Annotated in this window: 46 protein-coding genes, 2 pseudogenes and 1 riboswitch (1 of these 49 running past the window's edge); of the genes and pseudogenes, 38 read left to right on the top strand and 10 right to left on the bottom strand. The window is 71.1% G+C overall.

Features of this window, described 5'->3' with window-relative positions; translation table 11 throughout:
• The 3 genes from ACFYYH_RS28975 to ACFYYH_RS28965 all read left to right on the top strand — a co-directional run.
• Positions 1-445: the 3' portion of a response regulator gene (locus ACFYYH_RS28975; RefSeq protein WP_388557001.1), read on the top strand. Its footprint begins 224 nt before the window's first position; the window shows 445 of its 669 coding nt (coding positions 225-669); the start codon falls outside the window, past its left edge; its stop codon occupies positions 443-445.
• Positions 446-541: 96 nt separating this feature from the next.
• Positions 542-1,198 carry a DUF485 domain-containing protein gene (locus ACFYYH_RS28970; RefSeq protein ID WP_388556998.1) on the top strand — a complete coding sequence of 219 codons (657 nt, stop codon included), beginning with the start codon at positions 542-544 and terminating at the stop codon, positions 1,196-1,198.
• Positions 1,195-2,787 (top strand): cation acetate symporter, encoded by a 1,593-nt coding sequence (locus ACFYYH_RS28965; RefSeq protein ID WP_388556996.1) that lies wholly within the window; start codon positions 1,195-1,197, stop codon positions 2,785-2,787. The genes ACFYYH_RS28970 and ACFYYH_RS28965 overlap by 4 nt, the downstream gene beginning before the upstream one ends.
• Positions 2,788-2,950: 163 nt before the next feature.
• On the opposite strand, the gene ACFYYH_RS28960 is transcribed toward ACFYYH_RS28965, so the two are convergent.
• Both ACFYYH_RS28960 and ACFYYH_RS28955 read right to left on the bottom strand, forming a co-directional pair.
• Positions 2,951-3,628, bottom strand: a complete 678-nt coding sequence (locus tag ACFYYH_RS28960) for a response regulator (protein WP_388556993.1) — start codon at positions 3,626-3,628, stop codon at positions 2,951-2,953.
• Positions 3,625-5,328 carry an ATP-binding protein gene (locus ACFYYH_RS28955; RefSeq protein WP_388556991.1) on the bottom strand — a complete coding sequence of 568 codons (1,704 nt, stop codon included), beginning with the start codon at positions 5,326-5,328 and terminating at the stop codon, positions 3,625-3,627. The genes ACFYYH_RS28960 and ACFYYH_RS28955 overlap by 4 nt, the downstream gene beginning before the upstream one ends.
• 320 nt (positions 5,329-5,648) lie before the next feature.
• Between ACFYYH_RS28955 and ACFYYH_RS28950 the strand changes: the two genes are divergently transcribed.
• From ACFYYH_RS28950 to ACFYYH_RS28925, 6 genes are all read left to right on the top strand, one after another.
• A complete protein-coding gene (locus ACFYYH_RS28950; protein WP_388556988.1) occupies positions 5,649-9,938 on the top strand; it encodes a discoidin domain-containing protein in 4,290 nt (1,429 codons plus the stop codon).
• 162 nt (positions 9,939-10,100) lie between these two features.
• Positions 10,101-11,138: a LacI family DNA-binding transcriptional regulator gene (locus tag ACFYYH_RS28945; protein ID WP_388556986.1), complete on the top strand. Its 1,038-nt coding sequence runs from the start codon at positions 10,101-10,103 to the stop codon at positions 11,136-11,138.
• 263 nt (positions 11,139-11,401) lie between these two features.
• Positions 11,402-12,751, top strand: coding sequence for an ABC transporter substrate-binding protein (locus ACFYYH_RS28940; protein WP_388556983.1), 1,350 nt, complete (start codon positions 11,402-11,404; stop codon positions 12,749-12,751).
• Between the two features lie 13 nt (positions 12,752-12,764).
• Entirely contained in the window at positions 12,765-13,721 is a 957-nt protein-coding gene (locus tag ACFYYH_RS28935) for a carbohydrate ABC transporter permease (RefSeq protein ID WP_388556981.1), read from the top strand.
• A gap of 15 nt (positions 13,722-13,736) precedes the next feature.
• Positions 13,737-14,687 (top strand): carbohydrate ABC transporter permease, encoded by a 951-nt coding sequence (locus tag ACFYYH_RS28930; protein WP_388556978.1) that lies wholly within the window; start codon positions 13,737-13,739, stop codon positions 14,685-14,687.
• A 52-nt stretch (positions 14,688-14,739) separates the two neighbouring features.
• Positions 14,740-16,356 carry a glycoside hydrolase family 13 protein gene (locus tag ACFYYH_RS28925; RefSeq protein ID WP_388556975.1) on the top strand — a complete coding sequence of 539 codons (1,617 nt, stop codon included), beginning with the start codon at positions 14,740-14,742 and terminating at the stop codon, positions 16,354-16,356.
• Positions 16,357-16,806: 450 nt separating this feature from the next.
• Here the strand turns inward: ACFYYH_RS28925 and ACFYYH_RS28920 are convergent.
• Positions 16,807-17,283: pseudogene (locus ACFYYH_RS28920) on the bottom strand (citrate/2-methylcitrate synthase); the annotation flags it as partial.
• A gap of 2 nt (positions 17,284-17,285) precedes the next feature.
• On the opposite strand from ACFYYH_RS28920, the pseudogene ACFYYH_RS28915 reads away from it, so the two are divergent.
• Positions 17,286-17,795, top strand: a pseudogene (locus tag ACFYYH_RS28915) (citrate/2-methylcitrate synthase); the annotation flags it as partial.
• Between the two features lie 40 nt (positions 17,796-17,835).
• Entirely contained in the window at positions 17,836-19,005 is a 1,170-nt protein-coding gene (locus ACFYYH_RS28910) for a CobW family GTP-binding protein (RefSeq protein WP_388556972.1), read from the top strand.
• Positions 19,006-19,043: 38 nt separating this feature from the next.
• Here ACFYYH_RS28910 and ACFYYH_RS28905 read toward each other — a convergent pair whose 3' ends face one another.
• A complete protein-coding gene (locus tag ACFYYH_RS28905; protein WP_388556970.1) occupies positions 19,044-21,494 on the bottom strand; it encodes a DNA topoisomerase (ATP-hydrolyzing) subunit A in 2,451 nt (816 codons plus the stop codon).
• 261 nt (positions 21,495-21,755) lie between these two features.
• Here ACFYYH_RS28905 and ACFYYH_RS28900 point away from each other — a divergent pair, with 261 nt between their 5' ends.
• The 4 genes from ACFYYH_RS28900 to ACFYYH_RS28885 all read left to right on the top strand — a co-directional run bounded on the left by ACFYYH_RS28900 (position 21,756) and on the right by ACFYYH_RS28885 (position 26,611).
• Positions 21,756-23,129 (top strand): M16 family metallopeptidase, encoded by a 1,374-nt coding sequence (locus ACFYYH_RS28900; protein WP_388557178.1) that lies wholly within the window; start codon positions 21,756-21,758, stop codon positions 23,127-23,129.
• A 17-nt stretch (positions 23,130-23,146) separates the two neighbouring features.
• The gene (locus tag ACFYYH_RS28895; RefSeq protein ID WP_388557175.1) at positions 23,147-24,529 is read left to right on the top strand and encodes a M16 family metallopeptidase; all 1,383 of its coding nucleotides are present in this window, start codon (positions 23,147-23,149) and stop codon (positions 24,527-24,529) included.
• A 314-nt stretch (positions 24,530-24,843) separates the two neighbouring features.
• A riboswitch (cyclic di-AMP (ydaO/yuaA leader) is annotated at positions 24,844-25,014 on the top strand.
• 13 nt (positions 25,015-25,027) lie between these two features.
• Positions 25,028-25,789, top strand: a complete 762-nt coding sequence (locus ACFYYH_RS28890; RefSeq protein ID WP_388556967.1) for a M23 family metallopeptidase — start codon at positions 25,028-25,030, stop codon at positions 25,787-25,789.
• A gap of 132 nt (positions 25,790-25,921) precedes the next feature.
• Complete coding sequence (locus tag ACFYYH_RS28885; protein WP_388556964.1) at positions 25,922-26,611, top strand: GntR family transcriptional regulator; 690 nt, start codon at positions 25,922-25,924, stop codon at positions 26,609-26,611.
• 163 nt (positions 26,612-26,774) lie between these two features.
• On the opposite strand, the gene ACFYYH_RS28880 is transcribed toward ACFYYH_RS28885, so the two are convergent.
• On the bottom strand, positions 26,775-27,056 hold the full coding sequence (locus ACFYYH_RS28880) for an HPr family phosphocarrier protein (protein WP_388556961.1): 282 nt from the start codon (positions 27,054-27,056) through the stop codon (positions 26,775-26,777).
• Positions 27,057-27,172: 116 nt separating this feature from the next.
• Between ACFYYH_RS28880 and ACFYYH_RS28875 the strand changes: the two genes are divergently transcribed.
• The 4 genes from ACFYYH_RS28875 to ACFYYH_RS28860 all read left to right on the top strand — a co-directional run bounded on the left by ACFYYH_RS28875 (position 27,173) and on the right by ACFYYH_RS28860 (position 32,737).
• Positions 27,173-30,088, top strand: a complete 2,916-nt coding sequence (locus tag ACFYYH_RS28875) for a GNAT family N-acetyltransferase (RefSeq protein WP_388556958.1) — start codon at positions 27,173-27,175, stop codon at positions 30,086-30,088.
• 90 nt (positions 30,089-30,178) lie between these two features.
• Entirely contained in the window at positions 30,179-30,775 is a 597-nt protein-coding gene (locus tag ACFYYH_RS28870; RefSeq protein WP_388556955.1) for a DUF5998 family protein, read from the top strand.
• Positions 30,775-31,971 carry an alkaline phosphatase family protein gene (locus tag ACFYYH_RS28865; protein WP_388556953.1) on the top strand — a complete coding sequence of 399 codons (1,197 nt, stop codon included), beginning with the start codon at positions 30,775-30,777 and terminating at the stop codon, positions 31,969-31,971. The genes ACFYYH_RS28870 and ACFYYH_RS28865 overlap by 1 nt, the downstream gene beginning before the upstream one ends.
• Positions 31,972-32,059: 88 nt before the next feature.
• On the top strand, positions 32,060-32,737 hold the full coding sequence (locus ACFYYH_RS28860) for a thymidine kinase (protein ID WP_388556950.1): 678 nt from the start codon (positions 32,060-32,062) through the stop codon (positions 32,735-32,737).
• Between the two features lie 189 nt (positions 32,738-32,926).
• Here the strand turns inward: ACFYYH_RS28860 and ACFYYH_RS28855 are convergent, their stop codons facing one another.
• Positions 32,927-33,721 carry a VOC family protein gene (locus ACFYYH_RS28855; protein ID WP_388556947.1) on the bottom strand — a complete coding sequence of 265 codons (795 nt, stop codon included), beginning with the start codon at positions 33,719-33,721 and terminating at the stop codon, positions 32,927-32,929.
• A gap of 208 nt (positions 33,722-33,929) precedes the next feature.
• Between ACFYYH_RS28855 and ACFYYH_RS28850 the strand changes: the two genes are divergently transcribed.
• The gene (locus tag ACFYYH_RS28850) at positions 33,930-34,757 is read left to right on the top strand and encodes a sulfurtransferase (protein ID WP_388556944.1); all 828 of its coding nucleotides are present in this window, start codon (positions 33,930-33,932) and stop codon (positions 34,755-34,757) included.
• 191 nt (positions 34,758-34,948) lie between these two features.
• On the opposite strand, the gene sepH is transcribed toward ACFYYH_RS28850, so the two are convergent.
• The gene (sepH, locus tag ACFYYH_RS28845) at positions 34,949-36,010 is read right to left on the bottom strand and encodes a septation protein SepH (RefSeq protein ID WP_388556941.1); all 1,062 of its coding nucleotides are present in this window, start codon (positions 36,008-36,010) and stop codon (positions 34,949-34,951) included.
• Positions 36,011-36,446: 436 nt separating this feature from the next.
• On the opposite strand from sepH, the gene ACFYYH_RS28840 reads away from it, so the two are divergent.
• Complete coding sequence (locus ACFYYH_RS28840; RefSeq protein WP_388556938.1) at positions 36,447-37,283, top strand: hypothetical protein; 837 nt, start codon at positions 36,447-36,449, stop codon at positions 37,281-37,283.
• A gap of 174 nt (positions 37,284-37,457) precedes the next feature.
• Here ACFYYH_RS28840 and ACFYYH_RS28835 read toward each other — a convergent pair whose 3' ends face one another.
• On the bottom strand, positions 37,458-38,783 hold the full coding sequence (locus ACFYYH_RS28835) for a D-arabinono-1,4-lactone oxidase (RefSeq protein WP_388556935.1): 1,326 nt from the start codon (positions 38,781-38,783) through the stop codon (positions 37,458-37,460).
• A 289-nt stretch (positions 38,784-39,072) separates the two neighbouring features.
• On the opposite strand from ACFYYH_RS28835, the gene ACFYYH_RS28830 reads away from it, so the two are divergent.
• Positions 39,073-40,200 carry a ferrochelatase gene (locus tag ACFYYH_RS28830; RefSeq protein WP_388556932.1) on the top strand — a complete coding sequence of 376 codons (1,128 nt, stop codon included), beginning with the start codon at positions 39,073-39,075 and terminating at the stop codon, positions 40,198-40,200.
• Between the two features lie 12 nt (positions 40,201-40,212).
• Positions 40,213-41,034: an inositol monophosphatase family protein gene (locus ACFYYH_RS28825; RefSeq protein WP_388556930.1), complete on the top strand. Its 822-nt coding sequence runs from the start codon at positions 40,213-40,215 to the stop codon at positions 41,032-41,034.
• A gap of 157 nt (positions 41,035-41,191) precedes the next feature.
• Here the strand turns inward: ACFYYH_RS28825 and ACFYYH_RS28820 are convergent, their stop codons facing one another.
• Entirely contained in the window at positions 41,192-41,365 is a 174-nt protein-coding gene (locus tag ACFYYH_RS28820; protein ID WP_388556928.1) for a hypothetical protein, read from the bottom strand.
• 319 nt (positions 41,366-41,684) lie between these two features.
• Between ACFYYH_RS28820 and ACFYYH_RS28815 the strand changes: the two genes are divergently transcribed.
• The 4 genes from ACFYYH_RS28815 to ACFYYH_RS28800 all read left to right on the top strand — a co-directional run bounded on the left by ACFYYH_RS28815 (position 41,685) and on the right by ACFYYH_RS28800 (position 45,214).
• A complete protein-coding gene (locus tag ACFYYH_RS28815; protein ID WP_388556925.1) occupies positions 41,685-42,338 on the top strand; it encodes a response regulator transcription factor in 654 nt (217 codons plus the stop codon).
• Positions 42,339-42,343: 5 nt separating this feature from the next.
• Positions 42,344-43,576: a sensor histidine kinase gene (locus ACFYYH_RS28810; protein WP_388556922.1), complete on the top strand. Its 1,233-nt coding sequence runs from the start codon at positions 42,344-42,346 to the stop codon at positions 43,574-43,576.
• A gap of 404 nt (positions 43,577-43,980) precedes the next feature.
• Positions 43,981-44,277, top strand: coding sequence for a DUF4193 domain-containing protein (locus ACFYYH_RS28805; RefSeq protein ID WP_030350183.1), 297 nt, complete (start codon positions 43,981-43,983; stop codon positions 44,275-44,277).
• A gap of 13 nt (positions 44,278-44,290) precedes the next feature.
• Positions 44,291-45,214 carry a hypothetical protein gene (locus tag ACFYYH_RS28800; protein WP_388556919.1) on the top strand — a complete coding sequence of 308 codons (924 nt, stop codon included), beginning with the start codon at positions 44,291-44,293 and terminating at the stop codon, positions 45,212-45,214.
• A 38-nt stretch (positions 45,215-45,252) separates the two neighbouring features.
• Here the strand turns inward: ACFYYH_RS28800 and ACFYYH_RS28795 are convergent, their stop codons facing one another.
• The gene (locus ACFYYH_RS28795; RefSeq protein WP_388556917.1) at positions 45,253-45,711 is read right to left on the bottom strand and encodes a DUF3093 domain-containing protein; all 459 of its coding nucleotides are present in this window, start codon (positions 45,709-45,711) and stop codon (positions 45,253-45,255) included.
• 58 nt (positions 45,712-45,769) lie between these two features.
• On the opposite strand from ACFYYH_RS28795, the gene ACFYYH_RS28790 reads away from it, so the two are divergent.
• The 11 genes from ACFYYH_RS28790 to ACFYYH_RS28740 all read left to right on the top strand — a co-directional run bounded on the left by ACFYYH_RS28790 (position 45,770) and on the right by ACFYYH_RS28740 (position 57,371).
• Complete coding sequence (locus ACFYYH_RS28790; RefSeq protein WP_388556914.1) at positions 45,770-46,390, top strand: PaaI family thioesterase; 621 nt, start codon at positions 45,770-45,772, stop codon at positions 46,388-46,390.
• The gene (gene dut, locus ACFYYH_RS28785; RefSeq protein WP_388556911.1) at positions 46,387-46,911 is read left to right on the top strand and encodes a dUTP diphosphatase; all 525 of its coding nucleotides are present in this window, start codon (positions 46,387-46,389) and stop codon (positions 46,909-46,911) included. The genes ACFYYH_RS28790 and dut overlap by 4 nt, the downstream gene beginning before the upstream one ends.
• A gap of 1 nt (position 46,912) precedes the next feature.
• Complete coding sequence (locus tag ACFYYH_RS28780) at positions 46,913-47,692, top strand: DUF3710 domain-containing protein (RefSeq protein WP_388556908.1); 780 nt, start codon at positions 46,913-46,915, stop codon at positions 47,690-47,692.
• Between the two features lie 424 nt (positions 47,693-48,116).
• On the top strand, positions 48,117-48,206 hold the full coding sequence (kdpF, locus tag ACFYYH_RS28775; protein WP_066946098.1) for a K(+)-transporting ATPase subunit F: 90 nt from the start codon (positions 48,117-48,119) through the stop codon (positions 48,204-48,206).
• A 3-nt stretch (positions 48,207-48,209) separates the two neighbouring features.
• Positions 48,210-49,874 carry a potassium-transporting ATPase subunit KdpA gene (gene kdpA, locus ACFYYH_RS28770; protein ID WP_388556905.1) on the top strand — a complete coding sequence of 555 codons (1,665 nt, stop codon included), beginning with the start codon at positions 48,210-48,212 and terminating at the stop codon, positions 49,872-49,874.
• Between the two features lie 26 nt (positions 49,875-49,900).
• Positions 49,901-52,012, top strand: a complete 2,112-nt coding sequence (kdpB, locus tag ACFYYH_RS28765; RefSeq protein WP_388557172.1) for a potassium-transporting ATPase subunit KdpB — start codon at positions 49,901-49,903, stop codon at positions 52,010-52,012.
• Positions 52,013-52,017: 5 nt separating this feature from the next.
• Positions 52,018-52,683, top strand: a complete 666-nt coding sequence (locus tag ACFYYH_RS28760) for a potassium-transporting ATPase subunit C (protein ID WP_388556902.1) — start codon at positions 52,018-52,020, stop codon at positions 52,681-52,683.
• A gap of 184 nt (positions 52,684-52,867) precedes the next feature.
• Positions 52,868-55,411, top strand: a complete 2,544-nt coding sequence (locus tag ACFYYH_RS28755; protein ID WP_388556899.1) for an ATP-binding protein — start codon at positions 52,868-52,870, stop codon at positions 55,409-55,411.
• Between the two features lie 25 nt (positions 55,412-55,436).
• Entirely contained in the window at positions 55,437-56,126 is a 690-nt protein-coding gene (locus ACFYYH_RS28750) for a response regulator (protein WP_388556896.1), read from the top strand.
• A 54-nt stretch (positions 56,127-56,180) separates the two neighbouring features.
• Positions 56,181-56,567, top strand: coding sequence for an OB-fold nucleic acid binding domain-containing protein (locus tag ACFYYH_RS28745; RefSeq protein ID WP_388556893.1), 387 nt, complete (start codon positions 56,181-56,183; stop codon positions 56,565-56,567).
• Positions 56,568-56,570: 3 nt separating this feature from the next.
• Complete coding sequence (locus ACFYYH_RS28740) at positions 56,571-57,371, top strand: DUF3159 domain-containing protein (protein WP_388556891.1); 801 nt, start codon at positions 56,571-56,573, stop codon at positions 57,369-57,371.
• The last annotated feature ends 300 nt before the right edge of the window (positions 57,372-57,671 follow it).

Below are 57,671 nucleotides of genomic sequence, written 5' to 3'. Positions count from 1 at the left end.
GAGGACCCAGGTCGTGGTGCTCACGACCTACGCGGACGACGATTCGCTCTTCGCCGCGCTCCGGGCGGGCGCGCGCGGCTATCTCACCAAGGACGCGGAGGGCGAGGAGATCGTCCGGGCCGTCGAGGACGTACTGGCGGGGCAGGCGGGACTGGCGCCCGCCGTGCAGCGCAGACTGCTGGAACGGGTCACCGCGGAGCCCGCCGCGTCCGGGCCCGTGGAGCTGCCGGACGGACTGACCGCGCGGGAGGCCGAGGTGCTCTCGCTGGTCGCCGAAGGGCTCTCCAACAAGGAGATCGCGCAGCGGCTGCACATCGGGGCGGCCACGGTGAAGACCCACATCAACAATCTCTTCGCCAAGACGGGGGTGCGTGATCGCGCCCAGGCCGTGCGATACGCCTACCAACGGGGACTGATCATGCCACCTGGGACAACCATCACCTGATGGGGTGAAGTCGGGGCGAGACCGGTCCGGAATCCCGCCCCTCCGACCATCCTTGCAACGCGGCCGAAACGGTTCGCTGACAAGGAGAGTTGACCGGTGGAGAAGCAGGAAGGGCGTGACGCCGCAGCGGTGCGGCTCGACGACCCGTGGTACGAAGCGCTGGCCTCGGACTGGGGCGAGCCCGCCGGATCCGGCAGCCCCACGGCGCCCGCGCCGCCGGGCGGGGACGCCGCTCCCGGGTACGGGTACGGCACGTACGGGGACGGGGAGAGCGCGTACGGGGACGGGTACGGCGCGTACGGGGACGGGGACGGCGCGTACGGCGCGGGCGGGCTCCCGGCCGCCGAGATCTATCTGCGGGTGCGGCGCGGCGCGGCCTTCCAGGAGGTCAAGAGCCGCTACCGGAGGTTCGTGGTCCCCGCCTCGCTCGCCTTCTTCCTCTGGTACTTCGCCTATGTCGTGGCCGCGACGGCCGCGCCGGAGCTGATGGCGCGACCCGTGATGGGGGCGGTGAATGTCGCGATGGCGGCCGGCCTCGGCCAGTTCCTCTCGACCTTCCTGCTGACCTGGGCGTACGCGCGCCATGCCCGGCTGCGCCGGGACCGGGCGGCACTCGAACTGCGCTGGAGCGTCTTCGACCAGGCGCGGCCCCGGGGGCCGGGCGTGGACCCGACCGGGGGACGGACCGACGGACCGGCCGACGCACCGGCCGGGGAACCGGCGGGGGAGACGGTTCGGGGCCGGGCCCGATGACCGGCGACCACCAGACCCTGGCGCTGGTGCTGTTCAGCGCGTTCGTCGCCGTCACGCTGGGGATCACCACCTGGGTGAGCCGTGACCGCCGCGGCTCGGCGGAGGAGTTCTACGCGGGCGGCCGTCTCTTCTCGCCGATGGAGAACGGATTCGCCATCGCGGGCGACTACATGTCCGCGGCCTCCTTCCTCGGGATCTCGGGCCTGATCGCCCTGTTCGGCTACGACGGCATGCTCTACTCGGTCGGCTTTCTCGTGGCCTGGCTGGTCGTGCTGTTCCTGGTCGCCGAACTCGTACGCAACTGCGGCCGGTTCACCCTCGCCGACGTGGTCGCGGCCCGGATGAGCGAACGGCCGGTCAGGATCGCCGCGGGGACCTCCTCGGTCACCGTCTCGGTGTTCTACCTGGTGGCGCAGATGGTCGGGGCGGGCAGCCTGGTCGCGCTGCTGCTCGGCGGTACGAGCCCGTCCGCGCGCGCCTGGACCGTGATCGGCGTGGGCGCGCTCATGGTCGTCTACGTCTGCCTCGGCGGGATGCGGGCCACCACCTGGATCCAGATCGTCAAGGCCGTCCTGCTGATGGCCGGGACGGTCCTGCTGACCGTGCTCGTGCTGGTCCGCTTCCACGGTGATGTCAACGCCCTGCTGAACACCGCCGTCGCGCACAGCGGCCACGGCGAGGAGTTCCTCGCTCCGGGGCTCAAGTACGGCGGGGACTGGACCGCCCGCTTCGACTTCATCAGCCTGGGGCTGGCCCTGGTGCTGGGCACGGCCGGGCTGCCGCACATCCTGTCCCGCTTCTACACCGTGCCCACCGCGCGCGCGGCCCGTCGCTCGGTCGTCTGGGCCATCGGTCTCATCGGCGGCTTCTATCTGATGACGATCGTGCTCGGGTTCGGCGCGGCGGCGCTGGTCGGCTCGGACGCGGTCCGTGCCTCGAACGCCTCGGGGAACACGGCGGTCCCGCTGCTGGCGCTCGATCTCGGCGGCGGGGCGGGGTCGACGGGCGGAACGGTTCTCTTCGCGATCGTCGCCGCGGTCGCGTTCGCCACCATCCTGGCCGTCGTCGCGGGCATCACCCTCGCCTCCTCGGCCTCCGTCGCCCACGACCTCTACGCCTCGCTGAGGCGCCGGCACGCCGAGCGGCGCGGCGAGGTGGCGGTGGCCCGGCTGGCGGCGGCGGGTGTCGGCGCGGTGGCCATCGCGCTCAGTCTGCTGGCCCAGGATCTGAATGTCGCCTTCCTGGTCGGTCTCGCGTTCGCCGTCGCCGCCTCCGCCAATCTGCCCGTACTGCTGTACACGCTGTTCTGGCGGAACTTCACCACGCGGGGCGCGGTCTGGTCCGTGTACGGCGGGCTGGTTCCGGCCCTGGTGCTGGTGGTGCTCTCGCCGGTGGTCTCGGGGAGTCCCGAGGCGATCCTCCCCGGCCTCGACTTCCAGGCGTTCCCGCTCCAGAACCCGGGTGTGGTCTCCATTCCGCTGGGCTTTCTCGCGGGCTGGATCGGTACGGTCACCTCGTCCGAGCCGCCCGACGAGGCCAGGCACGCGGAGACCGAGGTCCGTTCACTGACGGGGGCGGGAGCGGTCTGAGGACGCGCGGTCGAGGACCCGCGGTTTGACGACCCGCGGTTTGACGACGCGCGGTCGAGGACCCGCGGTCCGAGACTCCGCGGCCCGTGGCCCGTTCGGACATCGGGCCGCCGGGCCCGGCCGCCCGGTGCGGGAGGCGGACGGTCCTGCCGCGGCCGTTCCGTCAGGTGCCCGCCGCCCAGGTGTAGCGGTGCTCCGGGCGCCCTGTCCCGCCGTACCGGAGGGTGAGCCGCACCTGTCCGGTCCGCTCCAGCAGTTTGAGATAGCGCTGCGCGGTCTGCCGGCTCATGCCCGCGTTCTCCGCGATCTCCTGGGCCGACAGCGGTCCGTCGGCGTTCATCACCGCCTGGCGCACCAGCGCGGCGGTGGCGGAGGAGTGGCCCTTGGGCAGGGACGGGGCGCTCGCGGCGGACAGGGCCCCGAACATCCGGTCCACCTCCGACTGTTCCGTCTCACCGCCGCGGTCCAGGGTGCGGCGCAGTGTCGCGTACGCCTCCAGCTTGGCCCGCAGACCGGCGAAATTGAAGGGTTTGATCAGATATTGGAGGGCGCCGTGGCGCATCGCGGCCTGGACGGTGGTGACATCGCGCGCCGCCGTCACCATGATCACATCGGTCTGATGGCCGAGCCGCCGCAACTCCCGTACCACCGACAGCCCGTTCTCGTCCGGCAGATGATGATCGAGAAGGATCAGATCGACGCTGCGTTCGGCGATCCGGCCGAGCGCCTCGGCGGCCGAGTGGGCCTGGGCCACCACCCGGAAGCCCGCCACCTTGGCCACATAGGCCGTGTTGATCTCCGCGACCCGGATGTCGTCGTCCACGACCAGCACATCGATCATCGGGTCTCCCTCGCGACGGCCGCACCCGGCGGAAGAGCCGTCGCCGTCGCCGTCTCCGTGTCCGTCTCCCTGTCCGCTTCTGTCCCCGCCTCGGTCAGGGCTTCCGGGAGCACCACGGTGAACTCGGCGCCCCCGTCGGCGGACTCGCCGACCCGTGCGCTGCCGCCCTGCCGCTCGGCGAGTCTGCGCACCAGGGCCAGCCCCAGACCGCGCTTGCCGTGGGCCGGCGGCTCCTTGGTCGACCAGCCCTCGGAGAAGACCAGTTCACGATGGGCGGCGGGGACACCGGGGCCGCTGTCGGAGATCACAAGAATGACGGTACGGCCTTCGGCGCGCAGTTCCACCTGGATCCGAGGGTCCTCGGAACCGGCCGCCGCGTCCAGCGCGTTGTCCACCAGATTGCCGACGACCGTCACCAGACCCTGCGGGTCCACCAGCCGGTCGGGCAGCAGTGTCCTGGGGGAGAGTCGCAGTGAGACGCCGCGCTCCGCGGCGACCGTGGCCTTGCCGACCAGCAGGGCGGCCGGCAGCGGATCGTGGACGCGCTCGGTGATCTGCTCGGCGGTGACCCGGTGCACCCCGACCACCTCGGTGACGAACTCCGCCGCCTCCTCGTGCATCTCCAGCTCCAGCAGCCCGAGGAGCGTGTGCATCCGGTTCGCGTGCTCATGGTCCTGGGCGCGCAGCGCGTCGATCAGTCCGCGGGTGGCGTCCAGTTCACGGCCCAGCCGCTCCAGCTCGGTGCGGTCGCGGAGGGTGACGACGGCGCCGCCGTCGTCGGTCGGCATCCGGTTGGCGACCAGGACCCGGCTGCCCCGTACCGCCAGGAGATCCTCACCCCGTACCCGTCCCGTCAGCACCTCGGTGGTGCGTCCCGCCCCGAGCACCTCGTCGAGCGGCCGCCCGATGGCATCGGGACCGAGCCCCAGCAGCCGCTGCGCCTCGTCGTTGATCAGCCGGATCCGGCCGCTCCCGTTCAGCGCCACGACCCCTTCCCGCAGGCTGTGCAGCATGGCCTCACGCTCGGTGAGCAGCGCGGAGATATCGGAGAAGGCCAGATCATGGGTCTGGCGCTGGAGCCGCCGGGAGATCAGATAGGCCGCGAGCGCCCCCGCCGCCAGCGCTCCGCCGGCATAGGCGAGCAGCCCGGGTATCGCGGCGAGCAGCCGGTCACGGACGCTGTCGTACGCGATACCGACCGACACGGCCCCGACGATCCGGCCCGTACCGTCGCGCAACGGGACCTTGCCCCGGGCGGAGCGGCCGAGCGTGCCGCTGTCGATCTCCCGCACATGCGCGCCCGCGAGGGCCTCGCTGGGGTCGGTGGAGACCACCTTGCCGATCTGGCCGGTATCCGTGTGCGACCAGCGGACCCCGCGTCTGTCCATGATCACCACATACTCGGCGCCGGTGGCTTTTCTGATGCGCTCGGCCTCGGCCTGTACGGGACCCCCGGGCGTCGGCCGTGAGGCCAGCAGATCGGCGGCGGTCTCGGCGGAGGCGGCGGTCTCCGCGATCGCCAGCGCGCGGCTCATCGCCTGGGTGTCCAGCTCGCGGCTGAAGGGCGCCAGAAAGAGCCCGGTGGCCAGCACCGTGACGCCCGCGGCGATGGCGAGCTGCATCAGCAGCACCTGTGAGAAGACCCGGCGCGGCCAGCCGAATCGCCGTCGTCTCTCCGCGGTGCTCGGTCCGGCGCTCATGTGGAGGAACGGTAGAGGGCCGGACTGCCTTTCGGAAATTTCCACAGTTACGCAAATAAGCCGCAAGGTTTGCAGATCACTTACGTTTGCCTGATGGGCGGCCAAAAACAGGCTGGTGTGGCGCGGAGGGTGTCAACTCGGGAGGCGTCCCACGGGATTTGGTTCTGTCCGAGCAGTGGACGGACTGGCAGTTCTCTGCAACTCTCTGACCGCAAAACGCAAAAGACCCTGTTCATCAGTGCACAAATGCTTGCCACACCGGCAGGCAGCCAGAGCCGCGCCCTCGCCGCCCCCGCGCCGAGGCCGAAGATCGGGGATCCATGAGATCGCTACGCCGGAGATGGCGGGTCCTCTCCGCCGCCATAGCCACCAGTCTTTTGATGATGGGCTGGCCGTCGTTCACCGCTGCCGCGGCCGACGGTCCCAACATCGCCGCGGGGCGGACCGCGGCGACGAGCGCGAGTACGGGCGACACCAAGGCCCGCAATGTGACGGACGGCGACCAGTCGACGTACTGGGAGGGCAACGGCAAGGGCGCCCAGTGGGTGCAGTCGGACCTGGGCTCCAGCAAGCGCGTCGACCAGGTGGTGCTGAAGCTTCCCGCGGGGTGGGAGAGCCGTAAGCAGACCCTGTCCCTCCAGGCGAGCGCCGACGGGACCAGCTTCTCGACGCTGAAGAGCTCGGCCACGTACACCTTCGGCAAGGGCCAGGGCAACAAGGTGACCGTGGCGTTCCCGGCCACCAAGGCGCGGTTCGTGCGGGCGAACTTCACCGCCAACACGGCAGGGAAGAAGGCCCAGCTCGCCGAGCTGGAGGTGCGCGCGGCGGCGGCCGCCTCGGTGAATCTGGCCCTCGGCAAGACGCTGAGCGCCAGCAGCTTCACCGAGGTCTACGGACCCGGCAACGCCAACGACGGCAACAAGGCCACCTACTGGGAGAGCAGGAACAACGCCTTCCCGCAGTGGATCCAGGCCGACCTCGGCTCGTCCGTCGGCGTCAACCAGGTGGTGCTGCGCCTGCCGGACGGCTGGGGTGCCAGGGACCAGACCCTGAAGATCCAGGGCAGCGCCAACAACTCCGCCTTCACGGACCTCACGGCGTCGAAGGCCTACACGTTCAGCCCCGCGGGCGCGCAGACGGTGACGATCTCCTTCGACACCACGTCCACGCGCTATGTCCGGGTGCTGATCACGGCCAACACCGGGCAGCCCGGCGGCCAGCTCTCCGAGCTGGAGGTCTACGGCCCCGAGAGCGGTGACACCCAGGCCCCCACCGCCCCCACGGAGCTGACCTACTCCGAGCCGGTCACCGGGCAGATCAGGCTGGCCTGGCGGCCGTCGACCGACAACACGGGTGTCACGGGCTACGACATCTACGCCAACAACGAGCTGCGGAGCAGCGTCGCGGGCACGGTCACGACCTTCACGGACACCCAGCCGACCGGGACGACCATCTCGTACTACGTACGGGCCAAGGACGCGGCCGGCAATGTCTCGGGCAACAGCAACACGGTCACCCGGCAGGGCGACACCGGTGACACCCAGGCGCCGACGATCCCGTCCAACCTCGCCCTCACCGAGCCGGCCGCCGGCCAGATCAGGCTGGCCTGGGGCGCGTCGACGGACAACAGGGGTGTCACGGGCTACGACATCTACGCCAACAACGTGCTGCGCGGCAGCGTGGCGGGCAATGTCACCACGTACACCGACACCCAGCCCGCGACCAGCACGGTCTCGTACTACGTGCGGGCCAAGGACGCGGCGGGCAATGTCTCGGGCAACAGCAACCTGGTGACCAGGAACGGCATGCCGGGCCCGACGGCGTCGAACCTCGCCGTCGGCAAGCCCATCAGCGCGTCCTCCTCGGTCTTCACCTTCGTCGCGGAGAACGCCAACGACAACAGCGTCACGACCTACTGGGAGGGCGCGGGCGGCAGCTACCCCAACACCCTCACCGTGAAGCTGGGCGCCAACGCCGACACCCAGAGCGTCGTGGTCAAGCTCAACCCGGACAGCAGCTGGGGTGCCCGCACCCAGAACATCCAGGTGCTGGGCCGCGAGCAGAACGCCACCGGCTTCACCAGCCTGGTGGCCGCCAGGGACTACGCCTTCTCCCCGGCGAGCGGCAACCTCGTGACCATCCCGGTCAGCGCGCGCGTCGCCGATGTCCAGCTCAGGTTCACCTCCAACACCGGCTCCGGCGCGGGCCAGGTGGCGGAGTTCCAGGTGATCGGCAACCCGGCACCCAACCCGGACCTGGAGGTCAGCGCGCTGAGCGCGGCCCCGGCCTCGCCGGTCGAGTCCGACCCGATCACCCTGTCGGCGACCGTACGCAACACCGGGGCGATCGCCTCCCCGGCCGGTACGGTCGAGTTCCGGCTCGGCGGCACCAGGGTCGGCACCGGTTCCGTGGGCGCCCTCGCGGCCGGAGCCTCGGCCACGGTCACCGCGAACATCGGTGCGCGTGACGCGGGGTCGTACCAGCTCAGCGCTGTCGCGGACCCGGCCAACGCGATCATCGAGCAGAACGAGACCAACAACACCTACACCAGCGCGAGCCCGCTGGTGGTGCGGCCGGTCGCCAGCTCGGACCTGATCGCCTCCACCGTCTCCACGTCCCCGTCCAGCCCCGCGGCCGGTGACACCGTCTCCTTCTCGGTGGCGATCAAGAACCAGGGCACGGTGGCCTCGGCGGCCGGCGCCCATGGCATCACGCTGACGGTGCTGAACTCGACGGGCGCCACCGTCAGGACCCTGACCGGCACCTACAACGGCGCCATCGCCGCGGGCGCGACCTCGGCCCCGGTGGGCCTCGGCACCTGGACGGCCGTCAACGGCTCGTACACGGTGCGGGTGGTCCTCGCCGACGACGCCAACGAGCTGCCCGTCAAGCGGGCGAACAACACCAGCACGCAGCCCCTCTTCGTCGGCCGCGGCGCCAATATGCCGTACGACATGTACGAGGCGGAGGACGGTGTCGCGGGTGGCGGCGCGCAGGTCGTCGGTCCCAACCGGACCGTCGGCGATGTCGCGGGCGAGGCGTCCGGCCGTAAGGCCGTCACCCTCAACAACACCGGCAACTACGTCGAGTTCACCACCAGGGCCAGCACGAACACGCTGGTCACCCGGTTCTCCATCCCGGACGCGCCCGGTGGCGGCGGGATCAACTCCAGCCTGAACGTCTATGTCGACGGGACCTTCCTCAAGGCCATCGACCTCACCTCGAAGTACGCCTGGCTGTACGGCAACGAGACCGCTCCGGGGAACTCTCCCGGCGCGGGCGGGCCCCGCCACATCTACGACGAGGCCAATGTCCTGCTGGGCAGGACCGTCCCCGCGGGCAGCAAGATCCGCCTCCAGAAGGACTCAGGGAACGCGCACACCTACGCGATCGACTTCATCAACCTGGAGCAGGCCTCCGCGGTCGCGAACCCGGACCCGGCCACCTACACGGTGCCGGCCGGATTCACCCATCAGGATGTGCAGAACGCGCTGGACCGGGTGCGGATGGACACCACCGGCAGGCTCGTCGGTGTCTACCTGCCGGCCGGTGACTACCAGACGGCGAGCAAGTTCCAGGTCTACGGCAAGCCGGTCAAGGTGGTCGGCGCGGGTCCCTGGTTCACCCGGTTCTTCGCCCCGTCGACCCAGGACAACACGGACGCGGGCTTCCGGGTGGAGGCGGCGGCGAAGGGCTCGTCCTTCGGCAACTTCGCCTTCTTCGGCAACTACACCTCGCGCATCGACGGACCCGGCAAGGTCTTCGACCTGTCCAACGTGTCCGACATCACGATCGACAACATCTGGAACGAGCACACCGTGTGCCTCTACTGGGGCGCCAACGCGGACCGGATCACGATCAGCAACTCCCGGATCCGCAACACGTTCGCCGACGGCATCAACATGACCAACGGCTCGACGGACAACCACGTCGTCAACAACGACGCGCGGGCCACCGGCGACGACGCCTTCGCGCTCTTCTCGGCGATCGACGCGGGCGGCGCGGACATGTTCAACAACGTCTACGAGAACCTCTCGGCGACGCTGGTGTGGCGTGCCGCGGGCCTGGCCGTCTACGGCGGCTACCGCAACACCTTCCGCAACATCCACATCGCGGACACCCTCGTCTACTCGGGCATCACGGTCAGCTCGCTGGACTTCGGCTACGCGATGAACGGCTTCGGGACCGAACCCACGACGATCGAGAACGTGTCGATCGTCCGGTCCGGCGGTCACTTCTGGGGCAGCCAGACCTTCCCCGGTATCTGGCTGTTCTCGGCGTCCAAGGTGTTCCAGGGGATCCGGATCAACAATGTCGACATCGTCGATCCGACCTACAGCGGCATCATGTTCCAGACCAACTATGTGGGCGGTCAGCCGCAGTTCCCGATCAAGGACACCATCCTCAGCGACATCTCGATCACCGGAGCCCGCAAGAGCGGTGACGCCTTCGACGCCAAGTCCGGCTTCGGTCTGTGGGCGAACGAGATGCCGGAGGCGGGCCAGGGGCCGGCCGTCGGTGAGGTCACCTTCAACCGTCTGACACTCAACAACAACGCCGTGGACATCAGGAACACGACACCCGGATTCAGGATCATCATCAATCCGTAGCGGCGGACCGGCGGGGAGGCCCCCGCGGCGTCCGTAATCCACCGTTCAGTCCGTTTGTCGGCGGGGCGGTGTCGGCCGGATCCTTCCGGCCGGCACCGCCCCTGCCACCCTCTTTACGCTCATAAGCAAGTAGCTTGCATGCCTTGCGATAGTCTTGCGTGTATGACGCGACGACTTGCTCAGGTGGCGAAGAAGGTTGGGGTCAGCGAGGCCACGGTCAGCCGGGTGCTCAATGGCAAGCCCGGAGTTTCCCAGGCCACGCGGCAGTCGGTGCTGACCGCGCTGGACGTCCTCGGCTACGAGCGGCCGACGCAGCTTCGCGGAGAGCGCGCCCGGCTGGTCGGCCTGGTGCTGCCGGAACTCCAGAATCCCATTTTCCCCGCGTTCGCCGAGGTGATCGGCGGCGCCCTGGCCCAGCAGGGTCTCACCCCCGTGCTCTGCACCCAGACCAAGGGCGGCGTCTCCGAGGCGGACTATGTGGAGCTGCTGCTCCAGCAGCAGGTGTCCGGGGTGGTCTTCGCGGGCGGACTGTTCGCGCAGGCCGACGCCCCGCACGACCACTACCGGCAGCTCGCCGAGCGCAAGATTCCGGTCGTGCTGATCAACGCGCCGATAGAGAACCTCGACTTCCCCTGTATCTCCTGCGACGACGCCGTCGCCGTCGAGCAGGCCTGGCGCCATCTCGCCTCGCTCGGCCACGAGCGCATCGGCCTGGTGCTCGGCCCCTCCGACCATGTGCCCTCCCGGCGCAAGCTCGCCGCCGCGCTCGCGTCGGCGCGGGCCGCGGGGACACAGCTTCCCGACGCCTTCATCGAACGGACCATGTTCTCCCTGGAGGGCGGCCAGGCGGCGGCGTCGCGGCTGCTGGACCGGGGGGTCACCGGCATCATCTGCGCCAGCGACCCGCTGGCCCTGGGGGCGGTACGGGCAGCGCGGCGGCGCGGTCTGGACGTACCGCGCGAGGTGTCGGTCGTCGGCTTCGACGACTCCGCCTTCATGAACTGCACCGAGCCGCCGCTGACCACCGTGCGCCAGCCCATCGAGGCCATGGGCCGGGCGGCCGTCGAGATGCTCAACGCCCAGATCCAGGGCGGTGCCGTACCGCCGGGTGAGCTGCTGTTCGAGCCGGAGCTGGTGGTACGGGGCTCCACGGCGCAGGCACCCCGCCAGGCGGCCGCGGAGGCGGCCGCCGGCGCCTGACCCGTCCCCCGGCCCGTCTCTCGGGCGGCCGGTCGCGCGACACCCGAACGGGGCCCCTTGGCGGGCCCCGTCGGTGTTTGCGCACGTCCCGATATGCGAAGAGGGCCCGCCCGGATGAAACCGGCCCATGCAGCCCACTGTCAAGTATTTGCGAAATCGGGGCGACATATTGCGGACATCCGTAGTTAGTGGTTGAGTGAGCGCCGCCACACAGCGAGAAGCTGTGGGTTTGACACGCTCCTGCCGCAAGAGGGGTCCCACCGATGAGAAGCTCCGGGTTCCGCCGTACCTGTACCGCAGCCATAGCCTCCGCGCTCGCCCTCACTGGACTGGCCGCGTGCGGCTCGGACAGCGAGGACACCGCGGGGGGCAAGACGCGTATCACCGTGAACTGCATGCCTCCGAAGAGCGCCAAGATCGACCGGCAGAGCTTCGAGGCCGACATGAAGGCGTTCGAGAAGGCGAACCCGGACATCGACGTCGTCGGCCGCGACGCCTTCCCGTGCCAGGACCCCAAGACCTTCGACGCCAAGCTCGCCGGCGGTCAGATGGAAGACGTCTTCTACACGTACTTCACGGACGCCAAGCACGTCGTCGACATCAAGCAGGCCGCGGACATCACGTCCTATGTGCAGGACATGAAGGGGTACAGCGACATCCAGCAGTCGCTGCGCGACGTCTACACCGTCGACGGCAAGGTCTACGGCGTTCCGCGTACCAACTACTCGATGGGCCTCCTCTACAACAAGAAGCTCTTCGAGCAGGCCGGCCTCGACTCCACCAAGCCCCCGGCCACCTGGGAAGAGGTCCGCGCCGCCGCCAAGAAGATCGCGGGACTGGGCAAGGGCTACGTGGGATACGCCGACTACAGCGCGCAGAACCAGGGCGGCTGGCACTTCACCGCGGAGATGTACTCGCAGGGCGGCGATGTCGTCAGCCCGGACGGCAAGTCCGCGGCCGTCGACAGCCCGGCGGGCAAGGCCGTCCTCCAGACGCTGAAGGACATGCGCTGGACCGACAACTCCATGGGCACCAAGCAGCTCCTGATCCTCAACGACGTCCAGCAGATGATGGGCTCCGGCAAGCTCGGCATGTACATCTCGGCGCCGGACAACATCCCGATCCTGGTCAAGGAGAAGGGCGGCAAGTACGAGGACCTCGCGCTCGCCCCGATGCCCGGCGGCAAGGGCACGCTCATCGGCGGCGACGGCTACATGTTCAGCAAGAAGGCCTCCCCGGAGCAGATCAAGGCCGGCCTGAAGTGGCTGGAGTACCAGACGAACACTCCCGGCACGGGCCTCAACAACTGGAAGCGCGCGGCCGATCTGAAGGCCCCGGTCGGCCTCCCCGAGCCGCGGCTCTGGACGGGCGCCACCGACGCCAAGGACCAGGATCTGAAGAAGCAGTACGCCAATGTGCCGGTGGAGAACTACCAGTCGTTCCTCGACGGCAGCCAGCAGCTCACCGCGAAGCTGGAGCCGCCGAAGGCCCAGCAGATCTACTCGGTCCTCGACGGAGCGGTCTCCGCGGTCCTCACCAAGGAGGACGCCGACATCGACGGACTGCTGAAGGACGCGCAGTCCAAGATCGACGGAATTCTGGCCCGAGGCTGAGGCTGACGCACCGATGAAGACTGTCCAGGCCCCCCACCGGTCCGCCGCCGCGCCGCCCGCCACCCCGGGACCGCGCCCGGCGGGCCGCCGGTCCGCGAGCCCCCTCGCGCGCCGGCTCTCCCACCAGGTCCGCGCCTACGGCTTCCTGATCGGCGGCCTGATCTGTTTCGCGCTGTTCTCCTGGTACCCGGCGATCCGCGCGGTGATCATCGCCTTCCAGGAGTACACGCCCGGATCCGCTCCCGAGTGGGTCGGGACCGAGAACTTCACCCAGGTCTTCCAGGACCCGGAGTTCGGGGCGGCCTGGCGCAACACCCTCACCTTCACCCTGATCGCCCTGCTGATCGGTTTCGCGGTGCCGTTCGTGATGGCACTCGTCCTCAACGAGCTGCGCCACGCGCAGTCGTTCTTCCGGGTGGTCGTCTATCTCCCGGTGATGATCCCGCCGGTGGTCAGCGCCCTGCTGTGGAAGTGGTTCTACGATCCGGGCGCCGGCCTCGCCAACGAGGCACTGCGCTTCCTCCATCTGCCCACCTCGAACTGGACCAACGGCGCGGACACCGCGCTGCTGTCCCTGGTCATCGTCGCCACCTGGGCGAACATGGGCGGCACGGTCCTCATCTATCTCGCCGCGCTCCAGGGGATCCCGGGGGAGCTCTACGAGGCGGCGGAGCTGGACGGCGCCAACATCTTCCAGCGCGTACGGCATGTGACCATCCCGCAGACGCGCTTCATCATCCTGATGCTGATGCTGCTCCAGATCATCGCCACCATGCAGGTGTTCACGGAGCCCTTCGTGATCACCGGGGGCGGTCCGGAGAACTCCACCGTCACCATCCTCTATCTGATCTACAAGTACGCCTTCCTCTACAACGACTTCGGCGGGGCCTGCGCCCTGAGCGTGATGCTGCTCATCGTGCTCAGTCTCTTCTCCGCCCTCTATCTGCGGCTCACCCGCACCGACGACTGAGAGGAGCGCAGCGCCATGACCCAGATCGCGCCGCCTCCCCGGCAGGCACCCCCCTCGCCCGAAGAACCCGCCCGGCGCCGTTCGCGGGGTCCGGCCGTCCGGACCCTCGTCTCGCCCCTCGCGCTCGCGAGCACCCGGGGCAGAACCCTCTACTGGACGGTCTTCGGCGGGGTCGTCCTCGCCTTCGTCCTGGCCTTCCTGTTCCCGGTGTACTGGATGGCCTCCGGCGCCATGAAGTCCCCCGACGAACTGGTCCAGACACCGCCCACACTGGTCCCCGAGTCCTGGTCCCTCACCGCGTACACCGACGCCTGGGACCTGATGCAGCTCCCGACGCATCTGTGGAACACGGTGGTGCAGGCCGCCGGTGCCTGGATCCTCCAGCTCGTCTTCTGTACGGCGGCGGCCTACGCCCTCTCCAAGCTGCGGCCGGCGTTCGGGAAGATCATCCTGGGCGGCATCCTGGCCACCCTGATGGTCCCGGCCCAGGCACTGCTCGTACCGAAGTACCTGACCATCGCCGATCTGCCGCTGATCCACACCAGTCTGCTCAACGATCCGCTCGGCATCTGGCTCCCGGCCGTCGCCAACGCCTTCAACCTCTATCTCCTCAAGCGGTTCTTCGACCAGATCCCGCGCGATGTGCTGGAGGCCGCGGAGATCGACGGCGCGGGAAAGCTCCGTACGCTCTGGTCGATCCTGCTGCCCATGTCCAGGCCGGTGCTCGGCGTGGTGTCCATCTTCGCGCTGGTGGCCGTCTGGCAGGACTTCCTCTGGCCGCTGATGGTCTTCTCCGACACCGACAAGCAGCCCATCAGCGTGGCACTCGTCCAGCTCTCCCAGAACATCCCGCTCTCCGTGCTGATCGCCGCCATGGTGATCGCGAGCATTCCGATGGTCCTGATGTTCCTGGTGTTCCAGCGGCACATCATCGCCGGCATCAGCGCCGGCAGTACCAAGGGCTGACCAGCCCCGCGCCGGCCCACCCCCCTCACCCCAACGCAGAAGGCTTCGCACTGTGAGACAGCCCTCCCCTGCCCCTCTGGAGCCCGCCGACAAGAACTGGTGGCGGGATGCCGCCATCTACCAGGTCTACGTACGCAGCTTCGCCGACGGTGACGGTGACGGCACCGGTGATCTCGCGGGTGTACGGGCCAAGCTGCCGTATCTCGTGGAACTGGGCGTGGACGCCCTCTGGTTCACCCCGTGGTACCTCTCCCCGCTCGCCGACGGCGGCTACGACGTCGCGGACTACCGCACCATCGACCCGGCGTTCGGCACCCTCGCGGAGGCCGAGAAGCTCATCGCCGAGGCCCGTGAGCGGGGCATCCGTACGATCATCGATGTCGTGCCCAACCATGTCTCCGACCAGCACGCCTGGTTCAAGGCGGCGGTGGCGGCGGGCCCCGGCAGCCCCGAGCGCGAACTGTTCCACTTCAGGACGGGGCGCGGCGAGCACGGTGAGATCCCGCCCAACGACTGGACCTCCGAGTTCGGCGGCACGCCCTGGACCCGGCTCGACGACGGCGAGTGGTACCTCCATCTCTTCGCGTCCGAGCAGCCCGACCTCAACTGGGCCCATCCCGCGGTACGCCAGGAGCACGAGGACGTGCTGCGCTTCTGGTTCGAACGCGGGGTCGCCGGTGTCCGGATCGACTCGGCCGCGCTGCCCGCCAAGGACCCGGCCCTGCCCGACTTCACCGCCGGGCGCGACCCGCACCCCTATGTCGACCGGGACGAACTGCACGACATCTACCGGTCGTGGCGTGCCATCGCCGACGAGTACGACGCGATCTTCGTCGGTGAGGTGTGGCTGCCGGACACCGAGCGCTTCGTACGGTACCTGCGCCCCGACGAGCTGCACACCGCGTTCAACTTCACCTTCCTGGCCTGTCCCTGGGACCCGGACCTGCTGCGCTCCGCGATCGACACCACGGTCGCCGAGCACGCCCCGGTCGGCGCCCCCGCCACCTGGGTGCTCTGCAACCACGATGTGACCCGTACCGTCACCCGGTACGGACGCGAGGCCACCGGCTTCGACTTCGCGGCGAAGGCGTTCGGCACCCCGACCGACACGGAGCTGGGCACCCGGCGGGCCCGTGCCGCCGCGCTGCTCTCCCTGGCCCTCCCGGGCGCCGTCTATCTCTACCAGGGCGAGGAGCTGGGGCTGCCCGAGGTGGACATCCCGCTCGACCGGATCCAGGACCCGATGCACTTCCGTTCGGGCGGTACGGACCCGGGCCGCGACGGGTGCCGGGTGCCGCTGCCGTGGACCGCGGATGCGCCGTACGCGGGCTTCGGCTCGGAGAGCGAACCCTGGCTTCCGCAGCCGGAGGCCTGGTCCACCTACGCGGCCGATCTCCAGGAGGCGGACCCCGGCTCCATGCTCACGCTGTACCGCGCGGCCCTGCGGCTGCGCCGTACGGCACCGGGCTTCGGGGACGGACCGATGAGCTGGCTGGAGGCGGCCCCGGGGGTGCTGGCCTTCAGCCGTACGGACGGGCTGATCTGCGTGGTCAACCTCGGCGAGGAGCCGGCCGAGCTCCCGGCGCACAGCGGTGTCCTGCTGCTCAGCGGCCCCGTGGCCGACGACGGCCGGCTGCCGCGCGACACGGCGGCCTGGCTCCGGGCCTGAGCCCGGTCCCCGGCCGCTCCGGCCGGGGACGTACGCGGCTGGCGCCCGGCCGTACCTGAACCGGGCGGGCGTCAGCAGCCGGCCGGTGCCCGGACGGGACCCCGGGCCCGGCCGGACCCCTGCCCGCACGCGGTCGCCCCGGCCATGGCGTCGCCGGGCGGCCACGGCCGGGCGCCCGCGCCGCCCCCGGCCCGTAGCCGCGGGTGTCCGGGGCTATGGGCCGGCCCGCCGCCGACACCCGTCGGCATCCGCGGACGGCCGGCGTCCGCAGGCGGGCTGGTGTCCGCACGAGACCGGTGTCCGGTGTCCGGGACGTCCGGGTATCCGCGCCGGGGGGCGCGGATACCGGGCGAGCCCGGTGCCTGGCCCGGTCGTCCTGGCCCGGTCGTCCCGGCCCCGTGGCACGCGCTCCTCCTGCCCGGTCTCCCGTCCGTCCGTGGATCCGTCCGCTCAGAGCCTCCCCGCTCCGGGCGGATCCCTCGGCGGGCGGGGGCCGTTGTACCGGCCGCTCGGGCGCAGCCTGAGCGGGGGCTCCCCGTACTCCTCCAGCGCGTGGGCGATCCAGCCCGCCGTACGGGCCACGGCGAACACCGTCTCACCCGCCTCGGCCGGCATCCCGGCGGCCACCGAGAGCACCGCGAGCGCCAGATCGACATTGGCGTACAGACGCACATGGTGGGCGGTGGTCGCCTCCACCTCCCGAGCCGCCGTCAGCACGGGACCGGCCCCCGGCAGCTCCCGCACCACGGTGAACAGCGCCTCGGCGCGCGGATCCCGGCCCGGATAGAGCCGGTGGCCGAGCCCCGGCACCTGGCGGCCCGACCGGAGGTGGTCCGCCACCACGGCGCCGGCGCTGCCGCGCTCCAGGACCTCGGTGAGCATCCGGTGGGCCGGACCGCTCGCCGCGCCGTGCAGCGGTCCCTCCAGCGGCCGCCTGTCTGGCCGGTGCGGTCGGGGCGCTCTCGGGACCCCTGCACGGCGGGGCGCCGAGCCGGGCCCTGGACACGCTGGACGCCATCGGCACCGTGGACCGGATCGACCCCTGGATCAGGGAACGGGTCCTGGCGGGGGACCGGGTCATGGGGTTCGGGCATCCCGTCTACCGCACCGAGGATCCGCGCTCGCGCATGCTGCGGGAGATCGCCGGGGGATTCGGCGGACCGCTGGTGGACTTCGCCGTCCAGGTCGAGGCCCGGGTCGAGGCGATCCTCGCCGAGCTGAAGCCGGGCCGTGAGCTGCACACCAATGTGGAGTTCTACGCGGGCGTGGTCATGGAGCTGTGCGGGCTGCCGCGCGCGATGTTCACGCCGACCTTCGCCGCGGCCCGGGTGGTCGGCTGGAGCGCCCATATCCTTGAGCAGGCGGAGGACTCCAAGATCATCCGCCCGGCGGCCCGTTACGCGGGACCGCCCCCGCCCCAGCCGGTCCCGGCCCGCTGAGCGGAACGGCACAGAACCGACGCGGCACGGAGGCGCATTCGTGAGCAGGCAGCAGATCCCGGTGGTGGTCCTCACCGGCTTTCTGGGATCCGGCAAGACGACCCTGCTCAACCACCTGCTGCGCCGCCGCGCGGGCCGGCGCATCGCGGTGGTCGTCAATGACTTCGGCGCCATCGAGATCGACACCATGACGGTCGCCGGACAGGTCGGTTCGACGGTCTCGCTCGGCAACGGCTGTCTGTGCTGCGCCGTCGACGCGAGCGAACTCGACACCTATCTGGAGCGGCTCAGCCGGCCCGCCGCCCGGATCGACATCATCGTCATCGAGGCCAGCGGACTGGCCGAACCGCAGGAACTCGTCCGGATGATCCTCGCCGGGGACCATCCGGGCACGGTGTACGGGGGACTCGTCCAGGTCGTCGACGCGGCCGAGTTCGACGCCACCCGGGAGCGTCACCCCGAGATCGAGCGCCATCTCGCGCTCGCCGATCTCGTGGTCCTGAACAAGACCGACCGGGTGGCGGAGCCGGAGCGGCGGCGCGTCCTGGCCGCCCTCGGCGAACTCGCGCCCGGGACACCGGTGGTCCCCGCCTCGTACGGCCGGATCGACCCGGAGCTGCTGTTCGACCCGGCCGTCGTGCCGCTGGAGGAGGAGAAGGCCCGTCAGCTCTCCTTCGAGGACCTGTACGCCGAGGAGGAACCGCACGAGGACGCCGGCACCGGGCACGACGGCCATCTCCACGCCGCGTACGACAGCGTCTCGTACACCGCGCGGGCCCCGATGAACCCCCGTCGGCTCATGGAGTTCCTGGACTCCCGGCCAGAAGGGCTCTACCGGATCAAGGGTTTCGTGGACTTCGGCGCGTTCGATCCGGCCAACCGCTACGCCCTGCACGCGGTCGGCCGGTTCCTGCGCTTCCACCCGGCGCCCTGGTCGCGCGGGGAGGACCGCCTCACCCAGCTCGTGCTGATCGGCTCCGGCATCGACCGCGACGCGCTGCTCAAGGAGCTGGCGGCGTGCGAGGAGACGGGTGCGCGGGACGCCCCCGTCGACGACCGGGGGATGTGGGGCGTCCTGCGGTACGTGCCGGACCCGTCAGGACCCGGTCCCGAGGCCGGACCCGACGCCGGCGCCGAGCCCGACGCGGGGATCCGGACCGGCCCCGGACCCGGGCCCGAGCCCGAAGGCCCGGACCCGGACGGGCAGTAGCGGCGGCAGGGGGCGCCGCGGAGGGCGCCCCGCCACCGTCAGTGCGCGGGCCCGGCCAGCGCCTCGACCGCTTCCGTGAACGGTGTCCCCGAACCGTCGCGGCGCGGGTCCGGCTCCGGCAGCTCCACCGGAGCGCCGTTCTTCTGCGCCGCGCGCGCCGGGCTCGCCCCCGCCCAGGCCAGGGCCAGCATGTCCTCGCCCTTCAGGAACCGGTGACAGCGCACACCGCCCGTCGCCCTGCCCTTGCGGGGGTACTGGTCGAACGGCGTGAGCTTCGCCGTCCGCACCGAGTCGTCCAGCGTGCCGTCCGAGCCGGTGACCGTGAAGACCACGGCGTCCGCCGCCGGATCCACCGCCGTGAACGAGATCACCGCGGCGCCCTCGGCCAGCTTGATCCCGGTCATACCGCCCGCCGGCCGGCCCTGCGGCCGCACCTGCGAGGCCTGGTAGCGCAGCAGTTGGGCGTCGGAGGTGATGAAGACCAGATCCTCCTCGCCCGTGCGCAGCTCCGCGCCGCCGACGATACGGTCACCCTCCTTGAGGGTGATGACCTCCAACTCGTCCTTGTTGGCCGGGTAGTCGGGGACCACCCGCTTGACCACGCCCTGGAGCGTGCCCAGCGCGAGGCCCGGGGACGACTCGTCGAGCGTGGTCAGACAGACCAGCTCCTCGTCCGCCTCCAGCGCGAGGAACTCCGAGACCGGGGCCCCGCCCGACAGATTGGGCGCCGAGGCGGTGTCCGGGAGCTGCGGCAGATCGATCACCGAGATCCGCAGCAGCCGTCCGGCCGAGGTCACCGCGCCGACATCGCCGCGCGCCGTCGCGGGCACGGCCGAGAGGATCACATCGTGCTTGACGCGCCTGCCGTCGCCGCCCTCCAGCGGCTCGCCGTTGGCCGTACGGGCCAGCAGACCGGTCGAGGAGAACAGCACCCGGCATGGGTCGTCCGCCACCTCCAGCGGCACCGCCGCCACCGAGGAACCGGCCGACTCCAGCAGCACCGTGCGCCGCGGGGTGCCGAACTTCTTCGCCACCGCGGCCAGTTCGGAGGAGACCAGCTTGCGCAGCTCGGTGTCCGAGTCCAGGATCCCGGTCAGCTCGTCGATCTCGCCGTTGAGGCGGTCGCGCTCACTCTCCAGCTCGATCCGGTCGAAGCGGGTGAGCCGGCGCAGCGGGGTGTCCAGGATGTACTGCGTCTGGACGTCGCTGAGCGAGAAGTGCTCGATCAGCCGCTCCTTGGCCTGCGCCGAGTTGTCGCTGGACCGGATCAGCCGGATGACCTCGTCGATGTCGATCAGCGCGACGAGCAGGCCCTCGACGAGATGCAGCCGGTCGCGCCGCTTGGTGCGCCGGAACTCGCTGCGGCGGCGCACCACCGTGAACCGGTGGTCCAGATAGACCTCCAGCAGCTCCTTCAGCCCCAGCGTCAGCGGCTGGCCGTCGACCAGCGCCACATTGTTGATACCGAAGGACTCCTCCATCGGCGTCAGCTTGTAGAGCTGCTCCAGCACCGCCTCGGGCACGAAGCCGTTCTTGATCTCGATGACCAGTCGCAGCCCGTGCGAGCGGTCCGTGAGGTCCTTGACATCCGCGATGCCCAGCAGCTTCTTGGCGGAGACCAGGTCCTTGATCTTCGCGATCACCTTCTCGGGACCGACCGTGAAGGGGAGTTCCGTGATGACGAGGCCCTTGCGGCGCGGAGTGACGTCCTCCACCGTCGCGGTCGCCCGGATCTTGAAGGTGCCCCGCCCGTTCTCGTACGCGTCCTTGATCCCCGTCAGTCCGACGATCCGGCCACCGGTCGGCAGATCGGGACCCGGGACGAAACGCATCAGCGTCTCCAGGTCGGCGCTCGGGTGCTTGATCAGATGGCGGGCCGCCGCCACGACCTCGCCCAGATTGTGCGGCGGCATGTTCGTCGCCATACCGACGGCGATCCCGGAGGCGCCATTGACCAGGAGGTTGGGGTACGCGGCGGGAAGCGTGACCGGTTCTCGCTCCTGGCCGTCGTAATTCGGCTCGAAATCGACGGTGTCCTCGTCGATCGATTCCGTCATCAGTGACGTGGCGTCGGCCATCCGGCACTCGGTGTAACGCATCGCGGCCGGCGGATCGTCATTGCCGAGCGAACCGAAGTTGCCATGGCCGTCGACCAGCGGCAGCCGCATGGAGAACGGCTGTGCCATCCGGACCAGCGCGTCGTAGATCGACGCGTCGCCGTGCGGATGCAGCTTGCCCATCACCTCGCCGACGACACGCGCGCACTTCACATACCCGCGGTCGGGGCGCAGGCCCATCTCGTTCATCTGGTAGACGATGCGGCGGTGCACCGGCTTCATGCCGTCCCGGGCGTCCGGCAGGGCCCGGGAGTAGATCACCGAGTACGCGTACTCGAGGAAGGAGCCCTGCATTTCATCGACCACGTCGATGTCGAGGATCTTCTCCTCGAAGTCCTCCGGCGGCGGGGTCTTCGTGCTGCGGCGGGCCATCGCTGCTGCGGCTCCTTCACAGGTCCTGTACGGCAACTTCTCTAGCTGACGCCGACCATTGTGGACCGAGCCGCTGACAACGCCGACCTCGACCCGTCGTTGACGGTCCGGCGACGGGGCGCGGCGAGCCCTCCGCGGGACGCCCGGCGGAGCCTTCGGCGGGGCTTCCCGCACGGGTGTGCCGCACGGGAACTTCGCCAGGTGTCGGCACGCTTGCATACAGTGGCAGGACTTCTCCATATCGCGATCGAAGGGACGTACATGCCCATGGGTCACACGGCCACAGCGCAGGCCGGTTCCGGCGGCCTGACAGCGACTGAGCACCGCCTGGCCAACGGCCTGCGCGTGGTGCTCTCCGAGGACCACCTGACCCCGGTCGCCGCGGTCTGCCTCTGGTACGACGTCGGCTCACGCCATGAAGTCAAGGGCCGTACGGGACTCGCCCACCTCTTCGAGCATCTGATGTTCCAGGGGTCGGCCCAGGTGAAGGGGAACGGCCACTTCGAGCTGGTGCAGGGCGCCGGCGGTTCGCTGAACGGCACCACCAGCTTCGAGCGCACCAACTATTTCGAGACCATGCCCACCCACCAGCTGGAGCTGGCGCTCTGGCTGGAGGCCGACCGGATGGGCTCGCTGCTCGCCGCGCTCGACGAGGAGTCCATGGAGAACCAGCGGGACGTCGTCAAGAACGAGCGACGCCAGCGGTACGACAATGTGCCGTACGGTACGGCCTTCGAGCGGCTGACGGCGCTCGCCTACCCCGAGGGGCACCCGTACCACCACACCCCGATCGGCTCGATGGCCGACCTGGACGCGGCGACCCTGGAGGACGCCCGCGCGTTCTTCCGCACGAACTACGCGCCGAACAACGCGGTGCTCTCGGTCGTCGGTGACATCGACCCCGAGCAGACGCTCGCCTGGGTCGAGAAGTACTTCGGCTCCATCCCGTCCCACGACGGCAAGCAGCCGCCGCGCGACGGCACGCTGCCGGACATCATCGGCGAGGAGCTGCGCCAGGAGGTCCACGAGGAGGTCCCGGCGCGCGCGCTGATGGCCGCCTACCGGCTGCCCCACGACGGCACCCGCGAGTGCGACGCCGCCGATCTGGCGCTCACCGTCCTCGGCGGCGGCGAGTCCTCCCGGCTGCACAACCGGCTGGTGCGCCGGGACAGGACCGCGGTCGCGGCCGGCTTCGGACTGCTGCGCCTGGCGGGCGCCCCCTCCCTCGGCTGGCTCGATGTGAAGACCTCCGGCGGGGTCGAGGTCCCGCAGATCGAGGCCGCCGTCGACGAGGAGCTGGCCCGGCTCGCCGCCGAGGGCCCCACCGCCGAGGAGATGGAGCGGGCCCAGGCCCAGCTCGAACGCGAGTGGCTGGACCGGCTGGGCACGGTCGCCGGCCGCGCCGACGAGCTGTGCAGGTTCGCCGTGCTCTTCGGTGACCCGCAGCTCGCGCTGACCGCCGTCACGCGCGTGCTGGACATCACCGCCGACGAGGTGCGGGCCGTCGCCGCCGCGCGGCTGCGCCCCGACAACCGGGCGGTGCTGGTGTACGAACCGCTCGCCTCCGAGGACGCCGCAGACGCGGCGCACACGGCCGGCGACGAGACCGACGAGCACGAGGGGACGGACCAGTGAGCGACGCTGCCGTGACCATGGACTTCCATCCGCAGCCGACCGCCGGCGAGGCCAGGCCCTGGGCGTTCCCCGCCCCCCGGCGCGGTGCGCTGGACAACGGCCTGACGGTGCTGCGCTGCGACCGCCCGGGACAGCAGGTGGTGGCCGTCGAGATCAACCTCGACGCCCCGCTGGACGCCGAGCCCGAGGGCCTCGACGGGGTCGCCACGATCATGGCGCGGGCGTTCTCCGAGGGCACCGACAAGCACAGCGCGGAGGACTTCGCCGCCGAGCTGGAGCGCTGCGGAGCCACCCTCGACGCGCACGCCGACCACCCGGGGGTACGGATCTCCCTGGAGGTTCCGGTCTCCCGGCTGCCCAAGGCGCTCGGCCTGCTCGCCGAGGCACTGCGCGCCCCCGCCTTCGCGGACAGCGAGGTCGAGCGGCTGGTGCGCAACCGGCTCGACGAGATCCCGCACGAGACCGCCAACCCGGGCCGCCGCGCCGCCAAGCAGCTCTCCAAGGAGCTGTTCCCCGCCTCCTCCCGGATGTCCCGGCCGCGCCAGGGCACCGAGGAGACGGTGGAGCGTATCGACGCCTCGGCCGTCCGCGCCTTCTACGAGGCGCATGTGCGGCCCGCCACGGCCACCGCCGTGGTCGTCGGCGATCTCACCGGCGTCGATCTGGACGAGGTGCTCGCGGAGACCCTCGGCACCTGGACCGGCGACACCGCCGAGCCCCGCCCCGTACCGCCCGTGACCGCCGACGACACCGGCCGCGTGATCATCGTGGACCGGCCGGGGGCGGTCCAGACGCAGCTTCTGATCGGCCGGATCGGGCCCGACCGGCACGACCGGGTCTGGCCCGCGCAGGTGCTCGGCACCTACTGCCTGGGCGGCACGCTGACCTCCCGGCTCGACCGGGTGCTGCGCGAGGAGAAGGGCTACACCTACGGCGTGCGCGCCTTCGGGCAGGTGCTGCGCTCCTCCGCGCCCTCGGAGCCGGGCGGGCCGGCGGGGGCCGCGATGCTCGCCATCAGCGGCTCCGTGGACACCGCGTCCACGGGCCCGGCGCTGGACGACCTCTGGAAGGTGCTGCGCACCCTCGCGGCCGAGGGCCTCACGGACGCCGAGCGCGATGTGGCCGTGCAGAACCTGGTGGGGGTGGCGCCGCTGAAGTACGAGACGGCCGCGTCCGTCGCGGCGACGCTGGCCGACCAGGTCGAGCAGCATCTCCCGGACGACTTCCAGGCGCGGCTGTACGCACGCCTGGCCGAGACGGGCACGGTCGAGGCGACGGCCGCGGCCGTCAGCGCCTTCCCGGTGGACCGGCTCGTCACCGTGCTCGTCGGGGACGCCGAGCAGATCAAGGAGCCGGTCACGGCGCTCGGAATCGGCGACGTGACGGTCGTCTCCGGCTGACGCTCCCGGCCGCCGCTCGCGGTGACCCGGTTGATCCGCCCGGTAGTCCGGTAGTCCGGTAGTCCGGTAAGCCAGGCAGCCGGATAAGCCGACAACCCCGGCCGCCCGACAACCCGGCAAAGAGAATCCTTCTGTGAGACAAACCCCGGCGACAACGGTCGCCGGGGTTTCCTCATATGTCCGCTTTAGTGCGGAGGTTGCCTGTCTGCCCTGTGGTGTGCGCTACAAAACGCCCTGTCCATTTGGTGATTGAAAGACGAGCCGCTTAGCGTCGGTCCGGCTGTTCGCCAGTACCCCGCCGCGACCGCGGCACCGGACAGTCATCGCCGAGTCCCCGTCAGGCGCGAGCCCGGGGAGCCGGGGACCCACACGCAGTCCCCGGGGTGAATCGGACGCCTCGGCGCACACCCGCGCGGAGGGGCCCGTAGGAGACCTTCCTTGCTCCGAACCCGTCAGCTGACCCGGTAGGCGAGAAGGAAGGAAAGGATCAACCGCTCTATGGCGTTCACCCGTGCCACCGGGAAGCACCGTGCCCGCAGCCGCCGGACCCGCAGGGGCATGAGCGCCGCCGGCGCCGCGACGCTCACCGCGACCGGTGTCCTCGGCGCCCTGGCCGCCCCGGCGCATGCCGCCGGGCCGGACACCCGGGCCGCGGGCCGGCCAGGACTGGCCCAGGCCCTGGTCGTCGGAGACTCGCTCGCCGACGCGATCGACGCCCAGGCGGCGGCCCAGCGACACGCCGCCGCGCGGGCCAGGGCGAAGGCCACGGCCCACCGCGCGGCCGAGGCCCGCGCCAAGGAGATCCGCGCGGAGAAGCAGCGCGCGGCCCGCGCCGCCGAGCGCCGGCGCCTGGCCGCCTTCCGGCTCCCCGTGGCCGGCTCGTACGTGACCACCGGCTACCGGACCGGCGGCTCGCTCTGGTCCTCAGGCAGCCACTCGGGTGTCGACTTCCACGCCGCCTCCGGCACCCCCGTCGTGGCCGTCGGCGCGGGCACCGTCGTCGAGGCCGGCTGGGGCGGCTCGTACGGCAACAACATCGTGCTCAGGATGAACGACGGCACCTACACCCAGTACGGTCATCTCTCCTCGATCGCCGTGTCCGCCGGGCGGACCGTCGTCCCGGGACAGCGCATCGGTCTCTCCGGCGCGAGCGGCAACGCGACCGGACCGCATCTCCACTTCGAGGCCAGGACGGGCCCGGAGTACGGCTCCGACATGGACCCCGTGGCCTATCTGCGCGCGCACGGTGTGAACGTCTGACCGAAGCCCCCGCTGGCCAAAAGATATCTATTGATTCCGGGCACCCATCGGAAATCCGCGTTGATTGCAATAGAGTCACGGAACAGGCGTCGATCGGCAGCGTTTCGCGCGGATTAAGTCGGAGGTTCGGACATGCGCATTCCCGCGCACTCGGTATGCACGGCGATCCGCGACGACATTGTCTCCGGTGTATTCGAACGGGGCAGCCGGCTCACCGAGGAGCAGTTGGCCCGGCGCTACGGCGTCTCCCGGGTCCCGGTGCGAGAGGCCCTGCGCACGCTGGAGTCCGAGGGCTTCGTGACCACCCGCCGCCATGTCGGCGCGTGTGTGGCCGAGCCCACGGACCAGGAGGCGGCCGATCTCCTGGAGGTGCGGCAGCTCCTGGAGCCGCTCGGCGCGGCACGCGCGGCCCAGCGCCGTACGGAGGCCCATCTCAAGGTGCTCCGTGGCCTGGTCAGACTGGGGCAGGAGCGGGCCAGGCGGGGCCAGGGCGAGGATCTGCGCTCGCTCGGCGCCTGGTTCCACGAGACCCTCGCCCAGGCGTCGGGGAGCCCGGCGCTCACCGCCCCGCTCACCCAGCTCCGGCACAAGATCGCCTGGATGTATGTGGTCGACCAGCCCGCGCATCCCGTGGAGTCCTGGGCGGAGCACGGCGCGATCGTGGACGCGGTGGCGCGCGGCGACGCGGAGCGCGCGCGGTCCCTGACCGCCCTGCACGCGGAGCGTACGGCGGCTGTGCACCGGCTGCGCCGTACCGAGCGCGGCCGGGAAAAGGTGAGGGTTTCGCAACATGCCGTAAACACCGCGAGTGCTCGCACTTAACATTCTCGCCGTATACAAAGAAATGAAAAAGAGCGACCTATTCTTCGCTGCCCGCATGCAAAGAACGAGCCGCGGTGCGCTGAATTCAGCACACCGCGGCTTCGTCGTGCGGAATAGCGGCCGACGGTTCGGCGGCTGCCGGACCGTGGGGCCGTCCGTACGTTCAGACCGTCTCGGGCAGCTCGTCCAGGCCCTCGGCGACCAGCTTCGCCAGCCGGTCCAGAGCGGCGTCCGCGCCGTCCGCGCCGGAGGCCAGTACGACCTCCTCACCGCCCCGCGCGCCCAGCCCGAGGACGGCGAGCATCGACGCGGCGTTGACGGGGCTGCCGCCGGCCTTCGCGATCGTCACGGGGACGCCGGCGGCCGTGGCGGCACGGACGAAGATGGACGCGGGACGGGCGTGCAGCCCCTCGGCCCAGCCGACATTGACGCGGCGCTCAGCCATGGTGTTGCCCTTCAAGTCTCAAAAGTCTGAAAAACGGTGTCCGGCCCAGGCTCTCATGGTGCGCCGAGTGCCCCCGTCCCGGGCCCGGCGGGCCCCCGCCGCCGTAGGCTTTGGCCATGGAGACGCCGCCGGACCATGCGTACCCCGGTCACTGGGAAGCGGACGTGGTGCTGCGGGACGGGGGCACCGCCCGGATCAGGCCCATCACCACCGACGACGCGGAGCGGCTGGTCAGCTTCTACGAGCAGGTGTCCGACGAGTCGAAGTACTACCGGTTCTTCGCCCCCTACCCGCGCCTCTCCGCGAAGGACGTCCACCGGTTCACCCACCACGACTATGTGGACCGGGTGGGGCTCGCGGTGACGGTGGGCGGCGAGTTCATCGCGACCGTACGGTACGACCGCATCGACGACCGGGGAGGGCCCGCGTCCGCGCCCGCCGACGAGGCGGAGGTCGCGTTTCTCGTCCAGGACGCGCATCAGGGGCGCGGGGTCGCCTCCGCCCTGCTCGAACACATCGCGGCGGTCGCCCGCGAGCGGGGGATCCGGCGCTTCGCGGCGGAGGTGCTGCCCGCCAACACCAAGATGATCAAGGTGTTCCGGGACGCCGGGTACACCCAGAAACGCAGCTTCGAGGACGGCTCCGTACGGCTCACGCTCGATCTCGAACCGACCGCGGAGTCGCTGGCGGTCCAGCGGGGCCGTGAGCAGCGGGCGGAGGCCCGATCGGTGCAGCGGCTGCTCGCGCCGGGCTCGGTCGCCGTCGTCGGCACCGGGCGCGCGCCCGGCGGGGTCGGCCGGACGGTCCTGCGGAATCTGCTCGCCGGGGGCTTCACCGGCCGGGTGTACGCGGTGAACCGGGCCTTCGGCGAGGACAGGACCGAGTGCGACGGGGTCCCCGCCGTGCAGGCCGTCGCCCGGATCGGTGAACCGGTCGATCTCGCGGTGGTGGCCGTACCCGCCGAACGGGTGCCCGAGGCGGTCGCGGACTGCGGTGAACACGGCGTACGGGGGCTGGTGGTCCTCTCCGCCGGCTACGCGGAGAGCGGCCCCGAGGGCAGGGAGCGGCAGCGCGCGCTGGTCCGGCAGGCCCGTTCGTACGGCATGCGGATCATCGGACCGAACGCCTTCGGGATCATCAACACCGCCGGTGCCGTACGGCTGAACGCGTCGCTCGCGCCCCAGCCGCCCGAGCGGGGGCGCATCGGCCTCTTCACCCAGTCGGGCGCGATCGGGATCGCGCTGCTCTCCGGACTCCACCGGCGCGGCGCGGGCCTGTCGTCCTTCGTCTCCGCGGGCAACCGCGCGGACGTCTCGGGCAACGACATCCTCCAGTACTGGTACGAGGACCCGGACACCGATGTCGCCCTGCTCTATCTCGAATCGATCGGCAATCCGCGCAAGTTCACCCGGCTCGCCCGGCGCACAGCGGCGGTGAAGCCGATCGTGGTGGTCAAGGGCGCGCGCCACAGCGGCAGCACACCGCCGGGCCACGCGGTCCCGGTCACCCGTATCCCGGACGCGACGGTCTCGGCGCTGATGCGGCAGGCCGGGGTGATCCGGGTCGACACGGTCACCGAACTGGTCGACGCGGGGCTGCTGCTGGCCCACCAGCCGCTGCCGGCGGGGCCGCGCGTCGCGATCCTCGGCAACTCCGAGTCGCTCGGCCTGCTCACCTATGACGCCTGCCTCACCGAGGGCCTGCGCCCGCTCCCGCCCAGGGACCTCACGACGGCGGCGACCCCGACGGACTTCCGGGTGGCGCTCTTGGACGCCCTCTCCGACGACGCGTGCGACGCGGTCGTGGTGACCGCGATCCCGCACGTGGGGGAGACGGGCACGCTCGACCCCACCAACGGGGGCGCGCTGGGCAGCGCCCTCCGGGAAGCGGCGGCCGACGCGCCGTCGAAGCCGGTGGCGGTGGTCCATGTGGAGATCGGCGGCCTCCTGGAAGCCCTCGTACCCGCGCCGGCCCCCGCCCCGAACGGCGCCGCCACCCGCCCCGCGGCCCCCGAAGGCGCGGCCCCCGGCGCAACGCCCGGTCCGCCGTCCGCGGCTCCCGGCTCCGTGGCTCCGGCCTCCCCGGCTCCCGCGTCGGCCGGCCCGGCGGGGCCCTCAGGCGTGTGCGGGAGCGGGCCGGAGAGCCCCGGGGCCGGTGCGCGGATTCCCGCGTACCCCGCCGCCGAGCGGGCCGTACGGGCGCTGGCCGAGGCCGTACGGTACGCACGGTGGCGGCGGGAGGCCGGGCAGCCCGGGAAGGTCCCCGAGTCCCTCGACGACGTCATCGACCAGGTCGGGGCGGCCGCCCTGATCGACCGGCTGCTCGGCGAGGGCGCCGATCCGCGCGGGACGCGGCTCGCCCCCGCCGACGCGCACGAGCTGCTCGCCCTGTACGGCGTCTCCGTACGGCCCACGCTGCCCGCGCCCGACGCGGACTCCGCCGCGGGCGCCGCCGCCCGGCTCGGCTACCCCGTCGCGCTGAAGACGACCGCGCCGCATCTACGCCACCGCGCCGACCTCGGCGGCGTACGGCTCGACCTCGCCGACGAGGCACAACTGCGCCTCGCCTACCGCGAGCTGACCGAAGCGCTCGGCGGCCCCGACGAGCTGAAGCCCGTCGTCCAGGCGATGGTCCCGCGCGGGGTGGACACCGTCGTACGCGCCGCCATCGACGCGGCCGCCGGGGCCGTCCTCTCCTTCGGACTGGCCGGCGCGCCCTCCGAACTGCTCGGCGACCTCGCCCACCGGCTCGTACCCGCCACCGACCGCGACGCGGCCGATCTGATCCGCTCCATCAGGACGGCCCCCCTGCTGTTCGGCTGGCGCGGCTCCACCCCCGTCGACACCCCTGCCCTGGAGGAGCTGCTCCTGCGGGTGTCCCGGCTGGTGGACGACCACCCCGAGATCGTCTCCGTCACCCTGGAACCCGTCGTCGTCGCCACCCACGGGCTCTCCGTCCTCGACGCGAGCGTCCGCCTCGCCCCGCCGCCCGCCCGCGACGATCTCGGCCCGCGCAGGCTCCCCAGTTACTGAGGAGTCCCGGAAGTTACCGAGGAGTCCCCGGAACGTACGGGGCCTCCGGGGCGTCTCCGGCAGCCATCCGGCCCCCGTAGGATGGAGCCCATGGCGAAGACCGGTACGACGACCCAGGGGCTGCGCACGGCGATCGAGCGCAGCGGCTACTACCCGGCTCTCGTGGCCGAAGCGGTGGAGGCCGCTGTCGGCGGTGAGCAGATCGCGTCGTACGTGGTGCACCAGGAGACCACCTTCGACGCCAACGAGGTGCGCCGGCATGTCACCGTCCTCGTCCTGACCGCGCACCGTTTCATCGTCAGCCACACCGACGAGCAGACCGCCGACACCACGTCCCCGACCCCGTACGCCACCACCTCCACCGAGTCGGTCAAGCTCGACCGGATCTCGTCCGTGGTGGTCAGCAGGGTCGTCGCCAACCCGGAGTCGTACACCCCCGGCAGTCTGCCGCGCGAGGTCGTCCTCACCATCGGCTGGGGCGCCGTCTCCCGGATCGACCTGGAGCCCGCCGCCTGCGGCGACCCCAACTGCGAGGCGGACCACGGCTACACCGGCAGCTCCACCGCCGACGATCTGAGCCTGCGGGTCAGCGAGGCGGGCGACGGCCCCGACACCGTCCGTCAGACGCTCGCGTTCGCCCAGGCGCTCTCCGAAGCCACCGCCGCCACCGCGGCCCCCGGCCGCTGATGGCCGCCGAAGCCCTCTGGCAGGACCCCGTCCCGCTCGCCCTCGGCTCCGCGCCGCTGCCCGAGTACGGCACGGGCTCGCTCGCCGATCTGCTGCCCACCCTCGCCGCCGGCCAGGGCGTACCGGATCTGACCGCGGCCATCCCCGAGCTGACCCCGGCCGACCGGAACTGCGTCTTTCTGATCGACGGCCTCGGCTGGGAACAGCTCAGGGCCCACCCGGACGAGGCCCCGTATCTGACCTCGCTGCTCGGCACCTCCCGCGGTTCCACCGGCCGTCCCCTCACCACCTGCTTCCCCGCCACCACCGCGACCTCCCTCGCCTCCGTCGGCACGGGTCTGCCGCCCGCCGCGCACGGACTGCCCGGCTACACCGTGCGCGACCCCGCGACCGGCGCCCTGATGAACCAGCTCCGCTGGAAGCCCTGGACCGCGCCGGAGATCTGGCAGCCGTACCCCACGGTCTTCGGGCTCGCCGACGCGGCCGGTGTCCATACGGCCCAGGTGTCCTCCCCGACCTTCGAGAACACCCCGCTCACCAAGGTGGCGCTGAGCGGCGGTACCTTCCACGGCCGGCTCTCCGGCGAGGACCGGATGGACCTGGCCGCCGAGCAGCTCGCCGCGGGGGACCGGTCGCTGGTCTACACGTACTACAGCGAGGTCGACGGCAACGGCCATCGCTTCGGTGTGGACTCCGACGCCTGGCGCGGCCAGCTCATGTATGTCGACCGGCTCGTACAGCGTCTCGCCGAGCGGCTCCCGCCCCGTGCCGCGCTCTATGTGACCGCCGACCACGGCATGATCGACATCCCCTTCGACGAGGAGTCGCGCATCGACTTCGACGAGGACTGGGAGCTGCGCGCCGGGGTGGCCCTGCTCGGCGGCGAGGGACGGGCCCGCCATGTCTACGCCGTGCCGGGCGCCGAGTCCGATGTCCTCGCCGTCTGGCGCGAGGTGCTCGGTGACCGGTTCTGGGTGGCGAGCCGGGACGAGGCGGTCGCCGGGGGCTGGTTCGGGCCGCCCGGTACGGTGGACGAGCGGGTGTACGGCAGGATCGGCGATGTCGTCGCCGCGGCCCACGACGATGTGGTGATCACCGCCTCCGTCCAGGAGCCGCACGAGTCGGCGATGGTCGGGATGCACGGCTCGATGACCCCCGTCGAGCAGCTCGTGCCCCTCCTCGAAGTACGCTCCTAGACGCTTCCGTCCGCTACGGGCCGCCGCAGGCGCGTCCGACCGCGACCCGGTGTCGCACAGCCCAGAACCGAAAGGCCGTCACCCCCTCATGCCAGAGCTGGTGTTCTTCTCCGGAACGATGGACTGCGGAAAGAGCACCCTCGCTCTTCAGATCGAGCACAACCGCTCCGCGCGCGGGCTCCAGGGCATGATCTTCACCCGTGACGACCGGGCCGGCGAGGGCAAGCTCTCCTCCCGCCTCGGACTGGTCACCGACGCCGTCGAGGCCGCCGAGGGCTTCGACTTCTACGCGTATCTCGTGAACCGGCTCTCCCAGGGCGGCCGTTGCGACTACGTCATCGCCGACGAGGCGCAGTTCCTCGCCCCCGAGCAGGTCGACCAGCTCGCCCGTGTCGTGGACGATCTGGACCTGGACGTCTTCACGTTCGGCATCACCACCGACTTCCGCTCCAAGCTCTTCCCCGGCTCGCAGCGGCTCGTGGAGCTGGCCGACCGGGTCGAGGTGCTCCAGGTGGAGGCGCTGTGCTGGTGCGGGGCGCGGGCCACGCACAACGCGCGGACGGTCGGGGGCGCGATGGTGGTCGAGGGCGCCCAGGTGGTCGTCGGTGATGTGCACCAGTCGGGCGACGAGATCGGTTACGAGGTGCTGTGCCGGCGCCATCACCGGCGGCGGATGACCGCGGCCACGGCACGGGCGGCCACGCTCTCCCCGGATGTGCTGCCGGTCGAGGTCGGCGGGGAGTCCCTGGCCGGGGGACGTGCCTGACGGGCTGACGCGCGGCGGCCCGCTGAGCGGATCATCGCCCGTGAGCCGTGAGCCGTGAGCCGTGAGCCGTGAGCCGTGAGCCGTGAGCCGTGCGCCGTGAGCCGTGAGCCGTGAGCCCGCGAGTCTCCTGGTGTACCGCCTCCCGCCCCGCTGCCTGCCGGCCCCCGTCCCTCACCCCGCGCTTCCCGGTCAGTGAACGACCGGCGGTCCGTGAACCGTGGACCGTACGACCGAGAAGACCGCGCCCTCCGGATCCGCCACCGTCGCGAGCCGGCCGTGCGTGCCCTCGTGCGGCGGCTTGATCACCCGCCCGCCCAGCTCCGCCACCCGCCGCACGGCGTCATCCGTGTCGTCCACCTCGAAGTACGTCGTCCAGCGCGAGCCCAGGTCCCGGGCGAGCGCCCGGCCCACCCCGTGCACCGAGGCGACGGGCCGGCCCTCCAGACGCAGCGTCAGCACGTCGAAGTCGGCGGAGACGACCGACTCCGCGTCATAGCCGAAGACCGCCTCGTAGAACTTGCCGACCGCCGAGGTCTCCCGCGTGATCAGCTCGTTCCAGACGGGGGTGCCGTGCGCCCCGGCCACCGCCGTCCCGATGTGCGCCGCCGCCTGCCAGATCCCGAAGACCGCGCCCGCCGGATCCGAGGCGATGGCCATCCGCCCCGCCTCCGCCGCGTCCAGCGGCCCGACCCCGACCGTTCCGCCGCAACTCCTGATCGATTCGGCTGTCAGATCGGCGTCGTCCGTCGCCAGATAGGTCATCCACGCGATCGGCAACTGCCGGTCGGGCGGGAGCTGGCCGATGCCCGCGATCGCCTTGCCGTCCAGCATTCCCCGTACGTACGGCCCGAGCTGCTGCGGCCCCGGCTGGAACTCCCAGCCGAACAGCTCCCGGTAGAACTTCTCCGTCGTGGCAAGGCCGTGCACCATCAGACTCACCCAGCAGGGTGTGCCGGGTGTGCGCCGGATCGCTGCCTCGGTCATCGTCACTCTCTCCTCGGACCGTCGTGGCCGTACGTGGGCCGGTGGCGGGCCGCCGTATGGGAACAGCCGTACGCCCGAGCAGATGCTTGCATCCGTCATCACGTGCCGCTTCCCGGCCGCGCCGTCCTTGGCGGGATCTCGATCGGGTGTTTACCGGCCGTTTCTCCGCCGTTTTGGACCCGGGCGACGGTGCGCGAGGATGGCTTTCATGACAGCCATCATCACCGCAGCAGAACTCACGGGCGAGTCGGCCGGCGCGCGTCCGCCCGTGCTGCTCGACGTCCGCTGGCAGCTCGGCGGTCCCTCCGGCCGCCCCGCCTACGAGGCCGGTCATCTGCCCGGCGCCGTCTATGTCGACCTCGACAAGGAACTGGCGGGTCCGGCCGGCCCCGGCGGCCGGCACCCGCTGCCGGACGTGGCGGCGTTCGGCGCGGTGATGCGCCGCGCCGGAATCTCCCAGGACACGCCGGTGGTGGTGTACGACGGCGGGCAGTGCTGGGCGGCGGCCCGAGCCTGGTGGCTGCTGCGCTGGGCGGGCCATTCCGACGTCCGGGTGCTCGACGGCGGCGTCGCCGAGTGGACCGGTCCGCTCACCACCGAGATCCCGGACCCCGCCGAGGGGGACTTCACCCCGGTCCCCGGCTCACTGCCGGTGCTGGACGCGGACGGCGCGGCCGCCCTGGCCCGGAGCGGTCTGCTGCTGGACGCGCGGGCGGCCGAGCGGTACCGCGGGGACGTCGAGCCGATCGACCGGGTCGGGGGACACATCCCGGGCGCGCTCTCCGCGCCGACGACGGCGAATGTGGCCGAAAACGGCACCTTCCTGCCGGCCCCGGCGCTCGCGGCGCGTTTCCAGGCGCTGGGCGCCGTCTCCGGCGTCCCGGTCGGGGTCTACTGCGGTTCCGGTGTCTCGGGCGCCCATGAGGTGCTGGCCCTGGAGATCGCGGGCATCCCGGCGGCGCTGTTCCCCGGGTCGTGGTCGGAGTGGAGCGCGGACGCGTCCCGTCCGGTCGCCAAGGGGCCCGATCCCCAGTAGCGCGCCTGCCGGGGCACATCCGTCCCTACAGATGATCCGTACATGATGATCCGTACATACAGACGAAGGGGGCCTGTACGCCTCTCCCGCGTACGGGCCCTCCTCCACGACTCCACAGCTCGTTCCGGGGACGATCTCCCCGCGCGGCCGGGGACGCTCCCGCCACCTCGCCGCGCGGCCGTCCGCGCCCGCTACTCCTGTTTCTTGCGGCGCGTGCCGAACACGATCTCGTCCCAGCTCGGCACCGCGGCCCTGCGGCCCGGACGGACGCCGTCCGCCTCGGCCTGGCGGTCCGTCGTCCCCGTCAGCCGGTCCCGGTGACCGGCCACCGAGCGGGGCATCAGCACATCGGCGTACGCGGAGCCGGCCGACGCGGCGGGCGCCACCGGTTCCTCCGTCTCCGGGTCCTCCTCGGCGTCCGTGACCGGCGCGTCGGAAGCGGTGCGCTCGGGCACCACCATGTCGCCGCGGAAGCTGGGCACCGCCTCCAGCAGGCTGGTCAGGGAGTCGCGCTCACTCATCTCGTCCGGATCGGGAGCCATGGGCCGCTCCGACGGACGGTCGAGTGAACGATCCAGCGGCCGGTCGCGCGGCAGCCGCGCGATCCTCGGGACGAACGGAAAGCTCGGCTCCTGCGAGGTGACCGTGTCGTCCGTGTCGCCGATCAGGGCACGTGCCTCGTCGTCGACGGCCTGGACGAGCCGCCGGGGCGGGTCGTACGTCCAGCTCGCCGAGTGGGGTTCGCCCGCGACGCGGTAGACGAGCAGCACCTCCCAGGTGCCGTCGTCACGACGCCAGGAGTCCCACTGCACGGTGTCCTTCTCGGCGCCGCGCAGCGTCAGCCGCTCGTTCACCGCCTCACCGAGCGGGGGTCCCGCGTTCTCACCGGGGCGGCGCACGGCGGTCTTCCTGGCCCGCTCGGCCATGAAGGCGCGCTCGGCGAGCACCGGTCCCTCGAACCGGCGCACCCGGTCCACCGGGATGCCCGCGTGCTGGGCGACTTCCTCCGCGGAGGCACCGGCCCTTATACGTGCCTGGATGTCGCGGGGTCTGAGATGGCTCTCGACCTCGATCTCGATCTGACCGAGGCGGGCACGGTCATTGCGCACGGCGGCGCGGAGGCGCTCATCGATCGGAAGCGTGTATTCCGTGCTGTCCGCAGCCTTGAGCACCAGTCGTGTGCCGTCGTTGGAGACGGCCACGACACGCAGTTCGGGCATGGGGACCTCCCGGGTGGTGCCTGCCGACGTCACGTGCGTCGCTGCTTCCGCTAGTCGAGTGTGACCTGCCCGGGTGCAGCCTGCCACAACCTTGCCGTGCCTCCCGGCGTGTCGGGCAAGGGCCCTGGATCGCCGTTATGGCACGGTTACCTCTTTGCGACGCAGAGTGACAGACCTGGTCACTCTGTGCAGCAGGCGCCCGTGCGGTGCCGTGGCGCCGCCGGATCGAGTGCCACCTTCGGCCCCCTTCCCGTCGGTCCCGGACACCCGTGAGGGAGTCCGGCCCCAGGGCTCGCCACAGTACTCCATTCGGGCCATGTGGGTGGACCGGCACGCCGCCCAAGTTCTCCCCGGGGCGGGGAGTTGGGCGCCCGGACCGGCCATGGGCGGGTGTCCTGCTTCACAGAATCCACAGAATCGGAACTATCCCTTTCGCTCAGTTGTCCCTTCTTGGTGCAAGGTGGGGCAGATGGGTGAGCAGGGGCTGGAGATGAACCAGAGGCAGCAGGAGCAGCGGTTCGAACTGAGCGTTCCGCAGGTCGCGGGCAGCGCGCTCGCGGCCGTCGCCGCGGCGGTGCTCGCCTCCCGGCTCGGTGTGTACGGAACGATCATCGGTGCGGGCGTGGTCAGCGCGGTCGCCACCTGCGGGGGCCCGCTCTTCCAGCACATGTTCCGCCGTACGGGTGAGCGGATACGCGTGGTGACGGTCCAGCCGAGGCCGGGAGCCCGCCGGATGTCCGTACCGGGCGCTCCGGACGATTCCCCCGCCGCCCCCCACGGTGAGGCGCCCCCGGCGGACGGGGAGTTCGGTGAGCCGACCACGCACGGCACCCGGGTACGGGGCTGGAAGCGCCCGGTCCTCGCGGCCGTCGGGGTCTTCGCGGTCACGATGGGCGGCATCACCGGGTACGAACTGATCTCCGGCCACGGTCTGAGCGGAGGCGCGGCGACGACCGTCGGGTCCGCCGTACGGGGTGGTGACGGGGGCGGTGGTGGCGACAGGAGTCCGTCCACCCCGTCCGGGTCCCCCTCCGCATCCTCGGATCCCGCCCAGGAACCGGGAGGGACACCGGACGGTACGGCTCCGGGCGGCGGCGCCGGTACGGATCCGAGCGGATCGCCCGGCAGCGGACCCGGCGCGGGTGCGGGTACGGGCCAGGACGGATCCGCGGAACCCTCGCGAACACCGTCCCCCGGCCTCTCGCCCTCCGCGACCGGCCAGGTGCCGCCCGCCCCCGCACCGACCCCCTCCGACGGCGGCGGCGCGCCGGACCGCACCGGCCCCTCCGGAACGCCGGGCCGTTAGCGGACCCGCCGCCGGACCCGCCGAGGAGCCGGCCGGCGCGCGCGGTACCGGCGAGGCCGGGACCGTTGCGGGCGAGGCCGGTACGGGCCCGGCCGGCAGGGGCGAGCCCGGCGCGGGCGTCACGGGAACGGGCGGGACCGGTATCGGCCGGACCGGTGAGACGGGCATCGTCCCTCAGTCCCCCAGGACTCGCCGCAGGTAGGCGTTGCCGAACAGCCGGTCCGGGTCCAGCCGGTCCCGTACCGCCGTGAACTCCCCGAAGCGGGGATACGCCTGCGAGAGATATGCCGCGTCCCTGGTGTGGATCTTCCCCCAGTGGGGCCGCCCGCCGTGCGCGGTCATGATCCGCTCCACGGCGGTGAAGTACGCGCGGTACGGCGTGCCCCGGTAGAGATGCACCGCGATGTACGCGCTCTCCCGGCCCGAGGCGGTCGAGAGCGCGATGTCGTCCGCGGGCGCGGTCCGTATCTCCACCGGGAATCCCACCCGCAGCGGTGAGCGGTCGACCATCGCCTTGACCTCGCGCAGCGCCGCGACCGCGGCCTCGCGCGGCAGCGCGTACTCCATCTCCACGAAGCGGACCCGGCGCGGGGAAGTGAAGACCTTGTAAGGGATGTCCGTGTACGTACGGGCGGAGAGGGCCCGGCTGGCGATCCTGGCGATCGCGGGGACGGTCGCGGGGACGGCCCGGCCGAGCGAACAGGCCACCTGGAAGAGCCCGTTGGAGAGGAACTCGTCATCGATCCAGGCGTCGATCCGGCCGGGCGGGGCGGCGGGACCCAGGCTGCGGTTGTTGCGCTTGGTGGTGCAGTTGCCCGTGTGCGGAAACCAGTAGAACTCGAAGTGCTCGTTCTCGGCCACATGTTGATCGAACTCCGCCGTGACCCGGTCGAAGGCCATGGGCTCCTCACGCGCCGTCAGCAGAAAGAGCGGTTCGACGGCGAAGGTGATCGCGGTGATCACGCCCAGCGCGCCGAGTCCGATCCGGGCGGCGGCGAAGACCTCCGGGTTCTCCCGCTCGGAGCAGCGCAGCAGCGAACCGTCCGCCGTCACCAGCTCCAGGGCGCGTATCTGCGCGGCTACGGAGGCCGAGTCACGGCCGGTGCCATGGGTGCCGGTGGAGGTCGCGCCCGCGACGGTCTGCTCCATGATGTCGCCCATATTGGTGAGCGACAGCCCCTCCCGGGCCAGCGCCGTGTTCAGCCGTTTCAGCGGGGTCCCCGCCGCCACGGTCACGGTGCCGGCGTCCCGGTCGATGTCCCGGATACCGGTGAGCAGATCGGGCCGCAGGAGCACCCCGTCGGTGGCGGCGGCGGCGGTGAAGGAGTGGCCCGCGCCGACGGCCTTGACCTTCAGTCCGCCCTCGGCGGCCCTTCGTACGATCCCGGCCAGCTCCTCGACGGAGGCCGGGAAGAGCGTGTGCTCCGGCCGGGCGGTCACGGTCCCCGCCCAGTTGCGCCACGTGCGCGCTGTCGGCCCGTTCGTGTGGGTCCTGGTCATCCGCCCCGTGCCCTCCCCGCGTCGGTACCGGCTCGCCCAGCCGGCGGTGCCCCCGGGAACGCCGCCACGGCCGCGGGCGCTCCCACGCCACGGGTACCGCGTACCCCGTACCGGTCCCGGACGCCACGGCCGGGGACGCCGGATTCCCGGGCCAGTTGGAGGGGGATCATACTCACGGCCGCCGGGCGGCCGGCCGCCCGGCTCCCGGCCGGACCCGGTCCGGGCACGCTCTCCCGGCGGACCGGGGCGTGGTGCTCCGCCCCGCCGGGACGGATGGCAGGATCGAAACATGGCCGATCAGCTCGTGACTTCCCCCTACGACGCCCTGCTCCTGCTCTCCTTCGGCGGCCCCGAGGGCCCCGACGACGTGATTCCGTTCCTGGAGAATGTGACGAGGGGCCGGGGTATCCCGCCGGAGCGGCTCAAGGAGGTGGGTCGGCACTACTTCCTGTTCGGCGGCGTCAGTCCGATCAACGAACAGAACCGCGCCCTGCTGGACGCGCTGCGCAAGGACTTCGCCGGGCACGGCGTGGAACTGCCGGTCTACTGGGGCAACCGCAACTGGGCGCCCTATCTGACCGACACCCTGCGCGAGATGGCCGCCGACGGCCGGCGCCGGATCGCCGTCCTCGCGACCAGCGCCTACGCCTCGTACTCGGGCTGTCGCCAGTACCGCGAGAACCTCGCGGAGGCGCTCGCCACCCTGGCCGCCGAGGGGCTCGAACCGCCCCGGGTGGACAAGCTGCGCCACTACTTCAACCACCCGGGCTTTCTGCGCCCCATGACCGAGGGCGTGCTCGCCTCGCTCGCCGATCTTCCGGAACCCGTACGCGCGGGCGCGCATCTGGCCTTCACCACCCACTCCATCCCCATCGCCTCGGCCGACACCTCGGGGCCCGTCGAGGACCATGGCGAGGGCGGCGCGTATGTGGCCCAGCATCTCGACGTCGCCCGGCAGATCGTGGCGGCCGTGCGTGAGGAGACGGGCATCGCGTACCCGTGGCGGCTCGTCTACCAGTCACGCAGCGGGGCCCCGCACATCCCGTGGCTGGAGCCGGACATCTGCGACCACCTGGAGACGCTGCACGGCGAGGGTGTCCCGGCCGTCGTGATGGCCCCCATCGGCTTTGTCTCGGACCATATGGAGGTCCTCTACGACCTCGACACGGAGGCCACCGCCAAGGCGGCCGAGCTGGGTCTGCCCGTCCGCCGCTCGGCGACGGTGGGGGCCGACCCGCGGTTCGCCGCCGCCGTCCGCGATCTCCTGCTGGAACGCGCCGCCACGGAACGGGGGAGCGCGGTGGAGCGCTGCGCGCTGGGCGCGCTCGGCCCGAGCCACGACCTCTGCCCGGCCGGCTGCTGCCCGGCCCGCGCCCCCAGGCCCGCCGCGGCGGGCGCCGACAGCCCGTTCGCCTGAAGGAGCCACGCCGTGACCGACGCCCGCCCCGACGAGACAGAGACCCTGGCCGCCGAACTGCTGCCGCTCGCCCTGGAGGCGGCCCGCCGCGCCGGTGAGCTGCTGCGCGACGGCCGCCCCGACGATCTGACCGTGGCCGCCACGAAGTCCAGCCCCATCGATGTCGTCACCGAGATGGACATCGCCGCCGAGAAGCTGATCACCGGCCATCTCGCCGAGCACCGCCCCGACGACGGCTTCCTCGGCGAGGAGGGCGCCAGCTCGGCGGGCAGCAGCGGTGTCCGCTGGGTCATCGACCCGCTGGACGGCACCGTCAACTATCTCTACGGACTGCCCACCTGGTCCGTCTCGATCGCCGCCGAGCGCGACGGTGAGACGCTCGTGGGCGTCGTCGCGATCCCGATGCGGGGCGAGACGTTCCGCGCCGTGCGCGGCGGCGGTGCCTTCCTCGGCGACCGGCCGGTCCGCTGCCGTCCCGCTCCGCCGCTGGAGCGCGCCCTCGTCTCGACCGGTTTCAACTACGTGACCACGGTCCGCGCCCACCAGGCCGAGATCGCCCGGCGGCTGATCCCGCAGCTCCGTGACATCCGGCGCGGCGGCTCCGCGGCCATCGACCTCTGCGATGTGGCGGCGGGCCGGCTGGACGGCTACTACGAGCGCGGGCTGCACCCCTGGGACCTCGCGGCCGGCGATCTCATCGCCCGTGAGGCGGGCGCGCTCACCGGGGGCCGCCCCGGCACCCGGCCGGGCTTCGACCTCACGGTGGCCGCCACCCCCGGCGTCTTCGAGCCCCTCCAGTCCCTGCTCGACGACTACGGCGCCTGGCACGACTGAGAACCAGGCCCTGGCCGCCTGGCATACGGAAGGGCCCCGGCGCCGTCCCCTCGGCGCCGGGGCCCTTCTCACTAGGTCGCTACGGCTCTGGTCGGTATGCGCGGCTCGGGCGCCGCTGAAATCGGTAGCAATAGGGCGGTACGGCCTGGAGTGCGGGTCAGACGCTCGCGGCGCCGACCTCCACGCCATGTTCGGCCGCGAGGCGGCGAAGGTCTTCGAGCTCTTCCTGATCGACATCCACGAGGAAGTCGTCGCCCGTCTCCCGGGCTCGGTTGAGATCCGTTTCCGTGGCCTTTATACGCTGCAGAAGCCCGGCGGTGAACGCGTCCATTGCGCCCCCTCGTCGTGGGTCAGTGGCACGGGGGTGTGCCGACGGCGGGTAGATCACGCGCCCACTGCCTCTGGATGACAGAAAGGGTGTGGCATGCCACAAACAGGGCGTGATCTCGGGTGTGAAGTCGTCTTCCCCAGGGTCCGTCTTCGAGAAACCTCAACCACGCGAGCAATCCGTTCCATTCCCGGACGCCCCAGGTCACCCCGGCATCGTCTTACCGCCGGTTTATGGCCGTAACCGGCAGGATGGGCGCGCACAGCCAGTGCTACAACCTGCCCCGAGCACGGGTGACGGGCCCAGAGGAAGGAACAGCGACGTGCGCGTACTCGTCGTCGAGGACGAGCAACTGCTCGCCGATGCGGTGGCCACCGGACTGCGCCGGGAGGCCATGGCCGTCGACGTGGTGTACGACGGCGCCGCCGCCCTGGAGCGCATCGGGGTCAACGACTACGACGTGGTGGTGCTCGACCGCGACCTGCCGCTCGTCCACGGCGACGACGTCTGCCGCAGGATCGTCGAGCTCGGGATGCCCACCCGGGTCCTCATGCTCACGGCCTCGGGCGATGTCAGCGACCGGGTCGAGGGGCTGGAACTGGGCGCGGACGACTATCTGCCCAAGCCCTTCGCGTTCACCGAGCTGACGGCCCGGGTCCGGGCCCTGGGACGGCGTACCACCGTGCCCCTGCCGCCCGTCCTGGAGCGCTCCGGGATCAAGCTCGACCCCAACCGCCGCGAGGTCCTGCGGGACGGCCGGGAGATCCAGCTCGCGCCCAAGGAGTTCGCGGTGCTGGAGGTGCTGATGCGCAGCGAGGGGGCGGTGGTCTCGGCGGAGCAGCTCCTGGAGAAGGCCTGGGACGAGAACACCGACCCCTTCACCAATGTCGTACGGGTCACGGTCATGACGCTGCGCCGCAAACTCGGCGAGCCGCCCGTGATCGTCACGGTGCCCGGCTCCGGTTACCGGATCTGATGCCCGTGGCAACCACCCCGGTGCCGCCCTCGGCACCTCCGAAGCCCACCTGGGACCCGCGCAGGCCGGACCAGGCGCTGCCCTGGGTGCGCCCGACCATCCGGATACGTCTGACGCTGCTGTACGGCGGGATGTTCCTGATCGCAGGCATCCTGCTGCTCTCGATCATCTATCTGCTGGCCGCGCAGGCCCTGCACGTGGGCAGTGAGCTGCCCTTCAAGATCGTGACCGGCAAGGTGAGCAGCGACGTCTGCAACTTCCCGGACCAGGCGCCCCCGCAGGAGTTCAACGCGGCCATGAACAGCTGTGTGAACGACCAGCGCAAGCAGGCGCTCGACGACCTGCTCAGCCGCTCGCTCTTCGCCCTGGTCGGCCTCAGCGTCATCGCCTTCGCGTTCGGTTACGCGATGGCGGGCCGCGTGCTGTCGCCGCTGGGCCGGATCACCCGTACCGCGCGCCGCGTGGTCGGCTCCGACCTGTCGCGCCGGATCGAGCTGGACGGTCCCGACGACGAGCTGAAGGAGCTGGCGGACACCTTCGACGAGATGCTGGAGCGGCTGGAGCGGGCCTTCAGCGCACAGCAGCGGTTCGTCGCGAACGCCTCGCACGAGCTGCGGACCCCACTCGCGATCAACCGCACCCTGCTGGAAGTCCATCTCTCCGATCCGGCGGCGCCCATGGAACTCCAGCAGCTCGGCAAGACGCTGCTGGCCACCAACGAGCGCAGTGAGCAGCTCGTGGAGGGGCTGCTGCTGCTCGCCCGCAGCGACAACCAGATCGTGGAGCGAAAACCGGTCGATCTCGCCGAGGTCGCCACCCGCGCGGTGGACCAGGCGCTCTCCGAGGCGGAGGCGAAGGGGGTGGACATCCGTACCCGGTGCGCGCCCGCGGTCGTCCAGGGGAACGGCGTCCTGCTGGAGCGGATCGCGCTGAACCTGGTGCAGAACGCCGTACGGTACAACGTCCCGGAGAACGGCTGGGTGGAGGTCTCCACCGAGGTCCAGCAGGGCCAGGCGGTCCTGGTCGTGTCGAACACCGGGCCCGTGGTCCCCGCGTACGAGATCGACAATCTCTTCGAGCCGTTCCGGCGGTTGCGCACGGAACGTACGGGCAGTGACAAGGGTGTGGGACTCGGCCTCTCGATCGCCCGGTCCGTGGCGCGCGCCCATGGCGGCCGTATCTTCGCGGAACCCCGCGAGGGCGGCGGACTCGTGATGCGTGTCACTCTCCCGGTCTGAGATGCTGCGCGCGGTATTCGCGGTGCAGTTGACTTTGTTCGCTTTGCGCGGAATTTACGGGACAGGTTCCCGGCGACTCCGTGTGTGATCGATCACAGGGTCGAATTCACGCCTATCCACTCTGCGTGATCAGGCCTTCATCGGAAAGCCGGTAAAGTCCGGGTTTCCGGGGGCCGGGATCACGGGAAGTACACGGGGTGGCGCCCGTGAAGCGCCGCAGAGGGACCGTGTACGGTCCCCTTCGCCACCCGAAGCCGATCACTCCTCAGGGGTCCGGTTGGGTGTCGATTGAGTAACAGACCTTGATGTGAGGCAAAATCTCCGCCTCAGGTCGGGCACAAGTCCGGCCTCTCACGCGTTACGTGCGCTGGAGACACCACAGACACCCAGAGGGGGAGAGCGACATGGCAACGGATTACGACACCCCACGCAAGACCGATGACGACGTCGATCAGGACAGCCTTGAGGAACTGAAGGCCCGTCGGAACGACAAGTCGACTTCAGCGGTCGACGTCGACGAGTTCGAGCAGGCCGAAGGGCTCGAACTGCCCGGCGCGGATCTCTCCAACGAGGAGCTGTCCGTCCGGGTGCTGCCGAGGCAGGCCGACGAGTTCACCTGCATGAGCTGCTTCCTCGTGCACCACAGGAGCCAGCTCGCCAGGGAGAAGAACGGTCAGCCCATCTGCCGCGACTGCGACTGAGGTCGGGTCGGCCGTGGCAGGCGACACACCGTTTCGGAAACGACGCTTCCGGCGCAAGGGTGCACCGGAGGCGTATCAGGGCGGCACAGGCCCGGCAGAAGGCACTCAGCCCGCTGCCGAGCACTCCGCCCTCCTGCCCCAGCACGACGCACACGACGACGAGCGAGGCCTCCCGGCCTCGCTCGAATCGGCCCGGGAGGACCACGGCGGCCCCACGACCAGGGGCCGGCGCCTGGACACCGTCAAACGGGGTGTACGCAAGGGAGGCGCGAGCGCCAAGGCGGCGCTGGCACACATCGCCGACAGGATCATCGAGAACGCTCCTCGGGTCCCGGTCCGCGATCTCGCGACACTGCGCAAGCAGTTCCCGGGTCTCGGCCCCGAGGAGCTGGCCGACAAGCTGGTCGCGGGCGCCGCGAACAGCAGCTCGACGGTCGGCGCCGGCGTGGGCGCCGCCGCGATGCTGCCCGTACCGCCCGCGATGCCCGCCGAGCTGGCGGCCGAGATCACGGCGGTCGCCGCGATCGAGCTGAAGCTCATCGCGGAACTGCACGAGGTCTACGGGCTGCGCCCGCCCGGCACGCTCAAGGAGCGCAGCGCCGCCTATCTGACCTCCTGGACGGAGGAGCGCGGCGTCGACGTCACCAAGCCGTCGACCATCAACGGCGCGCTGAGCGGCCGGATGAAGCGCGAGCTGCGGCAGCAGATCATGAAGCGCACCATCCGGAATCTGCCGAACCTGGTGCCGTTCATGATCGGAGCGGCCGTCGGCGCCATGATGAACCGGCGGGACACCAAGAAGGTCGCCGAGCGCGTCCGCGCGGACCTGCGCAACCGCCAGATCCCCTGGGACGCCCTTCCCGCGCAGCCTCCCCTGGAACAGCCCGGACAGCTTCCCCCGGGGCTCCCGAAGGAGCTGGGCAACGAGCACGGGTAAGGGGCCCCTACGAGGTCGTACGGCCCGCCCGTACCGCCTCAGCCCGCCCGGACGGCATCCAGCGCCGTGGCCAGGCCCCGCGGGTTCCGCGTCGAGAGATAGAGGTACGGAGTCGGATCGTCCGGATCCGTGACCGTCACACGCAGCGCCGTCGGCACATAGCTGCGCATCAGCATGAAGGCCCGCGGATCGGCCTTGTGCAGCCGCCAGGCGCGCGCCTCCTCGGGGTCCAGCACCTCGGCCTCGCCGAGCGCCGAGACCGGGATCCGGGCGTCGCCCGCGACCAGCGAGTCCGCCACCACCCTGATGCGCGCGGAGCCGTAGGAACTCACCCCCGCCGCGGCCAGCGCGCCCGCCCCGATCACACCCCCGAGCAGCGCCAACGGCCCCAGCGGCAGGGTGATCAGGCCCCCCGCCAGGGCGATGAGAGCGGCTATGGCCCACCAGGAACCGGGGGCTGTCAGGCGTTCGTCGTAGCGCGCGGCGGAATGCTCCATGGAGCCAAGCTTGGCACGGTGCTGTTCCCGGGCTACCGCGCGGGTAAGGTCTGCGCCTGTGAGCAACGTGCCATCACCGGGAAAGCCCCCCGGACCCTCCACGGGACCGGGGGCGCTGACACCTCCGCCCGACGCCACACCCCCGGTGCGGCACCCCGACGCCCCGGCCCCGGGTGAGCTGCTCGGCGCGCACTACGAGCACTGCTTCGGCTGCGGAGAGGCACAGCCGCACGGACTTCAGTTGCGGGCACGGGCGGGCGAGGGCGTGAGCATCACCGCCGAGTTCACCGTCAAGCCCGCCCACCAGGGCGCTCCCGGCCTCGCGCACGGCGGAGTACTGGCCACCGCGCTCGACGAGACGCTCGGCTCGCTGAACTGGCTGCTGCGGGTGACCGCGGTGACCGGCCGGCTCCAGACGGAGTTCGTCCGGCCCGTGCCGGTCGGCACGCCGCTGTATCTGGAGGCCGAGGTCACCGCCGTCCACGGGCGCAAGATCTACTGCGCCGCGACCGGCAGGACCGGCGGCCCGGAGGGACCCGTCGCGGTCCGCGCCGACGCGTTGTTCGTCGAGGTCAAGCTCGACCACTTCATCCAGAACGGCCGAGACCAGGAGATCCGGGCCGTGATGGCCGATCCGGACCAGGTCCGGCGCGCCCGCGCCTTCGAGGTGAACCCATGAGCCGTACCCCTCCCACCCCTGTCGACGTACTGATCCGCCGTGTCGACCCGGAGGTTCCGCTTCCGTCGTACGCGCACCCGGGCGACGCCGGAGCCGATCTGGTGACCACGGAGGCCGCCGAGCTGGCCCCCGGGGAGCGGGCCGTACTGCCCACGGGCGTCTCCATCGCGCTGCCCGACGGGTACGCCGCCTTCGTGCACCCGCGCTCCGGGCTCGCCGCCCGCTGCGGAGTCGCCATGGTGAATGCCCCGGGGACGGTGGATGCCGGGTACCGTGGAGAGATCAAAGTGATCGTGGTCAATCTGGACCCGCGCGAGAGCGTGCGGTTCGAGCGGTTCGACCGGATTGCCCAACTGGTCGTCCAGCAGGTCGAGAAGGTCCGCTTCCACGAGGTGGCGGAGCTTCCCGGATCGGCGCGGGGCGACGGGGGCTTCGGGTCCACCGGCGGTCATGCCGCCGTGGGCGGCGTACAGGGCGGGAATCGATACGCTTCGGTCGTATCCGACCGGGAAGGACAGTGACGTGTTCGGACGTCGCAAGAAGAGTGGTTCCGCAGCGGACGCGGCGGACGCAGCGGGCGAGGCCGAGCAGTTCACCGACGAGGCCGGTGCCGACGCGGACGCCGACGGGACAGCCGCGCCCCGCAGGGTGAACCTTCCGCCGGCCCCCAGGCCGGACGGTCCCTGGGACATCTCCGAGGTCTCCCGGCCCGAGGAGGGCCGGGTCGACCTGGGCGGGATCTTCGTCCCCGGTGTCGAGGGCATGGAGCTGCGGGTGGAGGTCGCCGGTGACGCGATCGTGGCCGCCACGGTCGTCGTGCGCGACAGCGCCGTACAGCTCCAGGCGTTCGCCGCGCCGAAGAAGGAAGGCATCTGGGGCGAGGTGCGCGAGGAGATCGCCTCCGGCATCACCCAGCAGGGCGGCATCATCGACGAGGTCGAGGGCCCGCTCGGCTGGGAGCTGCGCGCCCAGGTCCCCGTACAGCTCCCGGACGGCACCGGCGGCGTACAGCTCGTGCGCTTCATCGGGATCGACGGGCCGCGCTGGTTCCTGCGCGGGGTGATCTCCGGGCAGGGCGCCGTGCAGCCCGAGGCCGCCGGACTGCTGGAGCAGATCTTCCGGGACACCGTGGTCGTACGGGGCGAGGGGCCGATGGCCCCGCGCGACCCGATCGTCCTGAAGCTGCCGGACGACGCGCAGATGGTCGCCGAGGGCGTACAGCAGGACGAGCAGGAGGGCTCCCGCTTCTCCGGCGGGATGGGACAGCTCCAGCGCGGTCCCGAGATCACCGAGGTGCGCTGAGGCGGGTCGCGCCGAGGCGGGCCGGGGCGTCACACGCCCCGCCCGGGACGGACGACGCGAGACGGACCGAAGGCCGGTGGGCCGCATCCCCGTAAGGGATGCGGCCCACCGGCCTTTTCCCGTCGCCCTCCCCCGTTGCCTCCCCCGTCGCCCGTCTCATGTGCCGGGGGCGTCATGCCGTCGGGCGGTCCTATGGGGCACCTCACAGGGCGCGGTCCCGCCCATATGGACTCCGTCAAGCCGGTGGCGCGGGCCGTATGGGACCCGTCAACGCAAGCCGGGGGCGCGAGAACAGCGGGTTTCCTCAGGGAGTCGGATTTCCCGTACTCATCTAGGAGCACACGATGGCCGATGTGGCCTTCGTCGTCACCACGATCGCGCTCTTCGCGCTGGTGGCCCTCGTCGCCAGGGGGGTGGCGAAACTGTGACCGCCGAGAACATCGTCGGACTGGTCGTGGCGGTCGCCCTGCTGGGATACCTCGTCCTCGCCCTGTTCTTCCCGGAGAGGTTCTGAGTGATGAGCCCCGTCCTCGCCGGTGTGCTCCAGGTGCTCGCGCTCGTCGTGGCGCTCGGTCTGGCGTACCGCCCGCTCGGTGACCACATGGCCCGGGTCTACGGCGCGTCCGGACATCTCCGGGCCGAGAAATGGATCTACCGGGCCGTCGGCGCCGATCCGGACACGCAGATGCGCTGGCCCGCCTACCTCCGCGGAGTCCTCGCGTTCTCCGCGGTGAGCGTCCTCTTCCTGTATCTGCTGCAACGGGTCCAGGGCGGCCTCCCCGGATCGCTCGGCTTCGCGTCGATCGATCCGGACCAGGCCTTCAACACCGCCGCGTCCTTCGTCTCCAACACCAACTGGCAGTCCTACTACGGCGAACAGGCCATGGGCCATGTCGTACAGACCGGCGGTCTGGCCGTCCAGAACTTCGTCTCGGCCGCGGTCGGCATGGCCGTCGCGGTGGCGCTGGTACGCGGCTTCGCCCGGTCCCGCACCGGTGAACTGGGCAACTTCTGGTCCGACCTGGTGCGCGGCACCGTCCGTATCCTGCTGCCCCTCTCCGTCATCGGCGCGATCGTGCTGGTCGCGTGCGGCGCCATCCAGAACTTCGCCGGGATCCACGAGGTCGGCCAGTTCCTGGGCGGCTCGCAGCAGTGGAACGGCGGCGCGGTCGCCTCGCAGGAGGCCATCAAGGAGCTGGGCACCAACGGCGGCGGTTACTTCAACGCCAACTCGGCGCACCCCTTCGAGAACCCCGGCCCGGTCTCGAACCTCTTCGAGATCTTCCTGATCCTGGTCATCCCCTTCGCGCTCACCCGCACCTTCGGCCGGATGGCCGGCGATGTCCGGCAGGGGTACGCGATCCTCGCCGCGATGGTGACGATCTGGCTCGGCTTCACCGCCCTGATGATGTGGACCGAGTTCTCCCACCACGGGCCGGCGTTCGACCTCGCCGGCGGCGCGATGGAGGGCAAGGAGACCCGGTTCGGGGTCGGCGGCTCGTCGATCTTCGCGGTGGCCACCACGCTCACCTCGACCGGAGCGGTCAATTCCTTCCACTCCTCGTTCACCGGTTTCGGCGGCGGCATCACGATGCTGGGCATGCAGCTCGGTGAGATCGCGCCCGGCGGAGTCGGCTCCGGTCTCTACGGCATGCTGATCATGGCGATCATCGCGGTCTTCATCGCCGGGCTGATGGTCGGCCGGACCCCCGAGTATCTGGGCAAGAAGCTCGGCACCCGCGAGATCAAGCTCGCCGCGAGCTACATCCTGGTCACCCCGGCGCTGGTGCTCGGCTTCACCGCCGCGGCCATGGCGCTGCCCACACCGGGCGATTCGATGACGAACTCGGGGCCGCACGGCTTCTCCGAGATCCTCTACGCGTACACCTCGGCCGGCAACAACAACGGCTCGGCGTTCGCCGGGCTCAACGCCGACACCCAGTGGTTCAACACCACCACCGGTCTGGCCATGCTGCTCGGCCGTTTCGTCCCCATGGTGTTCGTTCTGGCGCTGGCCGGCGCGCTCGCCGAGCAGCGCCCCGTCCCGGAGACCGCGGGCACGCTCCGTACCCAGAAGCCGCTGTTCACGGGGGTGCTGGTCGGCACGATCCTGATCGTCACCGGTCTGACCTACTTCCCGGCGCTGGCGCTGGGGCCGCTGGCCGAGGGGCTGGCGTCATGACCACTCGTCCCGAACAAGAGGACACGATGTCCACGCTCACCCAGGACCACGCGCCGCATCCGTCCGTGTCCCCCGGCCACAGCCCCGGGAGCGGACGGGTGGGCGGGGGGCTCTTCGATCCCCACCAGTTGCTCGTCTCCTTCCCCCAGGCGGTACGCAAGCTCGACCCCCGGGTGATGGTGAAGTCGCCCGTGATGTTCGTGGTCCTCGTCGGATCCGCGCTGTCCACGGTCTTCGCGGCGCTCGAACCGGCCGACTGGTTCGGCTGGGCCGTCGCCGGCTGGCTCTGGCTGACGACCGTCTTCGCCAATCTGGCGGAGGCGGTGGCCGAGGGCCGGGGCAAGGCGCAGGCGGACACCCTGCGCAGGGCCAAGACCGGCACCGTCGCCCGGCGCGTCCTCGGCGCGGGCGAGGAGCGGGTGCCGGGCACCGAGCTGCGGATCGGCGATCTGGTCGTCTGCGAGGCGGGCGACACCGTCCCCGGCGACGGCGATGTCGTCGACGGTGTCGCCTCCGTCGACGAGTCGGCGATCACCGGTGAGTCGGCGCCGGTCATCCGGGAGTCGGGCGGCGACCGCTCGGCCGTCACCGGCGGTACGAAGGTCCTCTCGGACCGGATCGTCATCAGGATCACCACGAAGCCGGGCGAGACCTTCATCGACCGGATGATCGCCCTGGTCGAGGGCGCGGCCCGGCAGAAGACCCCCAACGAGATCGCGCTGAACATCCTGCTGGCCTCGCTGACCATCGTCTTCCTGCTCGCGGTGGTCACCCTCCAGCCGTTCGCGGTCTACGCGGGACAGCGGCAGCCGATGATCGTGCTGATCGCCCTGCTCGTCTGTCTGATACCGACGACGATCGGCGCACTGCTGTCCGCGATCGGGATCGCGGGCATGGACCGGCTGGTGCAGCGCAATGTGCTCGCGATGTCGGGGCGCGCGGTCGAGGCCGCGGGCGATGTGTCGACGCTGCTGCTCGACAAGACCGGCACGATCACCCTCGGCAACCGCCGGGCCGCCGAGTTCGTCCCGGTCGAGGGAGTGACGGAGGCCGAGCTGGCCGATGCCGCGCAGCTCTCGTCGCTCGCCGACGAGACACCCGAGGGCCGCTCCGCCGTCGTCCTGGCCAAGGAGAGGTACGGGCTGCGCGAGCGCCACCAGGGTCAGTTGGCCGGCGCCGAGTGGGTCGCGTTCACGGCCCGGACCCGGATGTCCGGTGTCGATCTCACGGAGAACGGGACGACGCGCGCCATACGCAAGGGAGCCGCCGGTTCGGTCATCGCCTGGGTGGAGAGCCGCGGCGGGCAGGTGTCGCACGACGTCCAGGCCCTCACCGACCGGATCTCCCGGGCCGGCGGCACACCGCTGCTGGTGGCCCTGGACGACACCGCCGGAGCCCGGGTGCTGGGAGTCGTGCATCTCAAGGATGTGGTCAAGGAGGGGATGCGGGAGCGGTTCGAGGAGCTGCGGCGGATGGGCATCAGGACGGTCATGATCACCGGGGACAATCCGCTGACCGCGCGGGCGATCGCGCAGGAGGCGGGGGTGGACGACTTCCTCGCCGAGGCCACTCCTGAGGACAAGATGTCCCTGATCAAGCGAGAGCAGGGTGGCGGCAAGCTGGTCGCGATGACGGGTGACGGTACGAATGACGCCCCGGCGCTGGCGCAGGCGGATGTGGGCGTGGCCATGAACACGGGCACGTCGGCCGCCAAGGAGGCCGGGAACATGGTGGACCTGGACTCCAACCCGACCAAGCTGATCGAGATCGTCGCGATCGGCAAGCAGTTGCTCATCACGCGCGGCGCGCTGACCACGTTCTCGATCGCCAACGACGTCGCCAAGTACTTCGCGATCATCCCCGCGATGTTCGCCGTGGTGTATCCCGGCCTCGACAGGCTCAACATCATGGATCTCTCCTCGCCGGAGTCCGCGATCCTCTCCGCCGTCATCTTCAACGCGCTCGTCATCGTCGCGCTGGTGCCGCTCGCCCTGAAGGGCGTGCGCTACCGGCCCAGCAGCGCGGACCGGATGCTCCGCAGAAATCTCGGGATCTACGGTCTCGGCGGGCTGATCGCCCCCTTCATCGGCATCAAGATCATCGACCTGGTCATCTCCCTCATCCCCGGCATCGGGTGAACGGCATGTCTTCCATGAACATCGGCAGCACCGCACGGCTCCTCGGGGCGGGCCTGCGCGCCCTTCTCGTCCTCACCGTCCTCTGTGGCGTGCTCTACCCCCTGGCCGTCACCGGCGTCGCCCAAGGCCTCTTCCCCCGTCAGGCGAACGGCTCGGAGGTCCGGCAGGGCGGCGAGGTCGTCGGCTCCTCGCTCATCGGACAGCGGTACGACCTGCCGATCGAGGAGGGCCAGGAGACCCCGGAGCCGGACCTCGCGTGGTTCCAGCCACGCCCGTCCAACGGTCTCGGTGCCAACAGCGTCAACACCCGGTACGGGCTCCTCCTCTCCGGAGCCACCAACCGCGCCGGGGACAACGAGGATCTGATCACCTGGGTCAAGGAAGCCAAGGCCGCGGTCGTCAGGGACAACTCCACGCCCGGTCACCGGGTCACGCCGTCGCAGGTGCCGCCGGACGCCGTCACCTCCTCCGGCTCGGGGCTCGACCCGGACATCTCGCCCGCGTACGCGCGGCTCCAGGTCCACCGGGTGGCGGAGCGCAACGGGCTCTCCGTGGGACAGGTGGAGAAGCTGGTCGAGGACCACACCCGGCAGCGGGTGCTCGGCTTTGTGGGGGAACCGCGGGTCAATGTGCTCGCGCTCAACATGGCCCTCAGGGAACTGGCCGGCTGAGCTCCGGCACGCGCGGTCCGGGCCCGCTTCTTCCGGCGGGTCCGGACCTCTCCGTACCGGCATCAGAATCGTGTCAAGACGACGGCCGCGCCCATGGACTGCCCGGTTTGTCACCATCGCCGAGGGTAGCGTCGGCACACCCACCGCGTCGGACGCGGTGGCTCTTCTGGAAGACAATGGGGCCATGGGACGCGGCAAGCTTCGTATCTATCTCGGGGCGGCACCGGGCGTCGGCAAGACGTACGCGATGCTCTCCGAGGCACACCGCCGGGTGGAGCGGGGCACCGACTGCGTGGTGGCGTTCGTCGAGCACCACGACCGGCCGCGTACGGAGGTCATGCTGCACGGCCTCGAAGAGATCCCCCGCCGTGAGCTGGAGTACCGCGGGACCGTCTTCACGGAGATGGATGTCGACGCGGTCCTGGAGCGCCGCCCGGCCGTCGCGCTCGTCGACGAACTGGCGCACACCAATGTGCCGGGCTCGCGCAACGCCAAGCGGTGGCAGGACGTCGAGGAGCTGCTCAGGGCGGGCATCGAGGTGGTGTCCAGCGTCAATATCCAGCACCTGGAATCACTCGGTGACGTGGTCGAGTCGATAACCGGTGTACGGCAGCAGGAGACCGTCCCCGACGAGATCGTCCGCAGGGCCGACCAGATCGAGCTGGTCGACATGTCGCCCCAGGCCCTGCGCCGCCGGATGGCACACGGCAATGTCTACAAGCCCGACAAGGTGGACGCCGCGCTCTCGCACTACTTCCGCCCCGGCAATCTGACCGCGCTGCGCGAACTGGCCCTGCTGTGGGTCGCCGACCGGGTGGACGAATACCTCCAGCAGTACCGCGGCGAGCACAACATCCGCACCACCTGGTCGGCCCGGGAACGTATCGTCGTCGGCCTCACCGGCGGACCCGAGGGACGGACGCTCATCCGCCGCGCGGCCCGGATGGCGGCCAAGGGCTCAGGCAGCGAGATCCTCGCCGTCTACATAGCCCGCAGCGACGGGCTCACCGCCGCCTCGCCCAAGGAACTGGCGGTTCAGCGCACCCTGGTCGAGGACCTCGGCGGCACCTTCCACCATGTCATCGGCGACGACGTCCCCTCCGCGCTGCTGGAGTTCGCGCGCGGGGTCAACGCGACCCAGATCGTGCTGGGCTCCAGCCGCCGCAAGACCTGGCAGTACATCTTCGGACCGGGCGTGGGAGCCACCGTCGCCCGGGAGTCGGGCCCGGACCTGGACGTGCACATCGTCACGCACGAGGAGGCCGCCAAGGGACGCGGACTGCCGGTGGCGCGCGGGGCCAGACTCGGCCGCTCCCGGATCATCTGGGGCTGGCTCGCCGGAGTCGCCGCGCCCGTCCTGCTCTCCCTGCTGCTGACCATGGTCAGCAACTCCCCGGGGCTGGCCAACGACGTCCTGCTGTTCCTCTTCCTGACCGTGATCGCGGCCCTGCTCGGCGGGCTGCGGCCGGCGCTCGCCTCCGCCGCCGCGGGGTCGCTGCTGCTCAACTTCTACTTCACCCCGCCCACCCACACCCTGACCGTCTCGGACCCCAAGAACCTGGTCGCCATCGTGATCTTCTTCGCGGTGGCCGTGTCGGTGGCCTCCGTGGTCGATCTGGCGGCACGCCGTACCCATCAGGCGGCCCGGCTCAGAGCCGAGTCCGAGATCCTCTCCTTCCTCGCGGGCAGTGTGCTGCGGGGCGAGACCACGCTGGACGCGCTGCTGGAGCGGGTCAGGGAGACCTTCGCCATGGAGTCCGTGGCGCTGCTCGAACGCAAGAGCGATGTCGACCCCTGGACCCGCGCGGGCAGCGTGGGACCACAGCCCGTCGACCGCCCCGAGTCCGCCGATGTCGACATGCCGGTAGGCGACCACATGGCGCTGGCGCTCTCCGGACGGGTCCTGCCCGCCGAGGACCGCCGGGTGCTCGCGGCCTTCGCCGCGCAGGCCGCCGTCGTCCTGGACCGGCAGCGCCTGGTGGGCGAGGCCGCCCAGGCCCGGGAACTCGCGGAGGGCAACCGCATCCGTACGGCCCTGCTCGCGGCCGTCAGCCACGATCTGCGGACCCCGCTGGCCGGTATCAAGGCCGCGGTCTCCTCGCTCCGCTCCGACGACGTCGAATGGTCCGAGGAGGACCAGGCGGAACTGCTCGAAGGCATCGAGCAGGGAGCCGACCGCCTCGACCATCTCGTGGGCAACCTCCTCGACATGTCCCGGCTCCAGACCGGCACCGTCACCCCGCTGATCCGCGAGATCGACCTCGACGAGGTGGTCCCGATGGCGCTGGGCGGCGTACCGGAGGACAGCGTGGAGCTGGACATCCCCGAGTCGCTGCCGATGGTGGCCGTCGACCCGGGCCTGCTGGAGCGCGCGGTGGCCAACATCGTCGAGAACGCCGTCAAGTACAGCCCGGACCGCCGGCGCGTCACCGTCGCCGCCAGCGCGCTGGGGGAGCGGGTCGAGGTACGGGTCGTGGACCGCGGCCCCGGCGTTCCCGAGGACGCCAAGGAACGGATCTTCGAACCCTTCCAGCGCCACGGCGACGCGCCGCGCGGAGCCGGGGTCGGCCTCGGACTCGCGGTGGCGCGCGGCTTCGTCGACGCGATGGGCGGCACGCTCACGGCCGAGGACACCCCCGGTGGCGGCCTGACCATGGTCCTCACCCTCACCGCGGCGTCCGGCCTCGCACCGGCCCGCACCGAACCACCGGCCCAGGTCGGCTCATGACCGGGACAGCAGAAAGGCGGACCCCATGACGCGGGTGCTCGTGGTCGACGACGAGCCGCAGATCGTACGCGCGCTGGTGATCAATCTCAGGGCGCGCAAGTACGAGGTGGACGCGGCCTCCGACGGCGCCGGCGCGCTCGAACTCGCCGCCGCGCGCCACCCCGACGTCGTCGTGCTCGACCTCGGGCTGCCGGACATGGACGGTGTCGAGGTCATCAGGGGCCTGCGCGGCTGGACCCGGGTCCCGATCCTGGTGCTCTCCGCCCGTCACACCTCCGACGAGAAGGTCGAGGCGCTGGACGCGGGCGCCGACGACTACGTCACCAAGCCGTTCGGCATGGACGAACTGCTGGCCCGGCTGCGCGCCGCGGTCCGGCGGGCGGAGCCGGTGGGCGGGGACGGCGACGACATCACCGCGGTCGTGGAGACCGAGGGCTTCACCGTCGATCTGGCCGCGAAGAAGGTGCACCGTGAGGGCAGGGACGTACGGCTCACCCCCACCGAGTGGCATCTGCTGGAGGTGCTCGTACGCAACACCGGGCGGCTGGTCAGCCAGAAACAGCTCCTCCAGGAGGTCTGGGGGCCCTCGTACGGCACCGAGACCAACTATCTGAGGGTCTACATGGCCCAGCTCCGGCGGAAGCTGGAGGCGAATCCCTCGCACCCCAGGCACTTTGTCACCGAGCCGGGCATGGGGTACCGCTTCGAGCGTTGATCCGAGTCCCGCGCCCCTGGATCCGGCACCCCCGCGCCCCGGTACGCTCTAGCTATGAGTGCTGAGAAGCCGACCGGCCGCTTCCGCCGGATGCTCGACCGGCTGTCCAGCTCCCAGGAGGATCTGGAGTCCGAGGAGCTGCGGGAGGACGCGCAGGCGTCGGGGTGCACCCGGATCTCCGACTGCAACGACCGCCAGATCGTCCGGGTGACTGGTACGTTGCGGACGGTCACCCTGCGTCCGCGGGCCGGTGTACCCGCGCTGGAGGCGGAGCTGTTCGACGGCACCGCGCCGCTGGACGTGGTGTGGCTGGGCCGGCGCTCCATCGTGGGCATAGAGCCGGGCCGCAGAATGATCGCCTCCGGACGGATCTCCCTGAGCCACGGCCGGCGGGTGCTGTTCAATCCCAAATACGAACTCCGACCGCTCGGACAGGAGTAGCCGGTGACGTCATTCGACAAGCCCGCCGCCTCGAACGTTTCCAGCACCTCACCGGCCGGGCCGGACGGCGGGCCGGAGGGCGGGGCCGACGCCGACGCGAAGGCCGTCACCGAGGCGGCCCTTTTCGAGGCCTTCGGCGGCCTGCGCGGCATGGTGGAGACGGTCGTCCCCGGCCTGCTCTTCGTCACGATCTTCACCATCAACCAGGATCTGCACACCTCGGCGATCGCGGCCCTCGCGGTCTCGCTGCTGCTGGTCGTGGTCCGGCTGGTGCGCCGGGACACCGTCAAGCACGCGTTCAGCGGGGTCTTCGGGGTCGCCTTCGGTGTCGTCTTCGCGATGATGACCGGCAACGCGAAGGACTTCTATCTGCCGGGCATGCTCTACACGCTGGGGCTGGCGCTCGCGTACATCATCACCACGCTCGCGGGCGTACCGCTGATCGGACTGATCCTGGGCCCGGTCTTCAAGGAGAACCTCTCCTGGCGCACGCGCAACCCGGGCCGCAAGAAGGCGTACGCGAAGGCGAGCTGGGCGTGGGGACTGATCCTCCTCGCCAAGTGCGCGATCCTCTTCCCGCTCTACTGGTGGGCCGACACGACACAGCTCGGCTGGGTGCTGATCGCGCTGAAGATCCCGCCCTTCCTGCTCGCGGTCTATCTGACCTGGCTCTTCCTGGCGAAGGCGCCGGCCCCGATCGATGTCTTCGCCGAGATGGAGGCCGAGGAGGAGGCGGAGAAGGCCCGCAAGGCCGCCGCGGCGAGCACGGCGGACGGACCGGTCCGCCACCGGCGCGAGAACTGAGCCCGCAGCGGGGCGCCGTTCCACGCGGTACGGGAACGGCGAGGCCCGCGCGGCGCATGTAGGCCCGCGTGGCGCGCGTACGAAGGGGCCCGGCACCTGAGTGCCGGGCCCCTTGTCGTAGGCCTCCGTAGGCCTCCGTAGGTCTTCGTAGGCCTACGTACGCCGTCGCGCGCCACGCGGGACGTGCCGGACAGGACCGGACAGGGCCTAGGACTTGTCCGGCCGATCATGTTCGGAGCCAGATGGTGAGGGCTGCCGCTGTTGCGGTGCCGAGGAAGATGTAGCCGCGCTTGTCGTATC

The sequence above is a fragment of the Streptomyces sp. NPDC002018 genome, assembly GCF_042890865.1.
GTDB lineage: Bacteria > Actinomycetota > Actinomycetes > Streptomycetales > Streptomycetaceae > Streptomyces.
This window is presented reverse-complemented; position numbering and strand designations above follow the sequence as displayed.

Excerpts from the sequence above, each read along its gene's own strand:
- ACFYYH_RS28855 (WP_388556947.1), bottom strand. The coding sequence starts at position 33,721 with ATGACCGAGGCAGCGATCCGGCGCACACCCGGCACACCCTGCTGGGTG.
- ACFYYH_RS28875 (WP_388556958.1), top strand. The coding sequence starts at position 27,173 with ATGGAGACGCCGCCGGACCATGCGTACCCCGGTCACTGGGAAGCGGAC.
- ACFYYH_RS28835 (WP_388556935.1), bottom strand. The coding sequence starts at position 38,783 with ATGACCAGGACCCACACGAACGGGCCGACAGCGCGCACGTGGCGCAAC.
- ACFYYH_RS28950 (WP_388556988.1), top strand. The coding sequence starts at position 5,649 with ATGAGATCGCTACGCCGGAGATGGCGGGTCCTCTCCGCCGCCATAGCC.
- ACFYYH_RS28895 (WP_388557175.1), top strand. The coding sequence starts at position 23,147 with ATGGACTTCCATCCGCAGCCGACCGCCGGCGAGGCCAGGCCCTGGGCG.
- ACFYYH_RS28795 (WP_388556917.1), bottom strand. The coding sequence starts at position 45,711 with ATGGAGCATTCCGCCGCGCGCTACGACGAACGCCTGACAGCCCCCGGT.
- ACFYYH_RS28885 (WP_388556964.1), top strand. The coding sequence starts at position 25,922 with ATGCGCATTCCCGCGCACTCGGTATGCACGGCGATCCGCGACGACATT.
- ACFYYH_RS28890 (WP_388556967.1), top strand. The coding sequence starts at position 25,028 with ATGGCGTTCACCCGTGCCACCGGGAAGCACCGTGCCCGCAGCCGCCGG.
- ACFYYH_RS28745 (WP_388556893.1), top strand. The coding sequence starts at position 56,181 with ATGAGTGCTGAGAAGCCGACCGGCCGCTTCCGCCGGATGCTCGACCGG.
- ACFYYH_RS28865 (WP_388556953.1), top strand. The coding sequence starts at position 30,775 with ATGGCCGCCGAAGCCCTCTGGCAGGACCCCGTCCCGCTCGCCCTCGGC.
- ACFYYH_RS28965 (WP_388556996.1), top strand. The coding sequence starts at position 1,195 with ATGACCGGCGACCACCAGACCCTGGCGCTGGTGCTGTTCAGCGCGTTC.
- ACFYYH_RS28860 (WP_388556950.1), top strand. The coding sequence starts at position 32,060 with ATGCCAGAGCTGGTGTTCTTCTCCGGAACGATGGACTGCGGAAAGAGC.
- ACFYYH_RS28840 (WP_388556938.1), top strand. The coding sequence starts at position 36,447 with ATGGGTGAGCAGGGGCTGGAGATGAACCAGAGGCAGCAGGAGCAGCGG.
- kdpA (WP_388556905.1), top strand. The coding sequence starts at position 48,210 with ATGAGCCCCGTCCTCGCCGGTGTGCTCCAGGTGCTCGCGCTCGTCGTG.
- ACFYYH_RS28760 (WP_388556902.1), top strand. The coding sequence starts at position 52,018 with ATGTCTTCCATGAACATCGGCAGCACCGCACGGCTCCTCGGGGCGGGC.
- dut (WP_388556911.1), top strand. The coding sequence starts at position 46,387 with ATGAGCCGTACCCCTCCCACCCCTGTCGACGTACTGATCCGCCGTGTC.
- ACFYYH_RS28955 (WP_388556991.1), bottom strand. The coding sequence starts at position 5,328 with ATGAGCGCCGGACCGAGCACCGCGGAGAGACGACGGCGATTCGGCTGG.
- ACFYYH_RS28820 (WP_388556928.1), bottom strand. The coding sequence starts at position 41,365 with ATGGACGCGTTCACCGCCGGGCTTCTGCAGCGTATAAAGGCCACGGAA.
- kdpB (WP_388557172.1), top strand. The coding sequence starts at position 49,901 with ATGTCCACGCTCACCCAGGACCACGCGCCGCATCCGTCCGTGTCCCCC.
- ACFYYH_RS28870 (WP_388556955.1), top strand. The coding sequence starts at position 30,179 with ATGGCGAAGACCGGTACGACGACCCAGGGGCTGCGCACGGCGATCGAG.
- ACFYYH_RS28880 (WP_388556961.1), bottom strand. The coding sequence starts at position 27,056 with ATGGCTGAGCGCCGCGTCAATGTCGGCTGGGCCGAGGGGCTGCACGCC.
- ACFYYH_RS28905 (WP_388556970.1), bottom strand. The coding sequence starts at position 21,494 with ATGGCCCGCCGCAGCACGAAGACCCCGCCGCCGGAGGACTTCGAGGAG.
- ACFYYH_RS28960 (WP_388556993.1), bottom strand. The coding sequence starts at position 3,628 with ATGATCGATGTGCTGGTCGTGGACGACGACATCCGGGTCGCGGAGATC.
- ACFYYH_RS28930 (WP_388556978.1), top strand. The coding sequence starts at position 13,737 with ATGACCCAGATCGCGCCGCCTCCCCGGCAGGCACCCCCCTCGCCCGAA.
- ACFYYH_RS28945 (WP_388556986.1), top strand. The coding sequence starts at position 10,101 with ATGACGCGACGACTTGCTCAGGTGGCGAAGAAGGTTGGGGTCAGCGAG.
- ACFYYH_RS28935 (WP_388556981.1), top strand. The coding sequence starts at position 12,765 with ATGAAGACTGTCCAGGCCCCCCACCGGTCCGCCGCCGCGCCGCCCGCC.
- ACFYYH_RS28900 (WP_388557178.1), top strand. The coding sequence starts at position 21,756 with ATGCCCATGGGTCACACGGCCACAGCGCAGGCCGGTTCCGGCGGCCTG.
- ACFYYH_RS28850 (WP_388556944.1), top strand. The coding sequence starts at position 33,930 with ATGACAGCCATCATCACCGCAGCAGAACTCACGGGCGAGTCGGCCGGC.
- ACFYYH_RS28755 (WP_388556899.1), top strand. The coding sequence starts at position 52,868 with ATGGGACGCGGCAAGCTTCGTATCTATCTCGGGGCGGCACCGGGCGTC.
- ACFYYH_RS28750 (WP_388556896.1), top strand. The coding sequence starts at position 55,437 with ATGACGCGGGTGCTCGTGGTCGACGACGAGCCGCAGATCGTACGCGCG.
- ACFYYH_RS28805 (WP_030350183.1), top strand. The coding sequence starts at position 43,981 with ATGGCAACGGATTACGACACCCCACGCAAGACCGATGACGACGTCGAT.
- ACFYYH_RS28940 (WP_388556983.1), top strand. The coding sequence starts at position 11,402 with ATGAGAAGCTCCGGGTTCCGCCGTACCTGTACCGCAGCCATAGCCTCC.
- ACFYYH_RS28830 (WP_388556932.1), top strand. The coding sequence starts at position 39,073 with ATGGCCGATCAGCTCGTGACTTCCCCCTACGACGCCCTGCTCCTGCTC.